55 protein-coding genes, 3 tRNA genes, 1 other RNA gene and 2 pseudogenes (2 of these 61 cut by a window edge) are annotated in these 55,578 nt (G+C 68.2%); 20 read left to right on the forward strand and 41 right to left on the reverse strand.

Annotation, left to right across the window (positions count from 1 at the left end; all coding sequences use genetic code 11):
• Positions 1-546 carry the 5' portion of an ABC transporter substrate-binding protein gene (locus NVV57_02035; protein ID MCR6711533.1) on the reverse strand. The gene continues 459 nt to the left of window position 1, outside the view, so 546 of the gene's 1,005 nt are visible here — the first part of the coding sequence; it begins with the start codon at positions 544-546; the stop codon falls past the left edge of the window.
• Positions 547-838: 292 nt separating this feature from the next.
• Here NVV57_02035 and NVV57_02040 point away from each other — a divergent pair, with 292 nt between their 5' ends.
• Positions 839-1,936 carry an NADH:flavin oxidoreductase/NADH oxidase gene (locus NVV57_02040; GenBank protein ID MCR6711534.1) on the forward strand — a complete coding sequence of 366 codons (1,098 nt, stop codon included), beginning with the start codon at positions 839-841 and terminating at the stop codon, positions 1,934-1,936.
• A 10-nt stretch (positions 1,937-1,946) separates the two neighbouring features.
• On the opposite strand, the gene NVV57_02045 is transcribed toward NVV57_02040, so the two are convergent.
• The 3 genes from NVV57_02045 to NVV57_02055 are packed head-to-tail and all read right to left on the reverse strand — an operon-like array spanning position 1,947 to position 3,927.
• On the reverse strand, positions 1,947-2,696 hold the full coding sequence (locus NVV57_02045; GenBank protein ID MCR6711535.1) for a hypothetical protein: 750 nt from the start codon (positions 2,694-2,696) through the stop codon (positions 1,947-1,949).
• Positions 2,693-3,574 (reverse strand): ABC transporter ATP-binding protein, encoded by an 882-nt coding sequence (locus NVV57_02050; protein MCR6711536.1) that lies wholly within the window; start codon positions 3,572-3,574, stop codon positions 2,693-2,695. Before NVV57_02050 ends, NVV57_02045 begins: the two co-directional genes overlap by 4 nt.
• A complete protein-coding gene (locus tag NVV57_02055) occupies positions 3,571-3,927 on the reverse strand; it encodes a GntR family transcriptional regulator (protein ID MCR6711537.1) in 357 nt (118 codons plus the stop codon). The genes NVV57_02050 and NVV57_02055 overlap by 4 nt, the downstream gene beginning before the upstream one ends.
• Positions 3,928-4,020: 93 nt before the next feature.
• Between NVV57_02055 and orn the strand changes: the two genes are divergently transcribed.
• Positions 4,021-4,620, forward strand: coding sequence for an oligoribonuclease (orn, locus tag NVV57_02060; protein ID MCR6711538.1), 600 nt, complete (start codon positions 4,021-4,023; stop codon positions 4,618-4,620).
• Between the two features lie 55 nt (positions 4,621-4,675).
• Positions 4,676-4,748: transfer RNA gene (locus tag NVV57_02065), tRNA-His, on the forward strand.
• 85 nt (positions 4,749-4,833) lie between these two features.
• On the opposite strand, the gene NVV57_02070 is transcribed toward NVV57_02065, so the two are convergent.
• Positions 4,834-5,094: a GlsB/YeaQ/YmgE family stress response membrane protein gene (locus tag NVV57_02070; protein MCR6711539.1), complete on the reverse strand. Its 261-nt coding sequence runs from the start codon at positions 5,092-5,094 to the stop codon at positions 4,834-4,836.
• Positions 5,095-5,189: 95 nt separating this feature from the next.
• Here NVV57_02070 and NVV57_02075 point away from each other — a divergent pair, with 95 nt between their 5' ends.
• Positions 5,190-5,867: a DUF4126 domain-containing protein gene (locus tag NVV57_02075; GenBank protein ID MCR6711540.1), complete on the forward strand. Its 678-nt coding sequence runs from the start codon at positions 5,190-5,192 to the stop codon at positions 5,865-5,867.
• 3 nt (positions 5,868-5,870) lie between these two features.
• Here NVV57_02075 and NVV57_02080 read toward each other — a convergent pair whose 3' ends face one another.
• Positions 5,871-6,434, reverse strand: coding sequence for a TetR/AcrR family transcriptional regulator (locus NVV57_02080; protein ID MCR6711541.1), 564 nt, complete (start codon positions 6,432-6,434; stop codon positions 5,871-5,873).
• A 134-nt stretch (positions 6,435-6,568) separates the two neighbouring features.
• Between NVV57_02080 and NVV57_02085 the strand changes: the two genes are divergently transcribed.
• Positions 6,569-7,405, forward strand: a complete 837-nt coding sequence (locus NVV57_02085; protein MCR6711542.1) for an alpha/beta hydrolase — start codon at positions 6,569-6,571, stop codon at positions 7,403-7,405.
• Positions 7,406-7,448: 43 nt separating this feature from the next.
• Here the strand turns inward: NVV57_02085 and NVV57_02090 are convergent.
• Positions 7,449-7,524: transfer RNA gene (locus tag NVV57_02090), tRNA-Lys, on the reverse strand.
• Between the two features lie 68 nt (positions 7,525-7,592).
• Positions 7,593-12,137 (reverse strand): hypothetical protein, encoded by a 4,545-nt coding sequence (locus tag NVV57_02095; protein MCR6711543.1) that lies wholly within the window; start codon positions 12,135-12,137, stop codon positions 7,593-7,595.
• Between the two features lie 261 nt (positions 12,138-12,398).
• Here NVV57_02095 and NVV57_02100 point away from each other — a divergent pair, with 261 nt between their 5' ends.
• Together NVV57_02100 and NVV57_02105 are read left to right on the forward strand one after the other, a co-directional pair.
• The gene (locus NVV57_02100; protein ID MCR6711544.1) at positions 12,399-12,869 is read left to right on the forward strand and encodes a peroxiredoxin; all 471 of its coding nucleotides are present in this window, start codon (positions 12,399-12,401) and stop codon (positions 12,867-12,869) included.
• 22 nt (positions 12,870-12,891) lie between these two features.
• A tRNA-Leu gene (locus NVV57_02105) sits at positions 12,892-12,973 on the forward strand.
• Here the strand turns inward: NVV57_02105 and NVV57_02110 are convergent.
• The gene (locus NVV57_02110; protein ID MCR6711545.1) at positions 12,955-13,914 is read right to left on the reverse strand and encodes an alpha/beta fold hydrolase; all 960 of its coding nucleotides are present in this window, start codon (positions 13,912-13,914) and stop codon (positions 12,955-12,957) included. The genes NVV57_02105 and NVV57_02110 overlap by 19 nt on opposite strands.
• 41 nt (positions 13,915-13,955) lie before the next feature.
• On the opposite strand from NVV57_02110, the gene NVV57_02115 reads away from it, so the two are divergent.
• A complete protein-coding gene (locus tag NVV57_02115; GenBank protein ID MCR6711546.1) occupies positions 13,956-14,591 on the forward strand; it encodes a LysE family translocator in 636 nt (211 codons plus the stop codon).
• 64 nt (positions 14,592-14,655) lie between these two features.
• Here the strand turns inward: NVV57_02115 and trxA are convergent, their stop codons facing one another.
• The gene (trxA, locus tag NVV57_02120) at positions 14,656-15,021 is read right to left on the reverse strand and encodes a thioredoxin (protein MCR6711547.1); all 366 of its coding nucleotides are present in this window, start codon (positions 15,019-15,021) and stop codon (positions 14,656-14,658) included.
• A gap of 100 nt (positions 15,022-15,121) precedes the next feature.
• Between trxA and NVV57_02125 the strand changes: the two genes are divergently transcribed.
• Entirely contained in the window at positions 15,122-15,664 is a 543-nt protein-coding gene (locus NVV57_02125; protein ID MCR6711548.1) for an NUDIX hydrolase family protein, read from the forward strand.
• A gap of 106 nt (positions 15,665-15,770) precedes the next feature.
• Here the strand turns inward: NVV57_02125 and rdgB are convergent, their stop codons facing one another.
• The 7 genes and pseudogenes from rdgB to clpS all read right to left on the reverse strand — a co-directional run bounded on the left by rdgB (position 15,771) and on the right by clpS (position 19,637).
• Positions 15,771-16,391 carry an RdgB/HAM1 family non-canonical purine NTP pyrophosphatase gene (gene rdgB, locus NVV57_02130; GenBank protein ID MCR6711549.1) on the reverse strand — a complete coding sequence of 207 codons (621 nt, stop codon included), beginning with the start codon at positions 16,389-16,391 and terminating at the stop codon, positions 15,771-15,773.
• Entirely contained in the window at positions 16,391-17,122 is a 732-nt protein-coding gene (gene rph / locus NVV57_02135; protein MCR6711550.1) for a ribonuclease PH, read from the reverse strand. Before rph ends, rdgB begins: the two co-directional genes overlap by 1 nt.
• Positions 17,123-17,140: 18 nt before the next feature.
• Positions 17,141-17,305, reverse strand: coding sequence for a hypothetical protein (locus NVV57_02140; GenBank protein MCR6711551.1), 165 nt, complete (start codon positions 17,303-17,305; stop codon positions 17,141-17,143).
• Entirely contained in the window at positions 17,302-17,928 is a 627-nt protein-coding gene (locus NVV57_02145; protein MCR6711552.1) for an MBL fold metallo-hydrolase, read from the reverse strand. Before NVV57_02145 ends, NVV57_02140 begins: the two co-directional genes overlap by 4 nt.
• Positions 17,925-18,724, reverse strand: a pseudogene (gene murI / locus NVV57_02150) (glutamate racemase). Before murI ends, NVV57_02145 begins: the two are co-directional and overlap by 4 nt.
• On the reverse strand, positions 18,721-19,353 hold the full coding sequence (locus NVV57_02155; protein ID MCR6711553.1) for a DUF2017 domain-containing protein: 633 nt from the start codon (positions 19,351-19,353) through the stop codon (positions 18,721-18,723). Before NVV57_02155 ends, murI begins: the two are co-directional and overlap by 4 nt.
• Positions 19,350-19,637: an ATP-dependent Clp protease adapter ClpS gene (gene clpS / locus NVV57_02160; protein ID MCR6711554.1), complete on the reverse strand. Its 288-nt coding sequence runs from the start codon at positions 19,635-19,637 to the stop codon at positions 19,350-19,352. Before clpS ends, NVV57_02155 begins: the two co-directional genes overlap by 4 nt.
• Positions 19,638-19,755: 118 nt before the next feature.
• Between clpS and NVV57_02165 the strand changes: the two genes are divergently transcribed.
• Together NVV57_02165 and NVV57_02170 are read left to right on the forward strand one after the other, a co-directional pair.
• Positions 19,756-20,007, forward strand: a complete 252-nt coding sequence (locus NVV57_02165) for an addiction module protein (protein MCR6711555.1) — start codon at positions 19,756-19,758, stop codon at positions 20,005-20,007.
• Positions 20,004-20,321, forward strand: coding sequence for a hypothetical protein (locus NVV57_02170; GenBank protein ID MCR6711556.1), 318 nt, complete (start codon positions 20,004-20,006; stop codon positions 20,319-20,321). Before NVV57_02165 ends, NVV57_02170 begins: the two co-directional genes overlap by 4 nt.
• Positions 20,322-20,361: 40 nt before the next feature.
• Here the strand turns inward: NVV57_02170 and NVV57_02175 are convergent, their stop codons facing one another.
• From NVV57_02175 to NVV57_02185, 3 genes are read right to left on the reverse strand one after another with little or no spacing between them, the layout of a single operon-like run.
• On the reverse strand, positions 20,362-20,652 hold the full coding sequence (locus NVV57_02175) for a DUF3039 domain-containing protein (GenBank protein ID MCR6711557.1): 291 nt from the start codon (positions 20,650-20,652) through the stop codon (positions 20,362-20,364).
• Between the two features lie 20 nt (positions 20,653-20,672).
• The gene (locus tag NVV57_02180) at positions 20,673-22,274 is read right to left on the reverse strand and encodes a hypothetical protein (protein ID MCR6711558.1); all 1,602 of its coding nucleotides are present in this window, start codon (positions 22,272-22,274) and stop codon (positions 20,673-20,675) included.
• Entirely contained in the window at positions 22,256-23,035 is a 780-nt protein-coding gene (locus NVV57_02185) for an ABC transporter ATP-binding protein (GenBank protein ID MCR6711559.1), read from the reverse strand. The genes NVV57_02180 and NVV57_02185 overlap by 19 nt, the downstream gene beginning before the upstream one ends.
• A 73-nt stretch (positions 23,036-23,108) precedes the next feature.
• Between NVV57_02185 and NVV57_02190 the strand changes: the two genes are divergently transcribed.
• Positions 23,109-23,966 (forward strand): VOC family protein, encoded by an 858-nt coding sequence (locus tag NVV57_02190; GenBank protein ID MCR6711560.1) that lies wholly within the window; start codon positions 23,109-23,111, stop codon positions 23,964-23,966.
• A gap of 182 nt (positions 23,967-24,148) precedes the next feature.
• Positions 24,149-25,186 carry an acyl-CoA desaturase gene (locus NVV57_02195; protein ID MCR6711561.1) on the forward strand — a complete coding sequence of 346 codons (1,038 nt, stop codon included), beginning with the start codon at positions 24,149-24,151 and terminating at the stop codon, positions 25,184-25,186.
• Here NVV57_02195 and NVV57_02200 read toward each other — a convergent pair.
• Positions 25,183-26,148 (reverse strand): aldo/keto reductase, encoded by a 966-nt coding sequence (locus NVV57_02200; GenBank protein ID MCR6711562.1) that lies wholly within the window; start codon positions 26,146-26,148, stop codon positions 25,183-25,185. The genes NVV57_02195 and NVV57_02200 overlap by 4 nt on opposite strands.
• 70 nt (positions 26,149-26,218) lie before the next feature.
• Between NVV57_02200 and NVV57_02205 the strand changes: the two are divergent.
• Positions 26,219-26,420, forward strand: a pseudogene (locus tag NVV57_02205) (hypothetical protein).
• A gap of 174 nt (positions 26,421-26,594) precedes the next feature.
• Here the strand turns inward: NVV57_02205 and ssrA are convergent.
• The 7 genes from ssrA to NVV57_02240 form a co-directional block, all read right to left on the reverse strand.
• Positions 26,595-26,962, reverse strand: a transfer-messenger RNA (tmRNA) gene (gene ssrA, locus NVV57_02210).
• Between the two features lie 214 nt (positions 26,963-27,176).
• On the reverse strand, positions 27,177-29,051 hold the full coding sequence (locus NVV57_02215; GenBank protein ID MCR6711563.1) for a DUF2207 domain-containing protein: 1,875 nt from the start codon (positions 29,049-29,051) through the stop codon (positions 27,177-27,179).
• 64 nt (positions 29,052-29,115) lie between these two features.
• A complete protein-coding gene (gene smpB, locus NVV57_02220) occupies positions 29,116-29,577 on the reverse strand; it encodes an SsrA-binding protein SmpB (protein MCR6711564.1) in 462 nt (153 codons plus the stop codon).
• 67 nt (positions 29,578-29,644) lie between these two features.
• Entirely contained in the window at positions 29,645-30,964 is a 1,320-nt protein-coding gene (locus tag NVV57_02225) for a peptidoglycan DD-metalloendopeptidase family protein (protein ID MCR6711565.1), read from the reverse strand.
• Positions 30,961-31,872 (reverse strand): permease-like cell division protein FtsX, encoded by a 912-nt coding sequence (gene ftsX / locus NVV57_02230; protein ID MCR6711566.1) that lies wholly within the window; start codon positions 31,870-31,872, stop codon positions 30,961-30,963. The genes NVV57_02225 and ftsX overlap by 4 nt, the downstream gene beginning before the upstream one ends.
• Positions 31,869-32,561 (reverse strand): cell division ATP-binding protein FtsE, encoded by a 693-nt coding sequence (ftsE, locus tag NVV57_02235; GenBank protein ID MCR6711567.1) that lies wholly within the window; start codon positions 32,559-32,561, stop codon positions 31,869-31,871. The genes ftsX and ftsE overlap by 4 nt, the downstream gene beginning before the upstream one ends.
• 107 nt (positions 32,562-32,668) lie before the next feature.
• Entirely contained in the window at positions 32,669-36,160 is a 3,492-nt protein-coding gene (locus tag NVV57_02240; protein MCR6711568.1) for a hypothetical protein, read from the reverse strand.
• Positions 36,161-36,213: 53 nt separating this feature from the next.
• On the opposite strand from NVV57_02240, the gene NVV57_02245 reads away from it, so the two are divergent.
• On the forward strand, positions 36,214-36,822 hold the full coding sequence (locus NVV57_02245; GenBank protein MCR6711569.1) for a TetR/AcrR family transcriptional regulator: 609 nt from the start codon (positions 36,214-36,216) through the stop codon (positions 36,820-36,822).
• 4 nt (positions 36,823-36,826) lie between these two features.
• On the opposite strand, the gene prfB is transcribed toward NVV57_02245, so the two are convergent.
• Positions 36,827-37,937, reverse strand: a protein-coding gene (prfB, locus tag NVV57_02250; GenBank protein ID MCR6711570.1) for a peptide chain release factor 2 whose coding sequence is annotated in 2 segments (ribosomal slippage) — positions 36,827-37,096 and positions 37,098-37,937 — 1,110 coding nt in all. Because the reading frame shifts where the segments join, the coding sequence is not laid out codon by codon here.
• 217 nt (positions 37,938-38,154) lie between these two features.
• On the opposite strand from prfB, the gene NVV57_02255 reads away from it, so the two are divergent.
• Positions 38,155-39,423 carry an ion channel protein gene (locus tag NVV57_02255; protein ID MCR6711571.1) on the forward strand — a complete coding sequence of 423 codons (1,269 nt, stop codon included), beginning with the start codon at positions 38,155-38,157 and terminating at the stop codon, positions 39,421-39,423.
• 280 nt (positions 39,424-39,703) lie between these two features.
• Entirely contained in the window at positions 39,704-40,078 is a 375-nt protein-coding gene (locus NVV57_02260) for a hypothetical protein (GenBank protein MCR6711572.1), read from the forward strand.
• Between the two features lie 125 nt (positions 40,079-40,203).
• Here NVV57_02260 and adhE read toward each other — a convergent pair whose 3' ends face one another.
• On the reverse strand, positions 40,204-42,939 hold the full coding sequence (adhE, locus tag NVV57_02265; protein ID MCR6711573.1) for a bifunctional acetaldehyde-CoA/alcohol dehydrogenase: 2,736 nt from the start codon (positions 42,937-42,939) through the stop codon (positions 40,204-40,206).
• A gap of 183 nt (positions 42,940-43,122) precedes the next feature.
• Between adhE and NVV57_02270 the strand changes: the two genes are divergently transcribed.
• Both NVV57_02270 and NVV57_02275 read left to right on the forward strand, forming a co-directional pair.
• Complete coding sequence (locus tag NVV57_02270) at positions 43,123-43,662, forward strand: hypothetical protein (protein ID MCR6711574.1); 540 nt, start codon at positions 43,123-43,125, stop codon at positions 43,660-43,662.
• Positions 43,662-44,759, forward strand: coding sequence for a hypothetical protein (locus tag NVV57_02275; protein MCR6711575.1), 1,098 nt, complete (start codon positions 43,662-43,664; stop codon positions 44,757-44,759). Before NVV57_02270 ends, NVV57_02275 begins: the two co-directional genes overlap by 1 nt.
• 15 nt (positions 44,760-44,774) lie before the next feature.
• On the opposite strand, the gene NVV57_02280 is transcribed toward NVV57_02275, so the two are convergent.
• The 7 genes from NVV57_02280 to NVV57_02310 all read right to left on the reverse strand — a co-directional run bounded on the left by NVV57_02280 (position 44,775) and on the right by NVV57_02310 (position 49,301).
• Positions 44,775-46,214, reverse strand: a complete 1,440-nt coding sequence (locus NVV57_02280) for an NAD(P)(+) transhydrogenase (Re/Si-specific) subunit beta (GenBank protein MCR6711576.1) — start codon at positions 46,212-46,214, stop codon at positions 44,775-44,777.
• Positions 46,211-46,516, reverse strand: a complete 306-nt coding sequence (locus NVV57_02285) for an NAD(P) transhydrogenase subunit alpha (protein MCR6711577.1) — start codon at positions 46,514-46,516, stop codon at positions 46,211-46,213. The genes NVV57_02280 and NVV57_02285 overlap by 4 nt, the downstream gene beginning before the upstream one ends.
• Entirely contained in the window at positions 46,513-47,574 is a 1,062-nt protein-coding gene (locus NVV57_02290) for an NAD(P) transhydrogenase subunit alpha (protein MCR6711578.1), read from the reverse strand. Before NVV57_02290 ends, NVV57_02285 begins: the two co-directional genes overlap by 4 nt.
• 368 nt (positions 47,575-47,942) lie before the next feature.
• Complete coding sequence (locus NVV57_02295) at positions 47,943-48,134, reverse strand: addiction module protein (protein ID MCR6711579.1); 192 nt, start codon at positions 48,132-48,134, stop codon at positions 47,943-47,945.
• A 64-nt stretch (positions 48,135-48,198) separates the two neighbouring features.
• Positions 48,199-48,555, reverse strand: coding sequence for a ribbon-helix-helix protein, CopG family (locus NVV57_02300; GenBank protein MCR6711580.1), 357 nt, complete (start codon positions 48,553-48,555; stop codon positions 48,199-48,201).
• Positions 48,548-48,787 carry a hypothetical protein gene (locus tag NVV57_02305; protein MCR6711581.1) on the reverse strand — a complete coding sequence of 80 codons (240 nt, stop codon included), beginning with the start codon at positions 48,785-48,787 and terminating at the stop codon, positions 48,548-48,550. Before NVV57_02305 ends, NVV57_02300 begins: the two co-directional genes overlap by 8 nt.
• Positions 48,788-49,019: 232 nt before the next feature.
• The gene (locus tag NVV57_02310; GenBank protein ID MCR6711582.1) at positions 49,020-49,301 is read right to left on the reverse strand and encodes a hypothetical protein; all 282 of its coding nucleotides are present in this window, start codon (positions 49,299-49,301) and stop codon (positions 49,020-49,022) included.
• Between the two features lie 174 nt (positions 49,302-49,475).
• Between NVV57_02310 and NVV57_02315 the strand changes: the two genes are divergently transcribed.
• Positions 49,476-50,099, forward strand: a complete 624-nt coding sequence (locus NVV57_02315; protein ID MCR6711583.1) for a hypothetical protein — start codon at positions 49,476-49,478, stop codon at positions 50,097-50,099.
• Between the two features lie 12 nt (positions 50,100-50,111).
• Here the strand turns inward: NVV57_02315 and NVV57_02320 are convergent, their stop codons facing one another.
• The 4 genes in view from NVV57_02320 to NVV57_02335 are tightly spaced (at most 14 nt apart) and all read right to left on the reverse strand, a layout consistent with a single transcriptional unit that may run on beyond the window.
• On the reverse strand, positions 50,112-51,479 hold the full coding sequence (locus NVV57_02320) for an NAD-dependent succinate-semialdehyde dehydrogenase (GenBank protein ID MCR6711584.1): 1,368 nt from the start codon (positions 51,477-51,479) through the stop codon (positions 50,112-50,114).
• A 10-nt stretch (positions 51,480-51,489) separates the two neighbouring features.
• A complete protein-coding gene (locus NVV57_02325) occupies positions 51,490-52,950 on the reverse strand; it encodes an NAD-dependent succinate-semialdehyde dehydrogenase (GenBank protein ID MCR6711585.1) in 1,461 nt (486 codons plus the stop codon).
• A complete protein-coding gene (gene gabT, locus NVV57_02330) occupies positions 52,947-54,287 on the reverse strand; it encodes a 4-aminobutyrate--2-oxoglutarate transaminase (GenBank protein MCR6711586.1) in 1,341 nt (446 codons plus the stop codon). Before gabT ends, NVV57_02325 begins: the two co-directional genes overlap by 4 nt.
• A 14-nt stretch (positions 54,288-54,301) precedes the next feature.
• Positions 54,302-55,578: the 3' portion of an aspartate aminotransferase family protein gene (locus NVV57_02335; protein MCR6711587.1), read on the reverse strand. Its footprint extends 46 nt past the window's final position; only the last 1,277 of its 1,323 coding nucleotides appear in the window; the start codon falls outside the window, past its right edge; it ends in the stop codon at positions 54,302-54,304.

Here is a 55,578-nt window from a genome sequence, read left to right on the forward strand (position 1 = left end):
CGAACCGGTGGTGCCCTCGAGCACAACCATCTTGGTGGGCGTGCTGCCGTACTCCTTGGCGGCGAATTCGCCCGCGGTGGTGCCCTCCTGCTTGAAGTCGTCACCGACCCATGCCGCCCAGAGGTCCTGGGATGCGGACACGGTGCGGTCCTCGAGGATGACGGGGATGTTGGCGTCCTTGGCCTCCTGGAGGACGTCGTCCCAGCCGTCAGAAACGATGGGCGCGATCACGATCGCGTCCACGCCCTGGTTGATGAAGCTGCGGACCGCAGTGATCTGTGCGGCGGTGTCGTTGTCTGCCGCGTTGAAGATGAGGTCGAAGCCGTTCTCCTTGGAGAACGCGGCCTTCATCGAGTCGGTGTTGGCGCTGCGCCAGCCGCTCTCGGAGCCGGTCTGGGCAAAGCCGACGGTGATCAGATCGCCGCCGCCGTTTCCCCCGGCGTTGGCGGTGTTGCCACTGGTTGGATCGTCCCCCGACGAGCAACCAGCGATCGTGAGAGCCGTGGCTCCCACAAGCGCGAGTGTTGCGAACATGCGCTTCTTCATTCCCAAAACCTCCTTGTTTTGGTTTGGGCCTAGCGGCCACTCGGGTGCGGTTCCCTCCGGACCACCGAGTGGCCCGTACCCGAATATTAGCCCTAACATTTAGCGCTAACACAACTGGAGAATGGTCACGGTTTTGTAACGTTCCCCGTACATATTCACGCGGAGCCCAAGATCGAATCGTTACGTTCAGAGCCTTTCCGTTATCGCTCACAATCCACGCTCACATCGACCCGGGAACAGACCAGGAGCGATGATGGTTTGAGAGAGGCGCCGGCCGCGAGAGGATGCCTCCATGACCACCGCCCTGTTCTCCCCACTGACCATCAGGGACGTCACGTTCCGCAATCGCCTGTGGGTTAGCCCCATGTGCCAGTACTCGTGCGAGGACCAAGACGGCGTCCCCACCGACTGGCACTTGGTGCACCTCGGCTCGTTTGCGCGCGGCGGGGCCGGGCTCGTCGTGGCCGAGGCGAGCGGCGTGACGCCTGAGGGTCGCATCTCCCCGTGGTGCACCGGAATCTGGAGCGACGAGCAGGTCGCGGCCTGGTCGCGCATCACGCGCTTCATTCACGGCCAGGGCGCTAAGGCCGCAATCCAGCTGGCCCACGCCGGCCGCAAGGGATCCACGTACCGCGATTGGAGCGGCAAGGGCTCGGTTCCCCTGCCCGACGGCGGGTGGACCACGGTGGCGCCGTCACCTGTGGCGTTCCCCGGCTACGAGGCCCCACGAGAGTTGACGCCCGACGAGATCCGCGCGCTTCCGGCCGCGTGGGCGGCGGCGGCACGTCGAGCGCTCGACGCCGGCTTTGACGTCGTCGAGGTGCACGCTGCCCACGGGTACCTCATCCACCAGTTCCTCTCTCCACTGAGCAACGCTCGCACCGACGAATACGGCGGCCCGCTCGAGAACCGCGCGCGCCTCCTGCTCGAGGTGGTGCGCGCCGTGCGCGCCGAGGTCGGCGAGGGCGTGCCGGTGTTCTTGAGGCTGTCAGCGACCGACTGGTCGGAGCCGGACGGCTGGACCATCGAGGACACCGTCGCGGTATCCGAATGGGCGCACGCGGCGGGGGCCGACCTTGTCGACGTCTCCTCCGGAGGGCTCGTCGCCGGCGTCCACATCCCCACCGGACCCAGTTACCAGGTCGCCTTTGCGCACGCCGTTCGCACCGGGGCGCACATCCCGACGGGCGCCGTAGGGCAGATCGTCGGCGCGCACCAGGCGGAGCAGATCGTCGCGTCTGGCGACGCCGATGCGGTCTTCGTGGGTCGCGAGTTCCTCCGCGACCCCCACCTGCCGCTGCGCGTGGCCCACGAGCTCGGCGAGCGCCTCGACTATTGGCCCCCGCAGTACCTGCGGGGAGACTTCGCCGCGCGACCAGACGTGGACTAGCGGCAATCCCCTACCCCTTCGGCGTCGCCCGCCGCAGGATGAGGAACCCAGCGACGGCCGCCACGGCGGTGATCGGGAGGGTCATTGCAGCGAGCTCAAGCGGGCTGCGGTCGGCGAAGAAGCTGATGATCTCGCCCGAGACGCGCGCAGCCACCAGCAGGTAGACCACGGCAACGGCCAGTACGGCGAGGATTCCGAAGAAGACAATCACGCCCGTCGCGGCCCAGCGCACGAACATCGCGCCCGCGGCGGCGCCGACGAACGTCAGAAGCAGCAGCGCGAGCGAGTACATCGCGGCCAGCTCCCACACGGGAAGCGTCTGCAGGAAGCCAGGCGCAAAGAAGTGTCCGTCCACGCCCCACCCATCGGTGAGCCGCTCAAGGCCCGCCATCGCGGCGATCCCCACGCCGAACCCCAGTGCGAGGCACACGAAGACGATCGCGGTGCCCGCGTAGTAGTCCTTGCGGGTTGAACCCAGACCAACGGTGAAGCTGAACGTCTGGTTCATGGCCTGCACCGCCACCACCACCAGGTAGAACATGACCCAGGTGACGCCGCCGTTGTAGTCGAAGGCGTGCGGGTCGAGGGGGTGGCCGTCCGCAGCGAAGATGACGATGCGCCAGATCGAGTAGTTGAGCGCGAACACCCCGAGCGTGATGATCGCGGGCGTATAGATGAGCGCCCACGGGTTGGCGAGATGCACGCGCGCGGTGGTGCCGATCCGGCGCGTGATGGGGGGCGCCACGGAGATGGCGGTCATGAGGAAACCTCCTGGGAGTTGCGGGTGCGGCTCACGATGAGCTGCTGAAGAGAAACGGGAGCCAATTCCAAGCCGGCGGCAACAGCGTCGGCCCTGTCAGCGTCGGACAGACCGGTGAGCGTCACCGAGGAAATGCCGCCAACCGAGTCCCAGCCCAAGGTGTCCCTGCCGGCCACGAACCGCTCAACGGCGGCGTGCCCGCCCACGAGCGTGACCGCGGTGCCGCGCAGGTCGTCGGCGTCGGCGTCGATGATGACGCGGCCGCCGTCGACGACCACCACGTGGTTGAGCAGGTGCGACGCCTCGTCGATGAGGTGCGTGGACAGGATGATGGTGCGCGGGTTGGCGCTGTAGTCCGCGAGCAGGTGGTCGTAGAACAGCTGGCGCGCCACCGCGTCGAGGCCGGCGTAGGGCTCATCGAAGAGCGTGATCTCGGCGCGAGCGGCGAGGCCGACGATCACGCCAACCGCGGAGCGCTGTCCACGCGACATCTTCTTCATGCGGCGGTCAAGGGGCACCCGGAACTCGGCGACGAGGCGCGCCGCATACTCCGCGTCCCAGTTGGCGAACAGGTGGCTCGCCGCCCTGAGCACGTGCTTGCCGCGGAACGAGTCCGGGTACACCTGCGACTCGCGCACAAAGCACACGCGGGACAGCACGGCGGCGTTCTCCACGGGATCCTCGGCGAAGACCCGCACCTGACCTGCGCTCGCGAACTCCTGGCCGGTGACGAGCCGCATGAGCGTGGTCTTGCCGGCGCCGTTGCGGCCAAGCAGGCCGCAGATCGAGTCCTCCTCGACGCGGAAGTTCACGTCCTCCACCGCGGCGACCTTTCCATAGTGCCGCGAGACTCCCTGTACTTCGATGACGGCCGTCATGCGCCCGCCTCCCTTCCGATCATCTGTGAGAGCTGCTCGGGCGTGATGCCGAGGGCTCGCGCCTGCGCCACGAGTGGGCGCACGTACGTGTCCTGAAAGCCTTCTGTCCTTGCGGCTACGAGCCGTTGCCGCGCCCCCTCCGCGACGAACATCCCGATCCCCCGTCGCTTGTAGAGAATCCCCGCGTCTACCAGCAGGTTCACGCCCTTCAGGGCCGTGGCGGGGTTGATCCGGTGGAACGCGGCGAGGTCGTTGATTGACGGCACCTGCGTCTCCTCGCGCATCGAGCCGTCGATGATCTGCGACTCGAGTTGCTCGGCGATCTGCTGGAAGATCGGCCGTCCGTCGTCCACTGGCTGCTCCTGGCTCGTTGGTTAATTACTTCAGTAACTAACTAACCACGCTGCCCGACGCTGTGTCAAGTGCTCTCGCACTACAGTTGGGCTATGTCTGAGACGGCCCTTGTATGGATTGATTGCGAGATGACCGGCCTCGATACCTCGAAGGATGCGCTCATTGAGGTCGCATGCCTCGTCACGGACGCCGAGCTCAACGTGTTGGGCGAAGGAGTCTCCGTCGTGATCAGGCCGTCTGCCGAGGCGATCGACGGCATGGGCGACTTTGTGCGGAACATGCACACGTCGTCGGGCCTTATCGAGGATCTCGCCGCCGGACTCACGATGGAGGAAGCCCAGGCGCTGGTGCTCGACTACGTGCGCACCCACGTGCCCGTTGCTGGCAAGGCGCCGCTCGCCGGCAACACGGTGGGGATGGACAAGGCGTTTCTCGAGCGCGACATGCCGGAACTCATCGGCCACCTTCACTACCGCGTGGTCGACGTGAGCTCCATCAAGGAGCTCGTGCGCCGCTGGTATCCGCGCGTGTTCTTCCAGTCCCCGGCGAAGACCGGCGGGCACAGGGCGCTCGGCGACATCAAGGACTCCATCCGCGAGCTTCGCTACTACCGCGAGACCGTCCTGGTGCCGCTTCCTGGACCGGATAGCGACGCGGCGAAGGTTGCCGCGACCCGCGTCAACGAGGGTTAGGGAGCCGACGCCGGGGCACGGTACACTTTTCGCTGGCCCTCTCGCGGGGCCGATGGTGGGTGTAGCTCAGCTGGTAGAGCGCCGCGTTGTGGTCGCGGATGTCGCGGGTTCAAGTCCCGTCACTCACCCTTAGCGGGATGGAGGCGCGCAGCGCCGATCACCCGAAGAGAAGGACCCCAAGGATCTCCTTGGGGTCCTTCTGCATCTGGGCGGTCAGCTCTTCTTCGCGAAGACGGCCCGGCCAACGCCGAGCAGAATCACCGCGACCACGATCGAGATGAGCCAGCGGATCCAGTCGATCCCGTCCGTCTTGTCCACTCCGAAGAGCCCGGCGAGCCAGTACCCGATGAGCGCACCGCCGATGCCGGCGATCCAGTTGCCCCACCAAGGCATTCCGGATGAGCCTTTCTGGATGAGCGAAGCGATGATTGCCAGCACCGCACCAAAGACAAGCGTGCCAATGAGTGTCGCCACCAGTTGCTCCCTCCTCCCCCCGGCTCCCGACTCTCGGGCGCCACTTGCCACGCTATCGTGGGTGCGAAGATCACGCGCGGCAACAGGAGGCAAGCATGGAAGCGTGGGCACTCGCCCTGCTGACGGGCTCGGGCTTCGCGGCCGCGTCGGGACTTAACGCGTTCATCCCGATCGTGCTCGTTGGCGCGCTCGCGCGGTTCACCGATGTCATCGTGCTCCCCGAGCAGCTGCAGTGGCTCGAGTCGTGGCCGGTCATCATCATCGGCCTGATCTTGCTTCTCAGCGAGCTCGTGCTGGACAAGATCCCTGGTGTCGACCACATCAACGATCTGCTGCAATTCCTCGTGCGGCCCGTGGTCGGCGGCGTGATGTTCGTTGCGACCGCCTCGGCCGACATCCAGGGCCAGTCCGACTTCTGGTTCCAGCATCCGTGGATCGCCGGCATAGCCGGCGCGCTGCTTGCGCTCGGCGTGCACACGGGCAAGGCGGTCGCGCGCCCCGCCGTCAACGCCTCAACCGGGGGCACCGGCGCTCCCATCGCGTCATTCGCGGAGGACGCGCTCTCGGTGGCGCTGTGCCTCGTCGCGCTCTTCATCCCGATCCTCGTCCTGGTCTTCTTCATCTTCCTTGCGATCGCGCTGTATCGCATCGTCACCACGGGTCGCCGCAGGCGTCGGCGCCGGGCTCAACTCGAGGCCGCAGGTCGCGCAGAGCGCGAGGCGCAGGCGGAGGCCGGCGGCCAGACGTCGTGGTGGCGCGGCCGCTGGCGCTGAGCCTTACAGCTCGAGCCCGGTGATGGCGGACGCGGACGCGAGGAATGCGCCCTTCACCTCGTCAGCCCCATCGAGGTAGCCGCCGACGAGAGCCGCATCGCGCAACAGCACCAGAGACCCGGCGACTTGCGCGGGATTGGCGAGCCCAGCGTCGGCCACAAGGGCGAGCAGCGTATCCCTGAACCACGAGCGGTGCCGAGTGACCACTTCCCGAACCGGCGACGCCGGGTCCGGGTACTCCGCGGCCGCGTTGATGAACGGGCAGCCTCGCGTGTGGCGGCGCTCGATGTCGTCCGCGATGCCGTGGATCACGGCGCTCAAGAGTTGGCTTGGCGTCAGGGAGGGGTCCGACGCCGCCTCGAAGTAGCCACGGATCGTCGCGTCCTCGCGGTCCAGGTAGGCGACGACGAGCGCCTCCTTGCCCTCAAAGTGGCGGTACATCGTTGCGCGCGTGACCCCGGCCTCGTCGAGGATGCGGTCCACGCCGACACCGTGGATTCCCTCGCGATAGAAGATGTCCGACGCTGTGGCGAGAAGCCTCTCGCGCGCCCCGCTGGTGGTGGTCATGGCGTTCACGCTAGTGGAACGTTCGTTCTGCTGGAAAGATTTCCTGGCTCGATCGTAGGTTGGGGAATAGACTCAAGTAGAACGAACGTTCTGTCTCACAAGCGGAACGATCCGTCACTACCAAGGAGAGAATCATGAGCACCATCACCGAGCGCGAGGCCCAAGAGGTGAGCGCCGCCAATGCATCCGGCAAGCAGCCCGTTGTCTTCATTCACGGGCTGTGGCTGCTGGCGTCGAGCTGGGACGCCTGGCGCGAGCGCTTTGAGGCAGAGGGCTACGCGACCGTGGTCGTGGACTGGCCAGGGGACGCGGCATCGGTCGCAGAGGCCCGGCTCGGTCACGACTCGCTCGCCGGCGTCGGCGTCCAAGAGGTCACCGACCACATCGCCCAGGTGGTTCGCGGCCTGGATCGCAAGCCCATCCTCGTCGGCCACTCGTTTGGCGGGCTGCTGGTGCAGCGCATCGCGGACCTGGGCCTGGCCGCGGCGTCCGTCGCGATCGACCCGGCGCCGTTCAAGGGAGTGCTGCCCCTTCCGAAGTCGACGCTCAAGGCGTCCTCCCCCGTGCTGAGCAACCCCGCAAACCGCAAGCGCACCGTCACGCTGAGCTTTGACCAGTTCCGCTACGGATTCGCGAACGTGGTCAGTGAGGATGAGGCCAAGTCCCTCTACGAGCAGTTCCACGTCGCCGGTCCAGGGCGCCCGCTGTTCCAGGCGGCCGCGGCTAACTTCAACCCCAACGCCACCACCAAGGTGGACGTCAAGAACCCCGAGCGTGGCCCGCTGCTCATCATCAACGGAGCCGAGGACCACATCGTCCCCAACGCGGTCGCGAAGGCAGCGTTCAAGCTGCAGTCGAAGAACCCGGGCCGCACCGAGTTCCGCGAGATCCCTGGGGTGGGGCACTCGCTCGTCATCGACTCGCGTTGGGGCGACGTGGCGGACGCGGCGCTTGAGTTCATCCGCTCGTAGCGGGAAGCGAAAGGCCCGGTCCATCCGGACCGGGCCTTCTCGTTGGTACGCCCCCTGGGACTTGAACCCAGAACCCACTGATTAAGAGTCAGTTGCTCTGCCAATTGAGCTAGAGGCGCATGGCGCGAGTAACGAGTTTATCAGCAACGACCGCAGGCGCGAAACCGAAAAGCGGCCCGCTGTCGCCTCATCGAAGCTGCTTGATCTTGTCGAACCACGACGCGGCCACGAGCAGCAGCGTGCCCACGATCAGGAACGCGAAGAGCCGGAACACGAGGTTGGTGCCCACCACAACCTGAAGCACCGCAACGAGGATCGCGGTGACGGCCGTTGCCGCGACCGGAGCGAACCAGCGTCGGTTCATACCCACCAAGGCCAGCACCACCATCACGAGGGTCAGCCAAGCGGTCCGCGCCATGCTGTCAGGATTCGCGAGCAGCGCGATGTAGCTGGGAACGAGGAGTATGGCAAGGCCAGGACCCAAAGCAGCGAGCGAGGGCACCGATGGCTTGGCCCGCATCCACTGCGCCCCAAGCGCGAGCGCGCACAGCGCAGGAGCGAGGGTGTACGCCTCGATCGCCGACAGGTCCGCGCCCCACGCGATGAGGGCTACGCCGAAAGTCGCGGCGATTGACGCGAACCACTTTCCTTCCGGCACGCCGAGGATGGTCAGGGCGAACCATGCGACGCCAATGAGCAGCAGCGAGACCCCGGCCGCCGTGAACGACTGCGCGAGCACGGGGGCCACGATCATCGCCGCGCTGAGCACCCACGGGAGCACCCGCCTGGACGCGATGGATGCCGTCCGCCACAGGAGCGCCCCCATGCCGATGAGGCCTACCGTGCCTGCGGGTGCGGCAGCCCATTCGCCGGGCGCGCCACCGATCGCGTACGCGGTTGCGGCGGCCGCGAGCGCCGCGGCGATAGGCGCGGCGATGATGGCGAGCACCGGCGGGTGCTTGGCGCGCCGCCACACCACTACAAACGCGACGCCCGCGAGGGCGGCCGCGGCCACGGCCACGAGCACCCAGTCGTGCGCGGCCCATCCGAGCGCCGCGACGCCGGCGATCGCCGCACCCTTCGCTCCGCGTGGTAGCCGTGCGCCCACGGCGAGCGCCACGAGTTCGAAGGCGACGAGAACAACCACCACGGTCCACTCGGTGGTCCACGCAAGGCCGAGCGCGAGCACACCGGCGAGGATCGGGCCCGCAAACCGGGCGATGGGCGGAATGCTCACCAGTCCGATCGCGAGGAGGATCAGGGTGGCCCCGCCCGAAGGTTCGATTGGCGAGGAGACGTCAATGTAGAGGTGCTGTACGAGCTCATTTGCGCCGACGATGGCGGCCGTCAGCGCCGCGGGCAGGGCCACGAGCCAGGCGGGAAGCGCTCCAAGCCACAGAGCGTCCGGCGGTGCGAATCGCCGCACCGCCCGCGAGCGGGCGAGCCAAGCCACCACGCCGGCGATCGCGACGGCTGCGGGAAGCTGCCATTGCTCGTCGATGAGTCCGGCCGCGTGCAGCACCAATGGGACGGCGGTGAGCAGCACCGCTATCGCCGGAATCGCGGCTCGACGCCACCGGCGGGCCATGCCAACAAGCACCGCGAGCGCGATGGCGAGCGACACCGCTCCCGCCTGCCACGAGAGGTGCCCGGTCGATGCGTCCAGCGCGCCATCGACGGCACACAGCGTCAGGCATGCGGCGGCGGCAATACGGGCGACGCGCCTGGTCAACCGATTTACGAAGACGCCCGAGGGGCGCACGGAGTACGTCACCGCCAACGCGAGCGCCGCGGCGGCGGCCGTGACCGTCTTGGCCACGGCGGCCGCATCGACGGACGCCCATCCGAGGTCCTGAACCACCATGGAGACGCTCGTCATGGCCGCAACCGCGGTCACAAGCAGCGCCCAGCGCAACGCGCGCAGCGCCGAGCCTCTCCACGGCGCGGACCACCCAGCTGCCTCCCACGCGTCCAGCACTCTTGGCCCCGCGAGGAGCGCCGCGGCTACGGCGGCCTGCGCCACGAGCGTCCACGGGTCAAGGAACGGGCCCGTCTGTTCGCGCGTGTGATACGGAAGTTCCAGCACCGCCGCGAGACCACCCGCGAGCGTCACGCCGGCGCCGAGAACCAGCGCGGGTGCTGCACCCAGCCCGGCGAGAACACGGCGGCGGGCGCGCAGCGGTATCCACAGCGCTACCGCACCGACCGCAGAGGCGACGGCGAACGCGGTGATGACAGCAGCGTCGGCCCGTAGGGGGAAGACCAGGCCTAGGCCGGTAGCCAGCAGCACCGCCGGAGGCAGCGCGAAGCTGGGCCACCGGACGGAGCCGACTCCGAGCACAACGATCGCCGCGACTGCCACACCAAGCGGAAGCCACACGGGATTCTGGGGCGCCGCGACGTAGCCGAGCGCGTTGAGGCCGGCGAGCGTGGCGAGCGCCGCGGAGCCGACGCCGTTCACCGTGGAGGCGGTGGACTCGCGCCACATCAGGATGCCGGGCAGGATCGCCACTGCGGACACGAGAACGAACAGCGGCACGGCTCCCTCCAGCCCGATTCCCCACTGACCGGCGGCCGCCCCAGCGAATCCGGCCGCCGCCACGATGAGCGCGACCGCGCCACCGAGCGGGAGCGCTCGCGCGGCACGAGCGGGCATGTGCCAGCGATGCCACGCCGCGAGCGCAAGCGCGAGGGACAGCGTCGCCACGTCCCACCAGGGATCGCGGCCGCGATCGACTTCACTGTTCACCACGGTGACGACCGTCGCGACCGCGGAGCCGACGCCACAAGCGACCCCCGCCGCTATGGCAGGCGTCAGGCCCACGGCTACCGGCAAGTGGAGGGGCTGCGGCAGGCGCCAACCTGTCCACGCGATGGCGCAGGCCGCCGCAGTGAGCACGGCCGCCTGGAGCCCCGCGCTGGCGTCAAAGCGGGCGGCAACGGAGGCCGCGAGCGCGGTCACCGCCGCTGTGGCGAACGGGAGGGTCCACCACGGCACGGCGCGTGCACGGGCCGCGAACACCGCGAGTGGCGATGCCGCGACCAGCACTGCGAGCACAAGCGCGAGCTCCGAGATCACCACCGCCCAGTCGGCGTGCACCACGGCGGTGACGAGGAAGGCCAGAACTCCCACCTCGGTGAGGATGCGGGCCTCTCGCTCCCACCACACGCGGGTCATCGCGGCCAACCCCACGGCGGCAATGGCGAGAGCGACCGCGACGGACGAGTGATAGAAGCGCGACCCGGTGAGCTCCGCGATGCCGAATGCCGTGATTCCGGCGCCCACCACGACCATGACGGCGCCCACAGAGGTGGCCACGCGGAGCACGCCCCACGTGAGTTTCCAGAGCCGCAGGGTGGCGATCGCGAGGCCGCACAGGAGGGCGGTAACGCCGGCCCATAGCTGAGTGTCGGGCACGTATGTACCAGCGAGGATGCGGCCAACGGTGATGCTGAGCGCGTAGCCGGCGCTCGCAACAGAGACGACAACGAAGGCCGGCGCGACTCCGGCGAAGAGGGGCCTCAGCACGCGTCGCGGCAACCACCTGCCTGCCGCCAGCACCGCGGTCACGGCCGCAGCAGACGCTGCCGCCTGCGGCCACACGCTCGCTCCAAGTCCTGCCGCCAATGCCGGTGTCATGAGGGTGAACAGGAACGCCGCTGGCCCCGTGGCAAGCAGCTGCCAGCGGGTGGCGAGTCCGGAGAGCGCGAGCACGGGGAGGAATCCGAGCGCCGCCTCGAGGGCGCCGCCCTCACCGAACCACACCCAGAACGGCACGGACGCGCCGACGACCACGAGCCAGAGCACGGAAGCCCACGCAACCACCGACTTCGCCACGGTCCACTTCCACAGGCGGTGCGTGGCGGCGAGCGCGGTCGCCGCTGCCGTGCCAGCGATGATCCATACGGGCATTGCGCCAATCCCGCCGGAGGCGTTCGACGCTCCGTCAGCCGTGGAAGTCGCCGCGAACGTGAAGCTCGCCACGGAACCCGCCATGGCGAGTGCCGCGGCGGACCCCACCCACGGGATCCCGAATCTCGACAGCACCAGCCCGGCGATCCCCGCGATGAGGAGCGCGGCCGCAGCATCGAAGCTGCCGAGCACGCCGGAGTCTCGGAAGTATGCGATTGCCGAGACGCCGGCAAAGCCCATCGCGACCACCCCGATGGCGCCGCTCGACGTCTGCAGGCCGAGTCGCTTGACCCACACAGAGATCCCCGCGACAAGCACCCCCACGGCGAGCACGACGGTACCCCGAGCGGCGGGGCTGAACGAGGTCCACGCCAGCGCGACGAACACGATGGCGGCGGCTACCAGCAGCGACGCTCCCGCGACGCCGAGCATCGCCGGGGCGGTGAGAGCCTCGCGAGCGGCGGCGGCACGAGCCGAAGAGGCCTTGGGCGCACGGGTCCGTTCCGGCTCTGGTGAGGTTGTTGGCATAGGTGCTGTCGCCACCGGAGGCGCTGTGGGCGTGGGCGCCGTGGACGTGGGCGCTGTGGACGTCGTGGCCGTGGACTCAACGGCGGCCGGAGAGGCGAACTCGGACCACCCACTTGCCTGGGGGGCGGGCGCAGCGGCCGGAGCTTCGACCGGCGCAACGGCCGGTGCAGCGGCCGTCTCGCGAACTCGCTCCGCGTAGTACTCGCGATAGTTGGCCCACTCCCGCCACTCGGCGGCGAGAGCGTCATAGCGTCCCTGAAGCGTGGCTATCGCGTCGTCGGCGCGGAACACCGCCTGCGCGGGCTTCCCAACCAGGTCGGCGCCACACGTACGGCACCGTCCGCGCGCGTCGGGATTGAGTTGCGCCTGGCACGCAGGGCATTTGTGCGGGACGTACCTGGCTGTCGCCATCGTCACCCCCCTCTCGGTTGAGCCGACTGTAGCGATTTCGCGGCGCTCCCGCAGAGTCCTGTGGACAGCCGTTGTTGGTTCGTGACCCAACCGTCGCTTGGCGTGACATTGGCCCTGGTCAGAGCGGATACCGTAAGCGGCGTGACCCGCCACCTTCTCACCCCCGGCGACCTCGCTCCAGACTTCACGGCACCCACAGACACGGGCACATTCACCCTGTCTGAGCAGCGCGGCAAGACGGTGATTCTCTTCTTCTACCCCGCCGCGATGACCCCCGGCTGCACCAAGGAGGCGTGCGACTTCCGCGACAGCCTCAGTGCTCTCAATGCCGCCGGTTACGAGGTCGTCGGCATCTCGAAGGACTCCCCAGAGGTGCTCGCCGAGTTCCGCGCGCAGGAGTACCTCACGTACGCGCTCGTGTCCGACGAGGACCTCGCGATCCAGAACGCCTACGGCGCGTGGGGCGAGAAGAGCCTCTACGGCAAGCTCATCGACGGCACCATCCGGTCCACGATCGTCGTCGGGCCCGACGGCCGCGTCACCAACGCGTTCTACAACGTCAAGGCGACCGGCCACGTTGGGCGCCTGCGGCGGGACCTCGGCATCGAGTAGGCCTCGCGTATCCTTGACGCGCGCGCGAGTGGCGAAATTGGCATACGCGCTGGATTTAGGTTCCAGTGTCCTCGGACGTGCGGGTTCAAGTCCCGCCTCGCGCACGTGGGGCCGCCAGCAGGCGGTCCATCGCGGCCGCAACGAACTCAGCAGTTCCCGCCCCAGAGTGGCCGGCCCCCTCGGCTACGGCGAGGCGGCCGTCCGGCAGTGCCTTGAGTAACTTCCACGGGATGCCCACTGGACCCGAAACGTCGTGCCGACCGTGGATCATCTCCACTGGGCAACCGACCTCCCCGGCGTGATCCAGTACCCAACGGTCGGGCAGGAAGGATCCGTTGGCCCACGAGTGCGTAACCTGGCGGGCGAAGGCGAAGGCGAAGTCCGGGTCGTCGTAGCGGTCCCAATGTGTCCAGTCGGGGGCGAGCGAGACGTGGGTGTCCTCCCATCGGCACCACGCCGCGGCGGCGGCCGCTCTGACCGTCGGTTTGGCGCTGCCAAGCAGGCGAGCGTACGCGGCGGGGATGTTGCCGTCCCTCTCACCCGGCGGCAGGTGACCCACGAACTCGTCCCACACTTCCGGGAAGATCGCACCCACTCCCCTGGTGATCCACTCGACCTCTTCGTGCGCTCCCGTGGTGACCGAGAGGAGGCACAGTCCGTCAACGCGCTCAGGGTGCGCAATCGCGTACGCGAGCCCAAGGGTGCAGCCCCACGACCCGCCGACGACCGTCCAGGTGTCGACTCCGCTAGCGATGCGCAGAGCCTCGATGTCCTGAATCATCTTCTCGGTCGTGATCACGCTCAGGTCAGTGTTGGGATCCGCGGCCGACGGCAGCGAACGCCCAGCGCCGCGCTGGTCAAACAGGACGCCTCGCCACCCTGGTCGCGAAACGAGCCTGCGATGCCCCGGCGTGATCCCTGAGCCCGGTCCGCCATGAAGCCACACCGCGGGTCTACCTTGCGGCTCCCCCACCTCTTCCCAATAGAGAGTCTGCCCGTCCCCGACATCGAGCATCCCACTCTCGCGAACCTCTGGCACGTCCATGTCGTCATCGTATGGGCGGCGCACGCACCAGAATGGCTCCCGTGACGCACGACCTCCTGGTGCTGGCCTTCGCGGGCCTGGCCGCGGGATTCGCCATCGCCATGCCCGTCGGCGCGATCGCCGTGCTCATCTTGCGTGAGGGCATGGTGCGCGGCGTGCGCTTTGGCCTGGCCGCCGGCGCTGGGTGCGCGACTGTCGACCTCGTGTACTGCGCGCTCGCGGTCGCTTTGGGCGCAACGATCGCCGACGCCATCGAGGCCTGGCTGCCCGCCCTGGCCCTGGTATCGGGGCTGGTAATCATCGGCATCGGCGTGTTTCAGCTGGTGGCCGCAGTGCGCGCGCACGCCGAGTCGACGGAAGAGGTCGTGGTGGGCAGCAAGCTCGCCGTCTACGGTCGCTTCGTGGCGCTGACCGCGCTCAACCCGGCGACGATCGTCTACTTCCTCGCACTCTCGGCCGTGGTCACCACGGTCACGACCTCCGCTGCCGGCCCCATCGTGTTCGTCCTCGCGACCGGCCTTGCGTCGCTCACGTGGCAATCGGGGCTCGCCGTCGTCGGAGGCCTCGTTGGCGCGAGTGTCTCCGAGCGAGCCGTGCGCATCCTCGGGCTCGTTGCCGCGTGCGCGATCATCGCGCTCGGTATCGTCGCGGTGGTCGTCGCACTCACGCGCATGTAGGCACTAGCGCTGCCGCAAACGTGGCGACGCTGGGGCCGAAAGCCAGCCCCAGCGTCGGGCAATCTCAGTGCGAGTGCTGCTCCGCGACCTGGCGGCGCACGTCATCCATGTCGAGGCCTTCGACGGCCTCGACGAGCTGCTTCAGCGCCGGCCCGGGCAGGGCGCCCGCCTGGCTGAAGACCATGATGCCGTCGCGGAACGCCATGAGCGTGGGGATGGCGGTGATGTCAAAGCGGTTGCTGAGTTCCTGGTGGGCCTCGGTGTCCACCTTCGCGAAGGTGATCTCGGGCTTGTCCTCGCTGAGCGCGCCGTAGATGGGCGCGAATGCCTTGCACGGTCCGCACCACTCCGCCCAGAAGTCGACGAGCACGATCCCGTCCTGGCTCACGGTCTCGTCAAAGGTGGCGGTGGTCAGGTCGACGGTTGCCATGGTGTCCTCTCCGGCGGCCTTGCCGCCCGTTCACTGATCTAGGGTGTCACGCCCCGGCGCGCATCGTGACCTCAGCGCGCTGACGCGGTAGAAAAGACTCATGACCGACATGGCCGAACTGCCGTCCGAGCCGACTGGCTGGCTCAGCGACCGCGAACTGACCCATGTGCGATCCGAACTTCCCTTGCTGTACGTGAACGCGATCCCGGTGCGCATTAATCCCCGCGGCGAGGTGGCCGAGGTTGGCCTGTTGCTGCGCGCGGACGAGGGCGAGATCTCGCGCGCACTTGTCGCCGGTCGCGTCATGTACCACGAGACGGTTCGGGACGCGCTGATCCGCAACCTCGAGAAGGACCTGGGCTCGGTGGCGCTGCCCCGCGTGCCCACGTCCCCCACCCCGTTCGCGATCGCGGAGTACTTCCCCACGCGCGGCTTGAGCCCGTTCCACGACCCGCGCCAGCATGCGGTGGCGCTCGCCTACGTGGTGCCCGTCGACGGAGACTGCTCGCCGAGCCAGAACGCGCTCGACATCGTGTGGCTCAGCCCAGAGGAGGCCGCGTCACCCGAGGTTGCCGGGGAGATGGCGCACGGCCAGGACGTGCTGCTGCGGCAAGGGCTCGCTTACTGCGGCGTGCTGACGTAATCCGTTTGCTCCGCACGGATCGTGTGACAGGAGTGACCCGGTTCGCGGCAAACAGGCCGCTTTCAGTCACATCAGTCACACGAATCACAGCAACCGTGCGGAGCTTTCAGCGGGAGGTCGCTAGCGCTTCCCCTACGTGCCGGGCGAGCGCCCTGAACGCCGCGGCCCGGTGAGAGATGCGATTCTTCTCCTCCGGCTCCAGCTCGGCGCTCGTCACCGAGTATCCCTCTGGGATGAAGATGGGGTCGTAGCCAAAGCCGTTTCTGCCCGACGCTGTGGTCGCCAAAGCCCCTCGTACAGTCCCCATTTCCACCACTTCGGTGCCGTCCGGCTTGACGAGCACGGCGGCGCAGACGAAGGCTGCGCCGCGGTTGGCGGCGGGGATGTCCGCCATCTGGTCGAGGAGCAGCTGCAGGTTCTCCGCGTCCGCGCCGTGCCGCCCGCACCACAGCGCGGAGAAGATCCCGGGCGCTCCGCCCATGACGTCAACGGCGATGCCGGAGTCGTCCGCGATCGCCGGGAGCCCCGTGGCCGCACACAGCGCTCGCGCCTTGATTAGCGCGTTCTCGGCGAACGACGTGCCGTCCTCGACGGGGGCGGGCGCACCCAACTCCCCGGCAGACACCACCGACTCCCGCGTCAGCCCAGGCACCAAGGGCGCGAGGATCGCCCAGATCTCCCCCACCTTGTGGGCGTTGTGGGTCGCGAGCGCGATCCGCGCGGCCATCAGCCCTCCAGCGCCAGCGCCTGGAGCCGCGCCAGTTCCGCGTTCCCCGCGGTGGCGAGCTCGAGCAGCGAGTCCAGCTCCCCGCGCGAGAACGGCGCCCCCTCCGCGGTGCCCTGCACCTCAACGAACCCGCCGTTGCCGGTCATGACCACGTTCATGTCGGTCTCGGCCCGCACGTCCTCGACATACGGCAGGTCCAGCATCGGCACCCTGTCGATGATCCCAACGGACACCGCGGACACAGACCCGAGCAGCGGAACCTTCGCCGCGCCGATGGCGCCGTTCGCGCGGCCCCAGGAAATAGCGTCGGCCAGTGCCACGTACGCCCCGGTGATGGCGGCCGTGCGTGTGCCGCCGTCGGCGTCGATGACGTCGCAGTCAAGCACGATCGTGTTCTCGCCGAGCTGCTTGACGTCGATGATCGCGCGCAGCGAGCGGCCGATGAGTCGCGAGATCTCGTGGGTGCGGCCGCCGATCTTGCCGCGCACGGACTCGCGGTCGTTGCGGGTGTTGGTGGCGCGCGGGAGCATCGAGTATTCGGCGGTGACCCAGCCCTCGCCGCTGCCCTGCTTCCACCGCGGCACGCCCTGCGTGAACGAGGCGGAGCACAGCACCCGCGTGCCGCCGAACGTCACGAGGCACGATCCCTCGGCGGCGGCCTGGAAGCCGCGCTCGAAGGCGATGGGACGGAGCTGGTCGAAGGCGCGGCCATCCGCGCGGGTGATGGTCATGGCACCGAGCCTAGGGCTTCAGACCTCGTGCGCCTGCCCCGGAAGCGCGTGCGCCGCCCCCGGCACGTGCGCGTGCACTTGCGCCATCGTTTCAGCCGGCGGCACCCAGCTGGCGATGTGCGTCACCACGGTCTTGGCGGCGCCCGACGCTGCGGCAAGTCTCCCCAGTTCGTCACCATTCATGTGGATACCAGGGGGTTCTCCCACCGGTGCGCCCAGCCCGCCTCACCGAGCAGCAGGTCGCAACCGCGAGCGAGCGCGTCCACCTCCGCGCAGCGGTCGGTATCGCCCGTGAAGACCACGGATGCGCGGCCTTGGTAGGGCGATGGCCCCTCGATCCGGTAGGCGAGCGCGGGCACGGGATGGAATGCGCGCGCCGCCGCGATGTCGAACGGACCGAGGGAGACGCGAGCGCCTTGCTGGAGCGCGGTGAAGTCGAACTCGCTGAGGTCGTCGTAAGTAGCGTCGGGCCCGGTGTCGCCACCTATCTCGAGGATCCGGCGGTCGATCCCGGGAGGGCCGAAGAGGTTGATGCGCGGCAGGCTCGCATCGCGGTCGGGACCGTAGCGACGCAGCACGGAGAGCGCTCCCAGGTCCGCGCAGTGGTCCGGGTGGCCGTGGCTGATGAGCACCCCGTCCACGCGCGACGGGTTGCAGTACTGCTGCAGCGGCCCAATGGCGCCGGACCCAAGGTCAAGCACCAGTCGCCACGTGCGGCCATCGGCGTCGGCCTCAAGCAGGTAGCAGGATGCGGGAGAGTCCGGGCCGGCCGTGGACCCGGCGGAGCCCACGATCGTGAGCCTCACAGCGTCTCCACGGCGGTGACGACCGGGCCCAGAAGCGCTGCGCGAGCTGCTCGAAGCGATCCCGCTCCCCGGTCGCGAAGAAGCGGTGGGAAGGAACCGTGTCGGTGGGCGCCTCGATCCCGTTGGCCGCGAGCGCGCGGTACACGTCGATCGCGGTCTCGATCGCCGAGTCCACGAGGGTCACGTCCTCCCCCATGACGTAGCCGATGGCGCCGGCGAGCATCGGGTAGTGCGTGCAGCCGAGGATCACGGTGTCCACGCCCGCCTGCGTGAGCGGCTCAAGGTACTCGTGCGCCACCGTCACCACCTCCGGTCCCGAGGTGATTCCCGCCTCAACGAGCTCCACGAAGCGCGGGCACGCCTGGCTCGTCACCTGGATGTCCGGGGCTCCGGCGAGCGCGTCGTCGTAGGCGCCAGACGTGATGGTCGCGACCGTGCCGATGACGCCTACGCGGCGGTTGCGGCTGAGCGCCGCCGCGCGCCGGACCGCGGGCACGATCACCTCGACAACCGGCACTCCCCGCTCCCGCGCGAAGCGCTCGCGGGCATCGCGAAGCACCGCCGCGGACGCCGTGTTGCAGGCGATTACCAGGAGTTTCACGCCGTCATCGACGAGCTGGTCCATGATCGTCAGCGCGTGCCGCCGCACGTCGGCGATGGGCAGTGGTCCGTAGGGCCCGTTGAGGGTGTCGCCCACGTAGTGGATCGACTCGTGGGGCATCATGTCCATCATCGCGCGGGCAACGGTGAGCCCGCCGACTCCGGAATCGAAGACGCCGATCGGCGCGTCAGTCATGCATCTCCCTCTGCCACGTACTCCACGAGCGATTCCTGCAGCCACGTCAGCGCTTGGTACAGCATGCCAAGCCATACCCGCTCATGGTCGATCGGCAGCACCTGGTCGTCGTCTGTCTCGAGCGCGTGGGCAGCGAGGTCGATCTCCTGGTGGAGCCGGTCGGCGTCGTCGTCGGTGACGAGGCCGAGCCTGGACGCCAACACGAGCCGCACGTCGGTGAGCGCGGCCGCGGTCGCGAGCGCCTCGTCGGCCTGCACCACCCACTCATCATCCGAGCGGCTCAACTGCTCCCAGATGCGCCTCAGTCGGCGGATCTTCGTGGCGCGCAGCTCCCCGTCCGTGAGGCGTCTGAACTCCTCGGCGACCTCGCGATCGGCGGGCGCGGCGTTGGGCAGCAGGCGCAGAATCGCGGGGTCGGAGGGTTCGCGGATGGACTCCTCGAGTCCCCTCAGGTACTCGAAGGGATCGTCCACGTCCGACGCTGTGGTTGGCTCCGCGGGGTGGTCCAGCCCAAACGCCTCGGCTCCCAGAAGGCCGGCCACGTCGGCGACGATGCGAGCGACCACGAGCCGCTCCTCGTCGTCGAGGATCGCAACGGCGGTGCCTCCCACCGGCTCGAACCCTCTCACTCGCCGCTCCGCTGCATCGTGGCCCACAGCCCGTAGGAGTGCATCGCCTGCACGTCCACTTCCATCTTCTCCCGCGGCCCACTGCTCAAGACCGAACGCCCGTTCTCGTGCACCTCGCGCATGCGCGTGTCGGCGACCTCGCGGGTGAACCCGAAGTAGCTCTGGAACACGTGGGTCACATAGCTCATGAGGTTCACGGGGTCGTTCCAGACGATCGTCACCCAGACGTCGTCGAGCCGGGTCGCAACGGCGCCCTCCTGCTCGACCTTCCGCTCGGTGTCCACGGCAACAGCCTACGAGCGCTTGCCAGGAAGGACGCGTTACTCGCCGCCCGCAGTCGGGATACGGGGCTCATCCACAGCCCTACCGTGGGAGGTCGGCGGCCAGCCGTAGACTGCCTCTATGACTCCGAGGCTGGCGGACTACATCGAGGCGGGCAAGGCGCTCGATAGTGACGAGCGCCTTGAGGCTGCGCATCAGCTCTTGCTCAGTGTGGATCAGGACCACGGCGCGAGTCAGGCGGAGATCGACTCGGCATGGGATGCGGCCATCGACCGTCGCGTGGGCGAGATCGTCGCCGGCACTGCCACGCTCGTGGACGGACGCGAAGGGCTCGCACGGATTCGCGCGGAGTTGGCAGCCCGCCGCAAGTGACATTCACGTGGCGCGAGCACGACGAGGCGCACTACGAGTTGCGCGCCGCCGTCCTGTGGTACGAAGAAAGACGTGAGGGCTGGGGCGGCAAGTTTGCTGACAGCGTGGAGCGCGCCATCGAGAGTCTGCTCGATCCTTCAACAAGCTGGGGCTTCTACCGTGCTCAGCAACGCGTCCCACAGGTCTACTCGCGCAGGGTTGCGGGCTTCCCTTTCAACGTCATCTATCTGCGAGTCAATGACGTGGTGTACATAGTTGCGTACGCCCACGAACGGCGACGCCCCGGTTACTGGGAGGACAGGCTCGAGACCTGACGGGCTCCGCCTGCAAAGCACTGGGCGGACGTCCCGGGCGCTACTCGCCGCCGTCCTCCGGACCAAAGCGACCGTCGATGATCTCCTTGCACGCGGGGCAGACCGGGAAACGGCTGGGATCGCGGCCCGGCACCCACACCTTGCCGCACAGCGCAATCACGGGTTCGCCACTTAACGCGGACTCGAGGATCTTCTCCTTGCGCACGTAGTGCGCGAACCGCTCGGCGTCTCCGGGCTCGATCAGCTCTCGCGTCTCGACGCGTTCGATGGTCGCAGTTCCGCCTTGAGGTTGTGACGAAGGAAGCGGCTGGGGCTCAAGGGTCTCACTCATGCGAAAAGCCTAACCCCCGCCTAAGCCACCGCGGCGAGCAGGCGGCCGGACCTGGCGTCGTACAGTCGGCCGGCAACTGCGAGCCCATAGAGGAACGCGGCGGCACCGAGCCCGAGCCCGCCAACACACGCGAGGATGCCCCACCGCCCGTCGACGGCAATCGCGAGGATGCACGGCACGATGACAAGCGGAAGCAGCACGAGCGTCGCCGCCGACGACACCAGCTGGCCAACCAGACCGGCCCCAACGGATCCCACCTCGGCGCCGAAGGGGTTCTCGCCGGGAGCGGGCACCCGATACGGAAGCACCACCGACGTGATCGCGGCCACGCCGAGCGAGGCGCCGAGCGCCCCGACCGCGGCGCCCGCGACCGCGGGAGCGAGCGACCAGTGGCCCGACCACCACGCCGTGACGATCCCCGCCCCCGCGACGAGCGGCAGCGACCACGTGAGCACCGCGGCGAAGCGGCCGCGCATCACCTCCGCGCCGCGACTGCCGGCCACGATGTCGAGCCACAGGGCGGTCGAGTCGTACGCGATGTCGTTGTGGCGGCCCCACCCAATGGACGTTGCGAGCACAAACGGGGCCGCGAACGCCCACCGTGGGTCCAGGTCGAACGACGGAATCAGCACCGCAACGAACAGGACGGGCAGCAGCAGCGTCGCGATGAGCCCCGTGACGTAGCGCGGGTCTCCCCGAAAGGCGCGCGCCACGCGCGCGTAGACGGCCCCCGCGGGCCCCTTGCGGTCGCTCGCCAGCAGGAAGGCGACGCGACGGCCCGCCCTGACCATGGCGTCGGGCCGCGCCCGGCCGCCCGCGCTGCGAAAACTGGGCGTGACGATGGCGTGCGCGACGTTGGCGCGCCACGCCAGGAGCAGCGCCGCCGTCCACGCGATCGCGATGCCGAACAGCCATAGGGCCGACGCCCACTCGCCGGCGGCGGCACGCGCTGGGGCGGTGAGGGCCGAGACGAGCGGTGTGCGCCCCACGGCGTCGATGAACAGATCGAAGTCGGCTTCGAAGAGGTGCTCGAGGCCCCTGTTGAGCGCTCGCCACGCGGCAATGGCGGCGAGGGCCAGCGCCGCGAGCGCGAGCGCGAGCGCGACCATGCGCGCCCTGCGGCTGGCGAACACGCGCGCTGCCCAGGCCGCGCAGACCTTGGCGAGCGCCACGTAGGACAGGGTCTGCACGCACGCCCCCGCGAGGGCGAGCAGGCCAACGCCCGCGCCCTCCGCGAACCATGACGAGCACAGCGCGAGCCACATGAAGCCGAAGAACAGCGCGGGCAGCGTCAGCAGCGCGGCCACGGTGAGGCCGGGCATGATGCGCGAGGCGCTGACGCCGAAGGGCGAGAAGCGTCTTGCGTCGAGGGTGTCGTCGCCTCCCGCCACGAGCACGGGCACCAGGGCCCATCCAAGGGCGCACACCAAGCCGATGCTCGCGAGCGCCACGGTGCGCGCGTCGGCATCCGTGTTGCTGAGCGAGACGCGCGCCCAGAGGATCCCGGGAACGAGGGTGAGCATCCAGATGCCGCCGGCGATGAGCACGAGGATCCGCCACCACTCGCGCGCCAGCAGGTGGCGCATGGACGTGAGGCGGAGCCCTACGAGGGTCGCAACCACGTCAGGTCCCTGTGCTCGCGCTCGTCGCCCACGAGCTCGACGAAGCGCTCCTCGAGTTCGCTGCCGCCGCGCACGTCGTCGATGTCGCCGGAGGCCAGCACGCGACCGGCACCCACCACGGCCACATGCGTGCACAGGCGTTCTACCAGGGCCATCACATGCGACGACATCACCACGGTGCCACCACCGGCGACAAAGTCGATGAGGATGCGGCGGATCGCCGTGGCGCTCACGGGGTCGACCGCCTCGAAGGGCTCGTCGAGCACGAGCACCCGTGGCGCGTGCACCAGCGCGCACGCGAGCGCGATCTTCTTCGACATCCCGGCCGAGTAGTCCATGACGAGGGTCCGCGAAGCCCCGCCGAGGTCGAGTGCCGTGATGAGGTCATCCCGCCTGCCCTCGATGACGTCCGGGCTCAGGCCCCGCAGGCGGCCCGCGTAGGAGATCAGCTCGGCGCCGGTGAGCCTGTCAAAGGTGCGCAGCCCGTCAGGCAAGACGCCAAGCAGAGGCTTGGCAGCGTCGGGCCGTCTCCAGAGATCAATGCCGCAGATGTGAACCGTGCCGGCGTCCGGGGTGAGGAGGCCCGTCGCCATCGAGAGGGTGGTGGTCTTGCCCGCGCCGTTCGGTCCCACCACGCCGTAGAACGAGCCCACCGGGATATCGAGGTCGATGGCGTCCACCGCCCGCAAGCTCCCGTAGACCTTGGTGAGTCCGTGCAGGGCCATCGCTGGGACGGAGTCCGGATCGGCGGCCTTGTCCATTGCGTCAGCGTATCCGCTGCGCCGGGGCACGCCTACGAGGGAATATCGGCGCCGCGGCGACGTTATGGTGGCCATGCCTGACACGATCGCGCCGGAGACCCGAATGGGTCCGGTTCGCCTGCTCGTGAACGACCTCGACACGATGCTGGCGTTCTACCGCGACGTGCTCGCCCTCGACGCGATTCGCGCCGACGGCGACACGCACGTGCTGGGCCGCGGCGGGGTCGAGACCATGTCGCTCACCCCCTCCCAGGGACTGCCGCGGTTCGATCGTCGCGGCGCCGGGCTGTTCCACACCGCGGTGGTCTTCGACAGCGAGCCCGGGCTCGCGGCCGCCGTGGCGCGCGTTGCGCAGGCGGCGCCCCGCGCGTACACGGGCAGCGCCGACCACCTCGTCAGCAAGGCCTTCTACTTCGATGACCCCGAGGGCAACGGGGTGGAGCTCTACTGGGATCGCCCGCGCTCCGCATGGGCGCGAGACGCCGAGGGCCGCCCCGTCATGGGCACCGAGTACATCGACGCGAACGGCTACCTCGGCAAGCACCTCACGGAGGGCGAGTTCGCCTCTCCGCTCGCCGCCGCGAGCGTGGGCCACGTGCACCTGCAGGTGGGCGACATCCCCTCGGCAAAGCGCTTCTACGTGGACACCATGGGCTTCGACGAGGTCTTCGACATGGGCTCCGCCCTGTTCGTGTCCGCGGGCGGCTACCACCACCACATCGGCCTGAACACGTGGAACTCGCGCGGTGCCGGACCGCGTGCCGCCTCCTTGGGTCTGGGCCGCATGGACATCGTCCTGCCCGGGCCCGACGCTGTGGCCGCCTTGCGCTCTCGCCTCGAGTTCGCGGGCGTGGACGTGGAGGACGACGGCCAGGAGCTCACGTTCCGGGACCCGTGGGGGACGGTGATCCGCGCGAGGGTGGGTGCGTAGCGCGACGGATTTGGCACATACCGCCGCAATACTCGCGCATTAACCTACGGTCGCGTAAGGTTAGTGCATCCGCGTCCCCCCGCGCATTCTTACGTCGACTGGGAAGTCGCATGACCAGCACCCGCTGAGCGAGAGGCCCCCAGCCAGTGACAACTTCCGGCTTTGCCACACCCACCATCCCCGTGAATCACGTCACGCGGTCCTTCACCGAGATCGCCGCGACGGCTCGCGATGCCGGCCTGATGAAGCGCAGCTACGTGTTCTACGCGAGCTTCTTCGCCGCCCTTGTGCTCGCTCTCGGGGGCGTCATCACGGGGATGATCCTGCTGGGCGACTCATGGTTCCAGCTGCTCATGGCGGCGGCGCTCGGTCTGGTCCTGACGCAGTTCGCGTTCCTCGGCCACGAGGCCTCGCACCGCACCGTGTTCAAGTCCGGCAAGGCGAACGACAACCTCGGCAAGATCATCTCCACCTACGTGGTCGGCATGAGCTACCAGTGGTGGATGAACAAGCACTCGCGCCACCACGCGAACCCCAACACGGTGGGCAAGGATCCGGACATCAACCCCAACGTGGTCATGTTCCGCCGCGAGGATGCGGAGCAGGCGCGCGGGCCGCTGCGCTGGATCGTTGCTCGCCAGGGTTGGCTGTTCTTCCCGCTGCTGACGTTCGAGGGCTACAACCTGCACCGCTCCGCACTGGTCTCCGCCTTCACGCGCGGCACGCCGCGCCAGCGCGTGCTGGAGCTGTTGGGCATCGTCAGCCACTTCGTCGTCTACCTGGTGCCGCTGTTCTTCCTGATGCCCGTGGGAATCGCGTTCGCTTTCATCGCCGTGCAGATGGCCGTGTTCGGCGTCTACATGGGCGCGTCGTTCGCCCCTAACCACAAGGGCATGGCGATCATCGCCGAGGACCAGAAGGTGGACTTCCTCTCCCGCCAGGTGCTCACGAGCCGCAACATCAAGGGCGGATGGTTCATGACCATCCTCATGGGCGGCCTCAACTTCCAGATTGAGCACCACCTCTTCCCCAACATGGCGCGGCCGCAGCTGTTCCGCGCCCGCGAGATCGTGCGCGAGCACTGCGCGAACATCGAGCTTCCGTACACCGAGACCGGGCTGCTGCGCTCATACGGCATCATCACCGCGTATCTCAACAAGGTGGGCCTCGGCGCCCGCGATCCGTTCGACTGCCCCGAGCGCGTAGCGATGGGCCGCTAAGCGCCCGACGCCGGGAACAGCGCGTCGATTGCGCTCACCTGGTCTTGGGTGAGGCGGGTCTCCCCCGCCTTCGCATTCGCCGTCACCTGCTCCGGCCGCGTGGCCCCCGCAATGACCGACGCTATGGCCGGCTTCGCGAGGAACCAGCCGAACGTCGCCTCGAGCATGGTGATGCCCCACTCGTCGCATAGCGCCTGGTAGGCCTCCATCGCATCCCAGTTCGCCTGGTCCGCGATCTGCGGGCGGACCTCCGCGATGCGCGTGCCCGCCGGGCGCTCCGTGCGCGTGAACTTGCCGGTGAAGAGCCCGTTGTGGAGCGGGAAGAACGGCAGGTAGCCCTGGCCGCCCTCGACCGCGGCCTCGAGCCGGCCGTCGGTCTCCGCGGCCCTCACCGCGAGGCTCAGCTGGTCCTGGCTGGTGGCGAATCGGGCAACTCCCAACCGGTCCGCGGCGGCGTTGGCCTCGCGGATCTGGGTTGCGGTGAACTGCGAGTGGCCGTATGCCCGGATCGCGCCCTCCTGCACGAGTTCCGCTAGCGCCTCGAGCGTCTCCTCGATGGGCGTCTTCGGATCCGGGGTGTGGATCTGGAACAGGTCGATCACGTCGATGCCGAGCCGCTCCCGCGAGGCGTCCGCCGCCGCGCGCAGGTACGCGCGGGAGCCCTTGGCCCCGAGGTGATCGAGGGGCGTCGCGACCTCGCTGTGGCCGAACTTGGTGGCGACGATCGCCTCGTCACGTCGTTCCGCGAGCGCCTCACGCATGAGCGACTCGCTCAGGCCCCACTGCCCTCCGTAGATGTCAGCGGTGTCGAAGAAGGTCACGCCCGCGTCGAGCGCAGCGTGGATCACGGCGTTGGTGCCGTCCTGGGTCTCGCTCACGGTGCCGGCGCGGCCGAAGTTGTTGCAGCCGAGCCCCACGGCTGAGACGGCGAAGGGGGCGTGGGCGAGGGGTCGAAGTTCCATGGGTCAACCCTACGTTTCGCCAGGGAATGATTCGGCGACGGTCAGGTGCTCGTCAGCATATGCTGACACCATGAAGACCTCAGTTGGCGGGCAATTCGAAGACTCCCCGATCGGCGAGCTGCGCGCCGTGGCCAAGGCCAAGAGCGAACTCGCGGGGCGCGAGGAACTGGCCGTGCGGCGCGCGCAGCGCCGGGCTCAGTTGGGCGGAGATCGGCACCTTCCTTGGCGTCACTCGCCAGACCGTGCACCGCAAGTACAGGAGATTCGGGTAGAGCCGGCCACAGCGTCGGGCCCCCTACGTCTCAACCGCCCACACCATGTTTGGGCGCACTATTGGCCACCAAACGTCGCGTGAACGGTTGAGACGTGGGTCGCGCGGGCGCGCACGCGCCAGGGCAAGACGAAGCCCCCGGCTAGTCCAAACCGGGGGCCTCGTACACAGGGATAAGTGGAGATGGCGGGAATCGAACCCGCGTCCGCATGGTCAAACCTAGGTCTTCTCCGGGCGCAGCCTGAGAAGTGTTTCTCGGCCCCTCACCAACATCAGGCGAGCCGGTGAGATGGGCCCAGTCACCTAAGTGTCCCGAGCGCCCCGATGACGAGAGCGATCAGCAAGTTCCCTAGATGACGCCAGGATCCAGGACGGGAACACGCCTGGGCTGACGGACTTCATGGCGCTCGCTTAGGCAGCGAGGGCGAAGTCGGTGCGATTGGAATCGGCACCTGTATTTTGCTGGGAACGTTTACGAGATAACCCAACATTCTCGGCCCGCTTCCCCTAGGAAGTAAACACACGTCGAAACCGATCATCCCCTGTGCAGTTATGGGTCCAGTCTACCTGCCAGGTCCGACGCTGTCACCGCCCCCCTTGCTCGCCCCACCCAACGCTCTGCCCCCGCAACACTCCTGACCACTCAGGCGGCCTTTGACCGGTCACAGAGCCGCCGAAGGCCCCGTGAGTGGTCAGGAGCGTTGGGCGCGCCGCCGGAGGTCGCCACGGGCGCGGCCACGGCCGCGGCCGCGAGCACCTACCAGCCGCCTCCACCGCCGCCTCCACCGCCGCCGCCGGAGAACCCTCCCCCGCCTCCCCCGCCGAAGCCGGAGCTGCCGCTCGAGCCCGGAGTGGGTGCGGAGACCGCAGCGGAGGTGAGAGAGGAGAACTGCGAGATGGTCCCCGTGAAGCCATTCGACAGGGCCCAGAACGAGCCCAACGTGTAGCCCGTCATCCAGTTGGGCTCCGCCACCTGGTAGCCGGCCGCCGCGAGGTCCTGGAACTTCTTGGTCCACTGCTCGGCGATGCCGAAGGCGATCGCGTAGGGCAGGTACTTGGAGAAGATGTCCTGGCCCTCCTCGAACTTGAGCTGGTTCGCGTCGGCGGTGCGCAGGAACAACTCGAAGCCCTTGGACTCGGCGAGCACGCGAGAGCCCTCCGCTTGGCGCACGGGAGCGGCGCGCTGCGTGAAGATGAGCACCGCGCCGATGAGGATCAGCGGCAGGGTCAGCAGCACGGAGCCGCCGAGGTTGGCCACAAAGAACGAGCCGAAGAAGCCGGCGACGACCAGCAGCACACCGAGCCCAGCCCAGGCGAGGCGGGTCGAGGATGGCGCCCGCCGGTACCAGCCCATGGACACCGTGTCCTGGTACATCTGCACGGACACGTCCTGGAGCGTCTTCGCGAAGGTCGTCTTGAGCTCCGAGAGCAGCACCTCGTTGCGGCCAAGGAAGATCTGGTCAAAGAGCTCGCCCTCGTACTTGAGCATCGTCGAGTCCGAGTTCTTCAGCTTCACGAGCCGGTAGTCCTCGGCCTCGACGTGGTCAACGCGCAGATACCCGCGAACGGCGAGGTCTACGATGGTGGCGGTGACGTCCCTGGTATCTGCCGACTCGTCCCACAGCGTGCCCACGAGCCCGGGCGCCACACCCTTTGGCGGATCGAACCGCACCGCGACCGGCGGCGCCTTGCGCAGCGACCGTGTGGTGCCCTCATCGGCGCCGGTTGGCGCGAGGCCGGGGGTGAGCCCCGCGTAGTACTCGTCCCGCGTGGCCCTCCACAGCGCACGCCCCAGCAGGACGCTGCCTCCAATGAGGATGAGCAGTCCGGGAAGGGCCCACGGCAGGGACCAGCGGAAGGCGCGCGCAGTGTCGTCCGCGATCTCCAGCTGGGGGGTCGTGTCGAACGAGCCCGCCGGGTACAGAACGTCAACGGTCATCGGCTGCCCGGGGCTGAGCGCCGCGTGCGTGAACGTCGCCTTCGCGCCCGTGGCGGATGCGGAATCGCACGGGTCCGCGACGCCGGACGCTCCCGCGAAGCACTGGGCGGCGATCGCATCGACCGGACTCATGACCGTCACGGTTGCATTGGAGATGGGAATCTCGAAGCCGTCGCCGATCGCGTTCCAGTAGAACTCGTCCGCATCGATGGGATCCGACTGTCCCGGCGGCACCGCGTCCGTCACCGAGTTCATGACGTGGTGGACGGTGTACGTGAGCACGTATGTCTGCTTGCCGCTGACGTTGTCGATGTTCTCGTCCCCGATGCGGACCACGAGCCAGTAGTCACCGTCCTCGGTGTACACCTTCGCCGGCGCTCCGGTGGGGCTCGACGCGGTGAGGTCCGTGATCTCGTACACGCGGTTGTAGGTGTCGTCGTAGACCTGGTGAGTGGGGAACGTGAAGTACGGCCCGTGGCCCGGGTCGTCGCCGAAGTCGAAGTCGATCTCCAGGCGCACCTTCGCCGAGCCATCAGCCTGCAGGTCGTAGGTCTCGTCCCAGCGGGTGATCTGGTTGCCCGTGGTTGTGGTGCTTGTTTCCAGGCCCGACGCTGTGGTTAGGTCCGACGCCGTGGCCGGGGTCGCTGCGAACGTCGCCAGGGCGGCGGCAAGTGCCGCAAGAAGCCATCTCATGCCCCCATCATGCCGGGGTTCGAGCGTGAGGCGAGTCAGCGTCGGCCCGTAAGTGACTCCTGAATCAGCGGCGCGCGTTCATGGCGCGCTCGGCCTCGCGGCTGTCCTGGCGCTCCTTGAGCGACTGGCGCTTGTCGTAGAGCTTCTTGCCGCGCGCGAGAGCGATCTCGATCTTGGCCCGGCCGTCGACGAAATACAGGCGCAGGGGCACGATCGTGTGGCCCTTCTCGCGAGTGCCGTGCATGAGCTGCTCGATCTCGTGGTGGTGGAGCAGCAGCTTGCGCTTGCGGCGCGGGGCGTGGTTAGTCCACGTTCCCTGCGTGTACTCAGGGATGTAGATGTTGTCGAGCCAGGCCTCGCCGCTCTCGATGTACACGTAGCCATCGCCGATGGTGGCGCGGCCCATGCGGAGGGCCTTCACCTCGGTGCCGGTGAGGACGATTCCCGCCTCGAAGACGTCATCGATGAAGAAGTCATGGCGCGCCGAACGGTTGGTCGCCACGACCTTCAGGGACTCCTTGGCCATGACTCACCTCCATTCGCTCGCTGTGTCACTGCACGCAGGGCCGAATGAGAAGTGTACGCCGCGCGGCTTAGGGGATCGGGCCCAGGATCGACATGGGGTTCACGGTGTGGCCGTTGACGTAGACCTCGAAGTGCAGGTGGCAACCGAGCGACAGCCCCTCGTTGCCCGAATACCCGACCACCTGGCCGCGCGAGACGTACTGGCCGCTGTGCACGGCGAACTTGGACAGGTGGTTGTAACTGGTCATGAGCGAGTTGCCCTTGACGTAGCCGTGGTCCACCATCACCTGGTTGCCGAAGCCGTTGAGGTACTTGGCCCACAGCACCTTGCCCTCCGCCGCGGCGTAGATGGGCGTGCCGCAGTACGCGCGGAAGTCGGTGCCGGCGTGCATGCGCCAGTAGTGCAGGATCGGGTGGAAGCGCATGCCGTAGGAGCTCGTGATATACGGCACCTTGGTGGGGAAGCTCAGGTAGCCCTTGCCGAGCGGCGTGGGGTTGCCGTGGTTCTGGGAGGCCAGCTTCTTCTTGACGAGGGCGAGGATCTCGGCGCGAACCTTGTCTTGCTTCTTCTCAAGTTCGGCCTGCTTCGCGATCGCCTCCTTGCGCGCGGCGGCGAGCGTCTGCTTGAGGGTCGCGAGCTCGTCAAGCGCAGAGTCGACCTCCTGCTTCTTCTTCTCCGCGGCCTGCTGGGCCTGAGCAGCCTCCTCAACCAGAGCGTCGGCCTGGTCCTTGAGCTCCTGGATGTAGTCGCGCACGGCCTCCTGGCGGGCGCCCCGGTTGCGGTTGGTGGCGGCGATCTCCTCGATCTCGTCCAGCGCGTTGGTCTGGATGCGCGCGGCGGAGTGGTGCGCGGCGAAACGCTGCACGAAGTCGCTTGAGCTCTCAGCGCCGAAGACGATCGCGAGCGAGTCCGACGCGCCCTCGCCCATGTACTGCTCGCGGGCGAGTGCGCCGAGGCTGATCTTCAGCTGCTCGATGCGCTCGTTGTCGTCCGCGATCTGCTGGGTGATGTCCTTGTCTTGGGCGATGGCCGCCTTCAGTTTGTCGGCGACGATCTTCTGCTGCACCACGGCGGCGTTGTAGCGCTCGTTGGCGGCCGCGAGTTCCTTCTTGAGCCCCGGCAGCTTGTCCTCGAGTTCGCCGATGCGCTTGTTCGTCTTGATGATCGCGGCGTCGGTGTCCTCGAGCTCGCTCTCGAGATCATCCAGCTTGTTCTGGATCTTCTTGGCGTCCTTGTTGGCGTCTGCGATCTGGTCGTCGTAGTCGTCGTCAGCATGCACCGTGGTTGGCGTCACCACCGCGGAAGCGGCGCTGAACGCCCACCCCGAGCAGATGACCACAGCGAGCAGCGCCGTGATCACCGCGTAGAAGCGGTTCTGAAGCCTCATGCCCGCGTGTACTTTCCGAGCGTGACAACAGACGCGGCGGCGGCGAGGGCCACGGCGATCGCGATGAGGTACGGCGCCACGGCGAGCACGTCCGCCTCACCGATGTATGGGATCCAGGTAAGCGAGGCCCGCAGCCAGTCGCCCACCACGTAGCGCACCGAGGCGTACAGGGCGCCGACGGCGAGGACGGCGCCGAGCGTCGCGGCAACGGCGCCCTCGAGCAGGAACGGCGCCTGAATGAGCGTGCGAGACGAGCCGACCATTCGCATGATGGTGGTCTCGCGCCTGCGGCTGAGGGCACTGAGCCTGATCGTCGTGGTGATGAGCAGACCGGCGGCGAGCAGCATGATCGCCGCGAGCGCGGCGGCCACGAGCGTGGCGGCGTTGAGGAACTTGAACAGCTGCGCGAACGTGTCCCGCTGATCCTGGACGTAGTCCACTCCCGGCATGCCGGCAACCGCGTCGGAGACCACCTGGAACTGCTCGGGGTCCTTGAGCTTCACGCGGAAGCTCGCCTGCATCTGGTCGGCCGTCAGGAGGTCGCTGATGCCCTGGTTATCGAGGCGCTTGTAGTTCTCGAACGCCTCTTCCTTCGACTCGAAGTACACCTTCTTGACGAGGTCGGCGACCGGCCCGTCGTTGAGGACGGCGAGGATCTGCGCCTTCTGGTCTTCGGTCACCTCGCCCGCGGCGCACTGCGTTGAGCGCGCGTTCTCCGGGCACAGGCCGATCGTCACCTCGACCTTGCCGTACCAGCTCTGCTTGAGCTCGCCGATCTGCGCCTGAATGAGCGCGGCGGCGCCAACGAAGGTCAGCGACACGAACGTCACGAGCACCACCGACAGCGCCATCGTCGAGTTGCGGCGCAGGCCGTTCGCAACCTCGCCCAGGATGAACTTCAGCCTCATACGCGCTCCAGCCCGTAGACGCCGCGGTCCTGGTCGCGGACCAGCTGGCCGCCCTTCAGCTCGATCACGCGCTTGCGCATCTGGTCCACGATCTCGTCATCGTGGGTCGCCATCAGCACCGTGGTTCCCGTGCGGTTAATGCGGTCGAGGAGCCGCATGATGCCGACGGACGTCCCCGGGTCGAGGTTTCCGGTGGGCTCATCACACAGCAGGATCGGCGGGTGGTTGACGAAGGCGCGAGCGATCGCCACACGCTGCTGCTCGCCACCCGACAGCTCATGCGGGAGGCGCTTCTCCTTGCCGGCGAGCCCCACGAGGTCGAGCATCTCCGGCACCGACGAGTTGATGACGTGCCGCTTCTTGCCGATGACCTGCAGGGCGAAGGCGACGTTCTGATACACGGTCTTGTTCGGCAGCAGGCGGAAGTCCTGGAACACCGCGCCGATCTCCCGGCGCAGTTGAGGCACGCGCCAGCTGGAGAGGCGGTTCAGGTGGCGGCCGGCCACATAGATGTCACCGGTGCTTGGCCGCTCTTCCCTGAGGATCAGCTTCAGGAAGGTGGACTTGCCCGAGCCGGAGGAGCCCACGAGGAACACGAAGTCCCCACGCTCAATCTCCACCGAGACGTCATCGAGCGCAGGCTTTGCGCCGCGCGCGTACACCTTGGAAACGTTGTCGAATCTGATCATGAGTCGCCGGACACGAGGGGTTGGACTCGCGCCTTCGTCTAGGGAAACACGGCCCGACGGCGGGTCAAGTTAGGCGCGCCGCCTCCGCTTTGTGCGGGTCGTCACACTCAGGGCCCGGTTTGGCGCTTGCGGGCAAGTCCGATGGCTACCGCGGCTCCTAGTGCTGCGAGGATCACGAGGACAATCCACCACCAGCCTTGCGGGCCGTTGGGTGCGTTGTCGTGGTCGCCCGCGACCGCGGTGGGGCCGGGAGTCTCGGACTCCGAGGGCGCGGCAGGGTCTCCCGGCTGCGCGGCGGAGCCGGTGGCTGCGGGTGTCGGCTCGACTGTGGCGCTGGGCTCTGCTGTGGTGCTGGGTCCTGCTGTGGTGCCCGGCTGCGCGGTGGTGCCCGGAGCGCCGGTCGACGTGCCCGTCGCGCCTCGGTGCGGTGTGACTTCAGGCTTCGGCGTGACTTCGGGCTGCGGCGTGACGGTCGGCTCCGGCGTGACGGTCGGCTCCGGCGTGACGGTCGGCTCCGGCGTGACGGTCGGCTCACTGACTTGGGCGGCCGAGACCGCAAGGCTCGCCTGCGCCGTGTCGTTCGCGGTCTGGCCGTCGTTGGCCACGTTCACGGCGGCACCGACGGCGAAGTCGCCAGTCGCGGTCGCCGTAGCGGTGACTGCGATGGGCGGGATGGCATCTCCGGCCGTGAGCGTGCGCGAACAGCCTGTCTCGAGGTCACAGGACCATCCCGTTCCGGACAGTGAGGTGAGGGTGAGTCCGTCCGGAACGTCGACGGTGACGTTCGCGCCGCCGACCGCCGAGTCTTCGCCCACGCTGGCGACCTGGGCGGTCCACGACACGGTGTCCCCCACGTGCGCGGTAGACGCACCCGCGAGCGCGATCGACGCGTCGGTCAGCGAGTAGACGGTCAGGCGAACCGGCGCAGACGGGTGCGCGCGGTCCTTGGTGGCGGTCACCTCTCCAAACCAGTCGCCGTCCGTGCCCAGCGGAATGGTGCCCTCGATCGCGAAGGTGTTGCCGCTCCCGGTGACCACGAGGCCAGGAGGCAGGCCGCTCACGGTGACCGTGGCGTCGGATTGCACAAAGCCGGAGACGGTCACGGGAATCGACACCGCCGTGCCAACCCGCACCTGCCGCGTGTAGGTGCCAACCGACACCGTTGGCGTGAGCACCGTGACCTTGACGCTCGATGTAGCGCCCCAGTCGGAGGCGGCCACGGTAAAGGTGCCGGAGTCGGCCGCGCTCGTGGGGGTGCCGCAGGCCTCGATCCCCCAGTCGCTCACCGAGCGCACCGTGAGCCAGCTCAAGCCGGAGACCGTCACGGGTCCCCGCGACGTCGCGGTGTTTCGAGACAGGGAGAAGGGGAAGCACACCTCGACTCCCGCGGTGGCCCGCTCCGTGGCGCTGCGAGAGTCGAACCAGACGGACGGCGCTCCGCCGAGCCAATAGTCGATGTCGAGGTGGACGTAGGCGTGATCGCTCGAACTCGACCCGGTGACGGGGTACCGCGAGAATCCAACGCCTCCCCCACCGCCGGAGCCGGCAGCGCCGCCCGATGCCGACTCTGCGCCGAGCGCACCCTGGCAACCGGCGCCGCCACCGCCCCCGCCACCGGACGTGGACCCCGTGGGCCCGTCTGCTCCGGGGTTGCCGTTCTGTCCGAAGCCCGCGGTATACGGCCCGTCATGGAACTCCCGTGCGGTGCCGGTGACGGTGGCGTCGAGGCAGTAGGCGGGCGCGATGCCGGGAGTACCGCTGCCGCTGCTCGCGGGGCTGAACCCAACAGTCGCCTCGAGCGTGAGGGCGCCCGGGCCTCCCTTGGGCGGCGCTTGGTCCTTGAGGAATCCGTAGTTTCCCCCACCGCCGCCGCCGCCGGGGCCGATCAGCAGCCACCCATGGACGGCGGCGGAGGCATCGTGGACGAGGAACACCCCGGAGCCATTGCCCCCGCGGCCGCCGTTACCGGCGACTCCGCCGCCATCCGAGCCGCCCGTGCCTCCCACCAGGTTCCCCGAGGATCCGCCGATGACGAGCCCGAGCTGATCGAGCGGCTTCACCAGGTGCGAGCCACCCACGGGGATGGTGGTCTTGACCGCCAGTCCTGCACCGCCGCTGCCGCCATGGAGCGTCTCGGTGCCAGTATCGCCGTTCCACGTCTCGGTGGACTCCCCTGCGGCTCCCGGGGCGCCACCCGCGATTGCGCGCACCTGATAGGTGCCGGCGGGCAGCTGGACGTACTGCGCCGTGTCCGTAGCCGTGAAGTCGTAGGTGAGCGTCTGGCGAACCGCATCCACCTGGACCGTCGCGGTCGCGGTCGATGGGTTTCCCTCGCGCGCAAACCCACGCCCGTCATAGAGGTCGTTTGGTCCCGTGGTGCCGTCCGCCGCGATGCCCGTGACGCTGACGACGATGGGGCCTCCCTTGCCGAAGGTGTACGAGATGGGACCGACTGCGGTCGTGAACTGTGTGCCCTCGATGTCCCAGCGCAGCTGTGCGGGGGCGGGGTCTCCCACTACGGGAGTGAGCGTGACCGCGTCTCCCACGGTGGCGGACGCGGGCGCGGCGACAGCGGCCACGGTGGGCGAGATGAGCGGCGCGCGCAGGATGCGCTCCACGCTGATGGGGACCACCCTCTGCGATGCGAACACGTATCCCACAGGGCCGAGCGTGTAGCGGTCGATGGCCGTGACGCTGATGACTCCCACACGCACCACGTCGATTGCGCTGCTGGTGCCCACGGCGCTCATTGAGACCGCGTTGACGTCGAGGGGAGGGACCAGGTAGAAGTTCGTGTCATTCTCGCTGGTCGAGTAGATCTCGCCGTCGAGCGTATCCACGGCGTTGACGACCACGGGGTTGCGCCCCAACTCCAGATCCGTGACTGACTTGGACCCTGGCGGCAGGCTCATCTTCGTGCTCGTGAACCCGGCAACGGCAAACCGGTACACCGCGAGGTTTTCCGTGTCGGCCACCCAGAAGGTGGATCCGCCTGGGTTGATGACGATGTCTCCCGGCGTGCCGTTGATAGGCAAGTCCCGCCCCAGTTCGAGGGCGGCGAGGTCCACCACCTGCACGTCTCGTCCCGTTGCGGACGCCACATACGCCACAGTTCCGTCTGGGGCGACAACGAATGACGTTGGCGCGTTGGGCAGCGACATCGCCCCGGTCACCTCACCAGTGGCGATCTCCGCGATCGTCAGGGTGTTGGGCGCCGCCGTGAGCACGGCGAGGCTGTGGCGATCCGGCAGCACCGCGATCGACACCGGAGTGCCCTCAAGATCCAGAACGTTGCGCGTCACGGCGAGGCTGGCCGCAGCGACCGCGCTCACGCGGGAGCCTTCGGGTCCAGTGCCGAGCGCCAGTACGGTGGTGGCGTCCGGCGCGTAAACGGCGTCCACCATGCCGGGTACATTGAGCACCGTGGCCGACCCGCCCTCATACGTGGCCAACTGCCCAAAGATGGTGACGTACACGTCTGGGCCGGGCCCGGTTGCGGCCGACGCTGTGGTCGCCGACGAGGCGGCCGTCATCAGCGCAGCGCCCATCAGCAGCGCAGCGGCACCCACCGCAGCCTTTCGGCCCGTCAACCCCAGCACGTCAACGAGAATAACGAAACTTCTTCGCTTTAGGTGCGACTACGCTCGGTGGCGTGACGAATCCCACGGCGACCGTGCGCACCAAGCCGCGCCAGCGTCGGGCCCAAGAGCGCGTGGACGCGCTGCTGGACGCCGCCGCTTCGCTCATCGAGCGCGGCGGGTTGGACGCGGTCACGACCACCGCGGTGGCCGCCGAGGCGGGGGCGTCCATTGGCGGCCTCTACCGCTACTTCGAGGACGCGCGGGCGATCCTGCGCGGGCTCGCGGCACGCAACATGGACCGGTTCTGGGCGGGCATCGACGCAGACCCGCCGGCAGGGGCCGGGCGCGCGTTCCTCGCAGGTGTGATGAGCCGCTATGTGGCCTTCGCCCGCACCGAACCAGGCTTCACGGCGCTGCGGTTCGGGCAGGTGCTCGACGGCTATGGGGGCGAGCGCACGGTCTCGACGCAGATCGCCGAGCACCTCGAGGCCGCCTACGTGCGCACCGGCGCCGTGGCGCCCTCAGCTGATCTGCGCCTGGACCTGGAGATCGCGGCGACCATGTCGTCCGCACTCATGGACCTCGCGTTCGCCATGGACCCGCGCGGCGACCAGCAGGTGATCGACCGCACCATTGAACTCGCGCTCGTGCTGCTCTCGCGGCACGCGCAACCCGAATAGCCGCCTACGACTGCGCGGCAGCGGACCGGCGCCAGCGGATGCCCGCGTCGATGAAGCCGTCTAGGTCGCCGTCGAACACCAGCTGCGGGTTTCCCACCTCGTAGCCGGTGCGCAGGTCCTTGACGAGCTGCTGGCCGTAGAGGAAGTACGAGCGCATCTGGTCGCCCCAGGATGCCTTGATGTCCCCGGCGAGTTCCTTCTTCTGGGCCGCCTCCTCCTCCTTCTTGAGGAGCAGCAGTCGCGTCTGCAGCACGCGCATCGCGGCCGCGCGGTTCTTGAATCTGGCTCTTCTCGTCCTGCATCGACACCACGATCCCGGTGGGCAGGTGGGTGATGCGCACCGCCGAGTCGGTGGTGTTCACGGACTGGCCGCCGGGGCCGGACGAGCGGAACACGTCGATGCGGATGTCGCTCTCGGGCACCTCCACCTCCACGGCCTCCTCCATCACGGGGATCACCTCGACGGCCGCGAAGCTCGTCTGCCGCTTGTCCGCGGAGCCGAAGGGGCTGATGCGGGCCAACCGGTGCGTCCCTGCCTCAACCGACAGCGTGCCGTAGGCGTACGGGGCATCCACCTCGAACGTCGCCGACTTGATGCCCGCGCCCTCTGCATACGAGGTGTCCATGACCTTGGCGGGGTAGCCGTGCCGCTCCGCCCAGCGCAGGTACATGCGCAGCAGCATCTCGGCGAAGTCGGTCGCATCGTCGCCACCCGCGCCCGAGCGGATGGTGACGACGGCGCCGCGGTCGTCCCACTCCCCCGTCATGAGGGTGCGAACCTCCATCGCGGCGAGGTCCGTCTTGAGCTTGGACAGCTCCGCGTCGGCCTCCGCGAGAGTCTCCGCGTCTTCGCCCTCGGTGCCAAGCTCCACGAGCACGTCAAGGTCGTCGATGCGGCCGCGCATGACGTTGAGCCGCTCCAGCTCGGCATTCGCCTGGCTGAGCTGGCTCGTGACCCGCTGGGCGTTCTCCTGGTTGTCCCAGAGGTCGGGCGCGGTGGCCTGCTCACTCAGGTCTGCGATGCGTGCCTTGAGGGCCGACGGGTCGCTCACCGCCTCGATCTGCGCAAACGTGCTCTTCAGCTCGCTGAGCTCTGCTGGGAAGTCGGTGGCCACGACCGGCAAGTCTACCGGCGCCCATTGTGTCCCCGCGCGGAACCGCACCTCTTCGCGCCGTACGCACACCAGCGTCGGGCGGGGGCCTTCCTCCACTCCCGTACGCACCTGGGCGTCGGATCCGGGTGCGTTTCCAGCGTCCATGTGCGTACGGGAGCCGGGAAAGTGTGCCTTGCAGCCCGACGCTCCAGCGGCTTTCGCCCCTAGGCTGGCTTCCGTGACGGAAGTAGTCGGACCGGGGCCCACTGTCAGATCTCTCGTGGCCACTGCATGGCCGGCGCTCGTGATCGGAGTCCTCTCGGGCCTGCTCATGGCGGGCGTCAACTGGATCTCGCATGGCTTGGAGAACGTGCTGTGGGACTCGCTGCCGGGCGCGCTCGGGATCGCGAGCGGTGGGGCGGTGTGGATCATCGCGGTCCTGACCGCGACGGGCATCGCGGTGGGCGTCACCGTGTGGCTCGTTCCCGGTCACGCGGGCCCCGATCCCGCGACAACGGAACTCGTGTCCAAGCCCCTCCCTCTCGTCGCCCTCCCCGGGGTCGCGATCGCCCTCATCCTTGGCCTCGCTGGAGGCGTGAGCCTTGGCCCAGAGAACCCGATCATCGCGGTGGCCGTGGGTCTGTCGGTGTGGCTGGTGGCGCGTATGGCACCACGCACTCCCGTGCAGAGCGTCGTCATCGTCGCCACCGCGGGAATCCTCGGCGCGATGTTCGGTTCGCCCGTGGCGGCGGCCTTGCTGTTGACCGAGATGCTCGCCGAGTTCCGAGCTCCCGGAGCCATGTGGGACAAGCTCTTCGCGCCGCTCATCGCGGCCTCGACCGGCGCCGTGGTGACGATCCTCATCGGCGAGGGCATGGCGCTGCCAACCTTGCCCGCCTACGAGCTGGCGCACTGGATCGACCTGGTCTCGGCGCTCGCGATCTCCGCGGCGGCTGCGGCCCTGGGGATCCTCGCGGCGCTCGCACTTCCCCCGCTGCACCGGCTGCTGCACTCGCTTCGCCATCCGGTGCTGTACCTGGGCGCGGGCGGCCTCTTGCTCGGCGTGCTGGGCGCGATCGGCGGCACCGTGACCCTGTTCAAAGGCGCGGACCAGTCCGCCCAGTTGGTGCAAGACGCCCCCACCATGAGCGTCGGCCAGCTTGCCCTGGTGACGATCGTCAAGATTGCCGCACTGCTCGTGGCCGCCGCCGCGAGCTTCCGAGGCGGCCGCATCTTCCCCTCGATGTTCATCGGGGTGGCGCTGGGCCTGCTGATCGCCGCCATCATCCCTGGTATCCCAGAGACCTTGGCCGTTGCGGCCGCCACCCTTGGATTTGTGCTCGCCGTGAGCCGCAGCGGCTGGCTGGCGCTGTTCATCGCGGCGGCCGTGGCCGGGTCCACCACGATCCTCGGCATCATGTGCCTCGCGATCCTGCCCGCGTGGCTCATCGTCACGCGCGGGCCGCGCATGATCGTCAACGACGCGAACGAGCCGGCAAACGCATGAGTGAGGACGGTTGGAAGGCGTTCCTCGCCGCTGATGGCCTCGAGGACTGGGCCGTGCTCCACGGCGGCGCGGTCACGGTGTTTCCGGTCGCCTCGCTCGCGGACGGGCTGCGGCTGGCCGACGCGGTGGCCGGGGCCGACGGGTTCGCGGGCTCTGGAGCGGTACTCACCTTGGGCGACGACAGGCTGAGTGTGCGGCTGACGCAAGACATGTGGTCACTCGAGCCTCGGCACGTTGAGCTCGCCTCGCCGTCTCGGCGGCCGCGCGCGAGGTGGGTGCAGTGGCCGACCGTTCCCGCATCCAAGAGGTGCAGCTTGCCGTGTCGGCGAAGCCCTCCGAGGCGAACTTGCCGTTCTGGCGCGCCGTGCTCGGCTACGCGGCAATGGCCGATGACAACGGCGTGGATCCGCTTGGCCACTCATCGGTGATGTGGGCCCAGGAACTGGACGAAGACAAGGACCTGCGTCACGCGATGCACATCGACGTCTCGGTGCCGCGAGAGTTCGTGGAGGCGCGCGTGGCCGCCGCGGTCGCGGCCGGCGGTCGCATCGTCGTCGACAAGGGAGATGGCTGGCGCGTGCTCGCCGACGCATCCGGCAACAAGGTCTGCGTGGTTGCCTGGCCGGATGGCGCAGCGGAGACCTCAGCCGACTAACCCAGCCACGGCGTCGGGCCGCTCCAAAGAACACGAAGGCCCCGCCGCCCTTGTGGGGCGACGGGACCTTCAGGCCTCACGCGCTGAATTGTGTCCCTAGCCGGCGCGGAGGCTGGGCGCCGCGATCAGGCCTTGGCCTTGCGCGCCGAGCTCTTTACAGACGAGGCCCTGGGGCTCGCCTCCTTGGTGACGCCATCGCGAACAGCCTCGAAGCTGGTGCCGTAGTACGCGGCCTCCATCATGATCTTCATGTCGTCGAGCACGGGCAGCCGCGGGTTCGCGGGCGCGCACTGGTCCTCGTAGGCGTTCATGGCGAGCGTGTCGAGGCTCGCCATGAAGTCCGCCTCGTCAACGCCGATCTCCTGGAACGATCCCTCGATGCCCACCTTCGCGCGGAGCTCCTCGACCGCGCTGGCGTAGGCCTCGACGGCCTCCTCCGGCGTGGAGCACGGCAGGCCGAGCATCTTGGCAATCTCCTGGAAGCGCTCCGGCGCCACGTAGCTCTCCTGCTTTGGCCACGACGTTGGCTTGGTGGGGACCTTGCCGTTGTAGCGGATCACGTGCGGGAGGTAGATGGCGTTCGTGCGCCCGTGGGCCACGTGGAACGTGGACCCCGTCACGTGGCTCATCGCGTGCACGAGGCCGAGGAACGCGTTGCCGAACGCCATGCCGGCGATCGTGGCGGCATTGTGCATCTTCTCGCGAGCCTTGACCGCCGTAGCGCCCTCGTTCACAGACTCCGCGATGTTCTCGAATACCAGGCGGATCGCCTGCAGAGCCATGCCGTCGGTGAAGTCATTGGCATACACCGAGACGTAGGCCTCAGTCGCGTGCGTCAGCGCGTCCATGCCGGAATCGGCGGCCACGCGGCTTGGCATGGACGAGGTCAGCACCGGGTCCACGATCGCGACCGTCGGGGTGAGCGCGTAGTCCGCGAGCGGGTACTTGCGACCCGTCTCCGGGTCAGTGATGACGGCGAAAGGAGTCACCTCGGCACCCGTGCCGGACGTGGTGGGGATGCAGACCAGCTTCGCGAGCTCGCCCAGCTTGGGGAACTGAAACGCGCGCTTGCGGACGTCGAAGAACTTCTCCTTGAGGTCGCTGAAGTTGACCTCCGGGTGCTCGTACATGAGCCACATGACCTTGGCCGCGTCCATGGGCGAGCCACCGCCCACCGCGATGATCGTGTCCGGCCGGAAGGCCCGAAGCACCTCGGCTCCCTTTGTCACGGTCTGGATGCTCGGCTCGGGCTCCACGTTGTCGATGATCTGCAGCGAGACCTTGTTGGGGCGGCGCTGCAGCACGTCGATGACCTTGTCGACGATGCCGATGCGGGTCATGGTGGCGTCGGTGATGATCGTGACGCGCTCAACGTCGTTCATGGACCGCAGGTAGCGGATCGAGTTGGGCTCGAAGTACGTCTTTGCCGGCACCTTGAACCACTGCATGTTGTTGTTCCTCCGGCCAATGCGCTTCACGTTGATCAGGTTGACCGCGGTGACGTTGTTGCTCACCGAGTTGTGACCATAGGAGCCGCAGCCGAGCGTCAGCGACGGCAGGAACGCGTTGTAGATGTCTCCGATGCCGCCGTGGCTCGACGGCGAGTTGCAGATCACGCGGATCGCCTTCACCCGCCTGCCGAACTCGTGGATAACGGCCTCATCCGTCGCGTGAATCGCGGCGGAGTGGCCCAGCCCGTGGAACTCCACCATCTGCTCCGCAAAGGTGAGGCCCTGTTCCGTGGTGCTGGACTTCAGCACCGCCAGGACGGGGCACAGCTTCTCGCGCGTCAGCGGCTCGTTTTCGCCAACCTCGGTGACCTCGGCGAGGATGATCGACGTCTCCGCCGGCACCTCGAACCCCGCTTGCTCCGCAATCCATTGCGGGGACTTGCCCACGACGGTCGGGTTGAGCTTGGCGCCGCCGCAGTTGCTGCCCGACGCTGTCACGCCGAAGATGAACTGCTCCAGTTTCGCTTTGTCTTCGGGGGTAGCGAGGTAAGCGTGGAGGCGGTCGAACTCGCGGAGAGCCTCGTCGTAGATGTCCGCGTCGATGATCGCCGCCTGCTCCGACGCGCACACCATGCCGTTGTCGAACGCCTTCGAGACGACGATGTCATTGACGGCGCGCTTGAGCTTGGCGCTGACGTGAATGTACGCGGGCACGTTGCCTGCACCAACGCCGAGCGCGGGCTTTCCGCAGCTGTACGCGGCCTTGACCATCGCGTTGCCGCCCGTGGCCAGGATGAGGGCCACGCCGTCGTGGTTCATGAGCGCGTTCGTCGCCTCAAGCGACGGCGCATCGACCCACTGCACGCAGTTCTCCGGCGCGCCAGCGGCGACCGCGGCATCACGGACCACGCGGGCCGCGGCGACGGAAGACTCCTGGGCGCTGGGGTGGAACGCGAAGATGATCGGGTTGCGGGTCTTGATGGCGATGAGCGCCTTGAAGATCGCGGTGGACGTGGGGTTGGTGACGGGGGTGATGCCCGCGACAACACCAACGGGCTCCGCGATCTCGGTGATGCCAAGGATCGGGTCCTCGTGGATGACGCCAACGGTCTTCATGGGGGCCATCGAGTGCGTCACGTGCTCGCACGCGAAGATGTTCTTGACGGCCTTGTCCTCGAAGACGCCTCGGCCGGTCTCCTGAACCGCGAGCTTGGCGAGCACGCCGTGCTGGTTGAGCGCCGCGACGGAGGCCTTCTTGACGAAGAGGTTGACGTCGTCTTGGTTGAAGCGGCCGTACTCCGCGAGCGCAACCTGCGCCTTGGCAACGAGCGCGTCGATCGCGTCGGCCACAGTGGCCCCAATGGGCGTGACAGTGTCCACTCCGGTCTTCTCCGGGCTGGTGGTGGTCATTTCTTTCCCTCCATGTGGGCCGGGTAGGGACTCCCGGCAACACTTCGACGGTATTAGGAGACGTCCGAGATTTCGCCGGTCGAAAGTCCCGGGGACCTACGGCCCGGTCGCCTGCTAGCATCTGGGCGTTACGCGGCGTGTTCCAAGGCACACGGCGCCGCATCTGAGCGAGGGAGCCGGATTGTGGAAGCGGTGGACGCGCGCCATCTGGAGAGCCTCGAGGCGACCTTCGGCGACAAGCTGTTCGCTCGCGGCTACCTGATCTCTGCGACCAAGCCCGTCTTCGTACCCGCCGCGTGGTCCAGCGTGGATCTGGGCCGCGGCTACACGTTGTGGCACGACCCCCGAACTCCGCACACTGTGGCCGCGCACGCTGGCGCCGAAGTGCACGCGATCGGGCATATCCTCAGCGTCGACAGGCCGCGACGCGATGCGGCGGCGGTGGTCAGGTCGCTCGCGCGCGCCCTGGACCGCTCTGACGCCGCATTCTTTGAGGCCCTGGACCGCCTGCACGGCAGATTCGTGCTTCTCTACGCCCGCAACGGCGACGCCTGGCGGGCAACGATGGACGCCACTGGCATGCGGTCCATCTACTACGACGCGGAGGCTCGCGCCCTCTCCTCCCATCCGACTCTCGCCGCGCTCGTCGCGTCCAGGTCCGCGCTCGAACCTCCGTTCCAAGGCTATGGGCGGCCGGGGCGAACGTCCGGCTTCGAGGGGTAGTGCTGGCCACACCCAACCTGGAACTGCGCCTGGACGAGTACTCGCTTCACCGGTACTGGCCCCGCGAGCCCATTCCGACGCTCCCAACGCCAAAGAGTGCGCGCGCGGCGAGCAAGGCGATGGCGCGCTCGCTGCGCGGCATCCGCCGCCGCCACGCCGGGCTTGTCGCGTCGCTGACCGCTGGCACCGACAGCCGCGCCACCTTGGCCATAGCCCTCGCCGCAAGAGCCACCGCAGGGATCGAGTTCTTCACGTACTCGCACGTGGACCCCTCGCCGTCCGAACACATCGATGCCGTGATCTCGAGACAGCTCGCTGATCACTATCACCTGCGCCACCGCGAGATCCTCCTGTCGTCAGGAACCGATGCACGGTCCCCAGAGGTGGCCGACCTTCTCAAGATCAACTCCCCGCACCGCCACGGTCCCCTGCTCACCGAGAGCTACATGGAGCTCTACGGCGGCGAACCCGTGGTTCACCTGAGGTCGAACCTCTCGGAGATCGCGCGCTCGTTCTACCTCCGCAAGCGCGCACGCCACCAACCCCCGACAACCGGTGACGATTTGGCGCACATCTACATGCACACGATGGCCCACAGCGTTGAGCCGCCGCTCGAAGGCAGGGACGTCATTGCGGAAAACTTCCGCGAGCAGTTCGAGGCGACCGACTTTGCGGCCGGCGCGGCACTCATCGACGCTCGCGATCTCCTCTATTGGGAGCACCGCATGGGCGCGTGGCACAGCGCGATCGTGCTGGAATCCGACGTGGCCTTTGAGACGCTGTCGCTTTACAACTCGCGCGCCGTGCTCGTGGCGCTGCTCTCGACGTCACCGGAGGATCGGCTCAACGACGCCCACATGCACGAGATCATGTACGAGGCCGACCGCGCGCTCCTCGACTTCCCGTTCAACCGCCTCACCAAGCGCAAGGCAGACGTATCCCCTGCGGTTGCTCGCCGCGCCGACTCCGGACGCGAGCGCCTGAAGTCCAGGGTGCGCAAGACCGTGCATCGGGTTGACGACGCCATGCCATGGTTCAAGCGGGCGCGAACCAGGGCGCTGCGCGCCGTGCGGAGGGGCTCGAAGGTCAAGGCCTAGCCAGGAGCTACGAACTCAGACCGCGTACTCCTTGAGCGCCGCGAGGATCTCGCCAAGGCCCTTCTTGGCATCCGCGAAGAGCATGCCGGTCTTGTCATTCGCATAGAGCTCGTTATCGAGGCCCGCGTACCCGTGGCCCATCGAGCGCTTGATGACGACGATCGACCGCGCCCTGTCCACATCCAGGATGGGCATGCCTGAGATGGCATTCCCCGCCCGGCGCGCGGCCGGGTTGGTGACGTCGTTCGCTCCCACCACGAGGGCCACGTCGCACGTGGGGAACTCGGGGTTGGCGTCGTCCATCTCGAGCAACTGCGGGTACGGCACATCGGCCTCCGCGAGCAGCACATTCATGTGGCCCGGCATGCGCCCCGCGACCGGGTGGATGGCGTAGAACACGGTGATGCCGCGCTCGGTGAGCGCTTTGCCGAGCTCTCCGGCCTCGCGCTGCGCCTGGGCCGCGGCAAGGCCGTAACCAGGCACGATGATGACCTTGGAGGCATACGCGAGCCGCAGCGCAACGTCGTCGGCGTCGGTACGCCGCACCTCGCCGCCCGACGGCATGGTCGCCCCAGCGGGCGCGTCACCGGTGCCGAACCCGCCGATCATGATGCTGAGCACGGACCGGTTCATGGCGTCGGCCATGAGCTTGGTCAGGATGGTGCCCGACGCTCCCACCAGGCCTCCGGCGACGATCAGGATGTCGCTGCCCACCACGAAGCCGGACATCGCCACCGCGAGGCCCGTGAAGGCGTTGAGCAGGGACACGACCACGGGCATGTCGGCGCCGCCGATGGGCAGCACCATGAGGATGCCGAATGCGAGCGCGGCCAGCGTGAGGACGATGAGCGGCACCATTCCAGGTGCGGCGATGAGCCAGGCGACGGAGCCAACGCCAGTTAAGGCTGCGAGCGCGAGCAGCGCGCGGGAGCCGGGAAAGGCGATGGGCGCGCCGGACACCCAGCCTTGGAGCTTGCCTGCCGCGATGAGCGAGCCTGAGAAAGTGATCGAGCCGATGAGAATGTCGAGACCGACGAAGAGGCGCACTGACGTGGGGATCGCCGAGTAGGAGGCGCCGAGCAGGTCCAGCTCCTCGAAGCGGTGCATGAGTTCGGGGAACGCGATGATCGCGGCCGCGCCGCCGCCCACCGCATTGAACAGCGAGACGAGCTGGGGCATCGCGGTCATCTTGATCCGACGTGCACTCACTGCGCCCGCGGCGGCCCCGAGCGCGGTGCCACCGATAAGGGCTGCCCAGCCTCCCGCCGTGATCGCGAAGGCGTCGTCGAAGCTCACCAGCGCGAGCGTGGCGAGGATCGCGGCGGCCATGCCGGAGGCGCTCAACAGGTTGCCGCGCCTCGCGGTCGCCGGGGAGCGCATGAGGTGCAGGCCCAGCACGAAGGTCGTGGCCGCGCCGAGGTAGATCAGGCCCACGACGGCCTCGAGCGCAGTCACTTGCTCGCCTCCTCGTCCTTGGGCTTGGCCCTGAACATCCCGAGCATGCGGTCCGTGACCACGTAGCCGCCCACCACGTTCATCGCGGCGAACGCCGCGGCGACGAACGCGAGCACGTAGCCCACCGGAGAGTCCACGAGGCCCGCGATGAGGATCGCGCCAACGAGCACCACGCCGTGAATGGAGTTGGCGCCGGACATCATGGGCGTGTGCAGGGTCGCGGGGATCTTCGAGATCACCTCGAAGCCCACGAGCAGCGACAGCACGAAGAGCCCTAAGTCGCTCATCAACTCGGGGGTCATGGCGTCACCAGCATCTTCGAGATCACCTCGTCGTCGGAGTCGATGGTCAATTCGCCGTCCTTCACGATCGCCGCGATCACGGCCGCGACGTTGCGTGCGTATGCGTCCGACGCCGCGGGCGCCATGTCGCGGGCGATCTCGCCCGCGCCGATCAGGGTGACGCCGTTCGCGGTGGTGACCACCGCGTCGGGCCTGGTACCGGCCACGTTGCCGCCGAGCGGCCCGGCGGCGAGGTCCACGATGACGCTCCCCCTCCGCATCGCCGCGACCGTGGCCGCGTCCACGAGTTCCGGCGGCTTGCGGCCGGGCACCTTGGCGGTGGTGATGACAACGTCGAATCCGGCGATCGCCTTGGCGAGTTCCTCCCGCTGCCTGGCGCTCTCTTCCGGGGTGAGCTCGCGCGCGTATCCGCCCTCGCCCACGGCATCGACCGAGGTCGCGAGGAACGCGGCGCCAAGGCTCGTGACCTCCTCGCGTGCGGCGGGGCGCACGTCGTAGCCGGTGACGCGGGCGCCGAGGCGGCGAGCCGTGGCGATGGCCTGCAGGCCCGCCACCCCCGCGCCCAATACCAGCACCGTTGCCGGCTTCGCCGTCCCGGCCGCGGTCACCATCATGGGGAAGTAGCGGCCGTAGCGCTCCGCTGCGACGATCGCTGCGCGGTACCCCGAAATGGACGCCTGCGAGCTCAGCGCGTCCATCGTCTGGGCTCGGCTGATCTGCCGCGGCAGGCGGTCGAGGCTCAGCACGTGCACGCCGTCCTTCTTGAGGCCGTCCACCAACCCGACCAACGCTTGGCCGGGCTTGAGCGCCTTGGTCGCCACAGCGTCGGGCGGCCCGACGCTGACCACCACCTGGGCCCCGAGCGTCGCCTCACGCGGGGCGAGCGTGGCTCCGGCGGCGGCGTACTCGTCATCGGGGAAGCCAGCGCGGTGGCCGGCGCCCTTTTCGACTGTCACGGTGTGGCCGTCGCGCACAAGCGTGGTGACGACGGTCGGCGTCAGGGCAACGCGAGTCTCGCCCTCCGCTGCTTCGCGGAGGACGCCGATCGAAACGGGCATCCGGGGCTCCTTTGCGTCACTCGGAGACTATCCCCATGCCTGGTAGGTGGCCCGTGACTAACGGCCCGTGTCGCGCCCTGTGAGTACCTCAGGTCCGGATCTCAGGCGAACTAGCTTCACGTGAGGACATGAAGTCCGCTACGCCGCAACCCGGTGCCGCCAGTAGCCGGGCTCACGAGCCTCATGCGCATAGGCAACGATGTGGACTTCACCTCGTCTCACGAGGTAGACGACGGCGATGCGAAATGGCTTGACGCTGCGACGCCGCACAGTTGGCGGCTCGACCCAGTACGAGACCTTTGGCCATGCATCTGGCATCGCGCGGATGTCCTCGCGTGCGCCAGGGTGCTCGCTCCAGGATGTGCCACTCACCCGTGCGCTTGCGTGCGCTTCGCGTCTATGAGTTCGCGTGCAAGGCGCATGGTCTCCTCGCCGTCAACCAACCCCACGGCGCCGCTCTCGATCTCATCGATCCGCTTGCGCAGCTCGGCGTTCCAGGCGGCGTCGATCGCCGCCTGGTCTCTTGCCGCCTCGTCGGACGCATCCAGTTCTGATGCCATGCGCACGAGTCTACGTTCAGCCGCAGACACGGAGCGGGAGCCCTGTGGAAAACCGTCTCCGTCGTCAGGCGGAGCGGCGATGCTGATCGAGCAGGAGCGCGATAGCCTCGCGCACCAGCTCGGACTGGCTCTTGCCCGTCTCCGTCTCCAGCCGCTTGAGGGCGACGAAATCCGCCTCTGGGACTCGACTCCTGACGGTCGGCGAGGCGCCTTTAGGCTGCTCGCCGAGCCTCGTGCGTCCCGCACGCCGTAGCACTGCGTCGAGGGCTTCTTCAGAGCCGTACTCCGACAGCAGGAAAGCGCGTCCGTGCGCCGCGGCGGCCTCTCCAGTGAGAACTTCCGCTGGAGGTGGCAACTCAACGTTCGGATCTGTGAGGTGGTCCGCGAGCGCCTGCCAGTCTTCCTCGGTCATCTCAGCCATTGGGGTGCTCCTCTCGAAACGCGCGGTACTTAGGACCAAGCTCCATCGCGTGGAAAACGATCGCCGCCCTCCCGTCGCTGAATGTCCTCACCAGGACTTCCACCTCCCGGTCCGTCTGTGCGTGCGCGTGGCCGATGTACAGCCAGACCGTTCCGTCACCCCTGTCCTCGTTGGGAAGCCGGGCAATATACGTCGAGTTGAGCATGACGTATATCTGGTCGTCGCGCGGCACGCCATGCTTCTCGCTTGACGCGGTCCACCGCGGCGTCACCTACTTACCTTAATATGTAGCGCCCATTTATGTCCACTCATTTCGTCCCCTCCATTTACCTCAAATGCGCGACTTGCAAAGCGCCGCCCCTTCCGCCGCCGCCTGGTTGTGCGCCGCCTTGTCCAGCGCTGGATTCTTTGGGGCGATGCCGTTGAGGCTATGGCCGCGCTCCGACTCCGCATGGGCCTCCTGGCTATCTGCGGATAACTGGGCGCCTGCGGCTCGTGTCGCACCAGGTCGCGACCAGCTCCTCCGGGTGGTTCCACGGATCCAGCAACCCAAGAAGCGCCTGGCCGTGGTCGAGCGCTGAGGCGGCCGCACCGTCGGGCCACCCGACGCTGACCACCACCTGGGCGCCGAGCGTCGCCTCGCGTGAGGCGAGCGTGGCTCCCGCGCCCGCATACGCGCCATCTGGCAAGGCGACGCGGGCCTCGTCCTCTGCTACTTCACGAAGGACGCCAATCGAGACCGGCATCCGTATGTCTGGAACGTGACCTTGGACCCTCTTGGCAGTCCGTTTCCGTTGCAGGCCGCCGCGCCCGTGGATAGTGTGCTGGTATCGCAGTGGCGCGGAAACTCCGCGGCAGGGGGCGCGGTCAAGGGGGACTCCCATGAAGAAGATCCCGTTCGGGCAATATGGAGTCGACTCGTGGCACTAGTGCGGGCCGCCTTCGTTCCCTGCCTCGCGATTGTTCTCGCCGGATGCGCTGTGGCTGATGAGCCGAGCGCCAGCCCGGCGGACGGCGACTTCGCGGCCCTTGCCGCAAGCGCGCTCGAAGACGCACGAGCCGACGGCGCGAGCGCGGCGCAGATCAGGATCATCGAGGAGTCCCTGGACTCCGGCGAAGTGTCGTTTGAGGCAGTGCAAGGCGCCGTGCATGCGACGTTTGCGTGCTTCGATGCGGCGGGCGTGCGGTACGAGGAGTTGGCTCCCGCGGTGACGAACGGGATCCTGTTCCCCAGCTACACCTTTGAGGGTGAGGACAACTCCGCGATCGCCGATGAGTGCATTCAGGCCAACTCGAACTTTGTCGAGATGCTGTACATGCGGCAGCCGGTGGCGGTCGAGGCAGCCAACGACGCCTTCGAGGCGGGAATGCCGGTGCTCATTGACTGCCTGCGCCGCCTCGGCTACGAGATCGACGACGACGTCACCGCCGACGAACTCAAGGCGATGCTCGTGATGCAGGAAGACGACATAGGCACGCCGAAGGAACAGGAGGCGATCGACCGCTTTCGATGCGTTGGCGAAGCCGGCATCGACGGCTGGTGATAGCGCGGTCTGCTACGGCCCTACGCGCACCAGCTTCTTGTTGACGAACTCGTCCGCGGCCAACAGCCCCATCTCGCGAGAGGTTCCGGAGCGCTTCACCCCGCCGAAGGGCAGCTCCGGGCTGTCCGCAAGCACGATGTTGATGTAGACCATGCCCGCGTCGATCCCGTTGGCCACGCGATCAGCCTGCTCGGCGTCGGTCGTGTACACGTACGAGCCCAGCCCGTAGCCCGTGTCGTTCGCGAGAGCAACGGCCTCGTCCTCGGAGGCGACCTTGTAGATGGTCGAGGCGGGGCCGAACAGCTCCTCGCGGTAGATGTCGTTGTCCTTGGTGACCCCGGTGAGGACCGTCGGCTGGAAGAACGCGCCCTCGCGCGTCCCACCGGTCACGAGGGTCGCGCCCTGGGCCACCGCGCGGTTGACCTGGTCCTCGAGCCGGTCCGCGGCGGCCAACGACGACAGCGGCCCGATGGTGCTGCTCTCGTCAAACCCGTCGCCGAGCACCTGGGACTTCATTGCGTCGGTGAACTTCTCCACGAACGCGTCGTACAGCGAGTCGATGACGATGAAGCGCTTGGGCGCGTTGCAAGACTGCCCGGTGTTGTCTAGGCGCGCCTCCGCGGCGGCCTCCACCACCGAGTCGAGGTCATCGGTGGACAGCAGGATGAACGGGTCCGAGCCGCCCATCTCGAGCGCGACCTTCTTGAGGTTCGCGCCGGCGAGGGCGGCGACGGCCGCACCCGCGCGCTCGGATCCCGTGACCGAAACGCCCGCGACGCGCGGGTCCGCGATGATCGTCGCGGCCTGGTCGTTCGAGGCGTAGACGTTGACGTACGCGCCCTCCGGGAAGCCCGCGTCCTTGTAGATCGCGGCGATCGCGGCCGCCGACTCCGGACACTGCGGAGCGTGCTTGAGGATGATCGTGTTGCCCACCACCAGATTGGGCGCCGCGAAGCGAGCCACCTGGTAGTACGGGAAGTTCCACGGCATGATCCCCAGCAGCGGGCCGATGGGGCTGCGGCGGATCACGGCCGTGCCCTCGCCGAGGATGTCGATGGGCTGGTCTTTAGTGATCGTCTCCGCGTTGTCCGCGTAGTACTCGGTGATGTCGGCGGCGAAGTCCACCTCGCCGTACGCGTGGGACAGCGGCTTGCCCATCTCGCGCACGATGATCGCCGCAAGCTCGTCGCGGCGCTCGCGGTGCAGCTCGGCGGCGCGGCGCACCAGCGCGGCCCGCTCACTGGCCGACGTTGTGCGCGCCCAGTTGCGATACGCACCATCGGCGGCGCTCACCGCTGCAACGATTTCGGCGTCGGTGGCCGTGGGATACGTGGCGAGGGTCTCGCCGGTGGAGGGGTTGATGACGGCGTACTCGGTCATGTGAGTCTCCTCAGGTGGTGGGGATGAGCGTGTACTTGGTGGACAGGTATTCGTGGATGCCCTCGAGGCCGCCCTCGCGGCCCAGCCCGGACAGCTTCACGCCGCCGAACGGCGCCGCGGCGTTCGAGACGACGCCGACGTTGAGGCCCATCATGCCGGTCTCGAGCCGGTCGATCATGCGGTGGCCACGGGCAAGATCCCTGGTGTAGACGTAGGAGACGAGGCCGTAGTCGGTGTCGTTGGCGAGCGCGACCGCCTCCTCTTCCGTGGAGAACGTCGCGATGGCGAGCACAGGGCCGAAGATCTCGGTGGTCAGGATGTCGCTTCCCGGCTGCACATCGGAGATGACGGTGGGCTCAAAGAACGTGCCCTCACCCTCCACCACCGAGCCGCCCGTGAGGACGCGCGCGCCCTTGGCCACAGCGTCGGCCACAAGGACGGCAGAAGTGGACACGGCGTCGGCGTTGATGAGCGGGCCGATGTTCACGCCGTCATCGGTGCCGCGCCCCACCTTCATGGCGGACACGCGCTCGGTCACCTTGCGCGCAAACTCCTCGGCGACGGACGAGTGCACGATGAAGCGGTTGGCCGCCGTGCATGCCTGGCCGATGTTGCGGAACTTCGCGGCCAGCGCGCCCTCGACGGCCGCGTCCAGGTCCGCGTCCTCGAAGACCACGAATGGCGCGTTGCCGCCCAGTTCCATGGACACCCGCAGCACGCGCTCTGAGGCCTGGGCGATGAGCTTCTGCCCCACCTCCGTGGAGCCCGTGAAGGACAGCTTGCGCAGGCGCGGATCGGAGATGATCGGCGCCGACGTCTCGCGGGAGAAGTGCGTCGTAAACACGTTAATGACGCCCGCGGGAAGGCCCACGTCCTGGAAGGTCTTGGCCAGGTACAGCGTCGTGAGCGGCGTGAGTTCCGCGGGCTTGACCACCACGGTGCAGCCGGCCGCGAGCGCGGGTGCGATCTTGCGCGTGGCCATCGCGAGCGGGAAGTTCCACGGCGTGATGAAGAAGCACGGTCCCACGGGCCGCTGGGCCACGACCATGCGCCCGGTGCCCTCGGGGTTGAGCCCGTAGCGTCCCGTGACGCGCACCGCCTCTTCGGAGAACCAGCGCAGGAACTCGTTGCCGTAGGCGACCTCGCCGCGCGCCTCCGCGAGCGGCTTTCCCATCTCGAGCGTCATGAGCAGCGCGAACTCGTCGGCACGCTCGCGCACCTTCTCGAACGCGGCGCGCAGCAGCTCCGCCCGCACTCGCGGGGCGGTCGCGGCCCACTCGTCCTTGGCGGCCACGGCGGCGTCCAGCGCGCGCACGGCGTCGCCCGCGCGGGCCGACGCTATGGTCGCGATGACCTTGTTCGTCGCCGGGTCGTGCACATCGAGGGTCTCGCCGGCTGCGGCGTCCACCCACCCACCGCCGATGAACAGTTGGGTGGGTACTTTCGCGAGCAGCTCTTCTTCGCGGATCATGGGATGTCCTTCAGCACGGATTCGACCACGTCGAGCCCCTCGGCAAGCAGAGCGTCGGGGATCGTGAGCGGCGGCAGGAAGCGGATGATGTTGCCGTACGTGCCGCACGTGAGCACCACCACGCCTTGCGCGATGCAGCCCTTGGCCACGGCCGACGCCAGGGCCGGGTCCGGCTCGTGCGTCCCCTCCTTCACGAACTCGACGGCCACCATGGCCCCGCGGCCGCGAACGTCACCGATGCGGGCGTCGGCCTCTTGCAGGGCGCCGAGCCGCGAGAACAGCGCCTCGCCGATCTCCTTGGCGCTCTCGATGAAGCCCTCGGTCTCGAAGGCCTCGATCGCGGCGAGCGCCGCGGCACAGGCGATGGGGTTGCCGCCGTAGGTGCCGCCGAGGCCGCCGGGGTGCGTCGCGTCCATGATCTCGGCGCGGCCGGTCACGGCCGCGAGCGGCAGGCCGCCCGCGATGCCCTTAGCCGTGGTGATCAGGTCTGGGACGATGCCGAACAGCTCGGAGGCGAACATCGCGCCAGTGCGCGTGAAGCCCGTCTGCACCTCGTCGGCGATGAAGACCACGCCGTTCTCGTTGCACCACGCCTGAATCGCATTGAGGAAGCCGTCCGCGGGGACGATGAAGCCGCCCTCTCCCTGGATGGGCTCGATGATGACCGCCGCGAGGTTGGCGGCGCCAACCTGCTTGTCGATCACCGAGATGGCCCGCTTCGCGGCGTCCTCTCCGCTGAGCCCATCGTGGAACGGGTAGCTCATGGGGGCGCGGTAGACCTCGGAGGCGAACGGCCCAAAGCCGGACTTGTAGGGCATCGACTTGGCCGTCAGCGCCATGGTCAGGTTGGTGCGGCCGTGGTACGCGTGGTCGAACGCCACAACGGCCTGACGCCCGGTGAACTTGCGCGCGATCTTGACGGCGTTCTCAACGGCCTCGGCCCCGCTGTTGAACAGGGCGGACTTCTTCGCGTGGTCGCCCGGCGTGAGGCGGTTGAGCGCCTCGGCCACGGCCACGTAGCCCTCGTACGGCGAGATCATGAAGCACGTGTGCGTGAAGGCCGCGGCCTGACGCTGGACGGCCTCGACCACCTTGGGGTGCGAGTTGCCAACGCTCGTGACGGCGATGCCGGCTCCGAGGTCGATGAGCGAGTTGCCGTCCGCGTCCACGATCACGCCGCCGCCCGCGGCCACGGCCGCGATTGGCACCGTGTGCGCCACGCCCACGGCGACGGCGGCGGCCTTGCGCTCGAGCAGTTCGCGCGAAACCGGGCCCGGGATCTCGGTGACGATCCTGCGTTCCTGGGGCAGCGTCGGGCCGCCGACAACTGGAGTCATACTTGCGATGCTAGTCACGAAGCCACCTCCGCGTCGGCGACCGCGAGAGCCTGGTCGAGCACCGCGAGACCCTGCTCCAACTCCGCCTCGGTGATCACGAGCGGCGGGGCAACGTGCATGCGGTTGAAGTGCGTGAACGGCCACACGCCGCCCGCCTTGGCCGCGGCCGCGAAGGCGGCCATGGGCGCGTTGGCGGGGCCGCTCGCGTTGAACGGCACCAGCGGCTCGCGGGTCTCGCGGTTGCGCACCAGCTCCACCGCCCAGAACAGTCCGGTGCCGCGCACCTCGCCCACGGACGGATGAGTGGAGAGCCAGCCCTCGAGGGTGGGGCGCACCACGCGTTCACCGAGGTCGCGGACTCGTTCAAGGATCCCGTCACGCTCGAAGACGTCGAACGTCGCGACGCCGGCCGCACATGCGAGGGGGTGTCCCGAATAGGTCAGCCCACCAGGAAAGACGGTGTTGTCGAAGTGCGCCGAGATGCGCTCACTGATGACCACACCACCGAGCGGCACGTACCCGCTGTTGATGCCCTTGGCGAAGGTGATGAGATCCGGGGCGGCCCCGTCGGTCTGCCACGCGAACCACTCGCCAACGCGGCCAAAGCCCACCATCACCTCGTCCGCGATCCAGACGATCCCGTACTTATCGCACAGCTCGCGCACGCCCGCGAGGTACCCCGGGGGCGGGATCAGCACGCCGTTGGTGCCCACGATGGTCTCGATGAGAATCGCCCCAATGGTGCTCGCGCCCTCGAGGATGATCGTCTGTTCCAGGTGCTCGAGCGCGCGCTGGCTCTCCTCCTCCGGGGTGCTCGCGTAGAACGCGGAGCGGTACAGGTACGGTCCAAAGAAGTGGACGACGCTGGGGTCGGCGGGCTCGTTGGCCCACCTGCGCGGGTCACCGGTCGCGGTGATGGCGGTGGTCGTGTTGCCGTGGTAGCTGCGGTACATCGTCAGCACCTTGCGCTTGCCCGTCACGAGCCGCGCCATGCGCACGGCGTTCTCGTTCGCGTCGGCGCCGCCGTTGGTGAAGAACACCTTGGCGAAGTGGCCACCGGCCACCTCCACCACGCGCCTCGCCAGCTCGCCCCGCACATCCGACGCCATGGCCGGCTGGATTGTGGCGAGGGCTCCCGCTTGGGCCTGGATGGCGGCGACCAGGTCCGGGTGCTGGTGGCCGAGGTTCAGGTTGACGAGCTGGCTCGAGAAGTCGAGGTAGCTCTTGCCCTTGTCATCCCAGAAGGTACTGCCCTCTCCCCGCACCACGTTGACGGGGTTGAGGGTGGCCT

It is taken from the genome of Demequina sp., assembly GCA_024707205.1.
Taxonomy (GTDB): Bacteria; Actinomycetota; Actinomycetes; order Actinomycetales; family Demequinaceae; genus Demequina.

Coding starts and splice junctions, on each gene's coding strand:
- NVV57_02085 (MCR6711542.1), top strand. CDS start 6,569: ATGAGCACCATCACCGAGCGCGAGGCCCAAGAGGTGAGCGCCGCCAAT.
- NVV57_02175 (MCR6711557.1), bottom strand. CDS start 20,652: ATGAGTGAGACCCTTGAGCCCCAGCCGCTTCCTTCGTCACAACCTCAA.
- NVV57_02320 (MCR6711584.1), bottom strand. CDS start 51,479: ATGACCGAGTACGCCGTCATCAACCCCTCCACCGGCGAGACCCTCGCC.
- rph (MCR6711550.1), bottom strand. CDS start 17,122: ATGACCATCACCCGCGCGGATGGCCGCGCCTTCGACCAGCTCCGTCCC.
- NVV57_02285 (MCR6711577.1), bottom strand. CDS start 46,516: ATGACCCCCGAGTTGATGAGCGACTTAGGGCTCTTCGTGCTGTCGCTG.
- NVV57_02040 (MCR6711534.1), top strand. CDS start 839: ATGACCACCGCCCTGTTCTCCCCACTGACCATCAGGGACGTCACGTTC.
- trxA (MCR6711547.1), bottom strand. CDS start 15,021: ATGGCAACCGTCGACCTGACCACCGCCACCTTTGACGAGACCGTGAGC.
- NVV57_02295 (MCR6711579.1), bottom strand. CDS start 48,134: ATGGCATCAGAACTGGATGCGTCCGACGAGGCGGCAAGAGACCAGGCG.
- adhE (MCR6711573.1), bottom strand. CDS start 42,939: ATGACCACCACCAGCCCGGAGAAGACCGGAGTGGACACTGTCACGCCC.
- NVV57_02310 (MCR6711582.1), bottom strand. CDS start 49,301: ATGCCGGTCTCGATTGGCGTCCTTCGTGAAGTAGCAGAGGACGAGGCC.
- NVV57_02300 (MCR6711580.1), bottom strand. CDS start 48,555: ATGGCTGAGATGACCGAGGAAGACTGGCAGGCGCTCGCGGACCACCTC.
- NVV57_02200 (MCR6711562.1), bottom strand. CDS start 26,148: ATGGAACTTCGACCCCTCGCCCACGCCCCCTTCGCCGTCTCAGCCGTG.
- NVV57_02190 (MCR6711560.1), top strand. CDS start 23,109: ATGCCTGACACGATCGCGCCGGAGACCCGAATGGGTCCGGTTCGCCTG.
- NVV57_02325 (MCR6711585.1), bottom strand. CDS start 52,950: ATGATCCGCGAAGAAGAGCTGCTCGCGAAAGTACCCACCCAACTGTTC.
- NVV57_02110 (MCR6711545.1), bottom strand. CDS start 13,914: ATGGACGTGCCAGAGGTTCGCGAGAGTGGGATGCTCGATGTCGGGGAC.
- NVV57_02080 (MCR6711541.1), bottom strand. CDS start 6,434: ATGACCACCACCAGCGGGGCGCGCGAGAGGCTTCTCGCCACAGCGTCG.
- NVV57_02045 (MCR6711535.1), bottom strand. CDS start 2,696: ATGACCGCCATCTCCGTGGCGCCCCCCATCACGCGCCGGATCGGCACC.
- ftsX (MCR6711566.1), bottom strand. CDS start 31,872: ATGAGGCTGAAGTTCATCCTGGGCGAGGTTGCGAACGGCCTGCGCCGC.
- NVV57_02185 (MCR6711559.1), bottom strand. CDS start 23,035: ATGGACAAGGCCGCCGATCCGGACTCCGTCCCAGCGATGGCCCTGCAC.
- orn (MCR6711538.1), top strand. CDS start 4,021: ATGTCTGAGACGGCCCTTGTATGGATTGATTGCGAGATGACCGGCCTC.
- NVV57_02050 (MCR6711536.1), bottom strand. CDS start 3,574: ATGACGGCCGTCATCGAAGTACAGGGAGTCTCGCGGCACTATGGAAAG.
- NVV57_02165 (MCR6711555.1), top strand. CDS start 19,756: ATGACTCCGAGGCTGGCGGACTACATCGAGGCGGGCAAGGCGCTCGAT.
- NVV57_02075 (MCR6711540.1), top strand. CDS start 5,190: ATGGAAGCGTGGGCACTCGCCCTGCTGACGGGCTCGGGCTTCGCGGCC.
- NVV57_02125 (MCR6711548.1), top strand. CDS start 15,122: ATGACCGACATGGCCGAACTGCCGTCCGAGCCGACTGGCTGGCTCAGC.
- NVV57_02290 (MCR6711578.1), bottom strand. CDS start 47,574: ATGCCCGTTTCGATCGGCGTCCTCCGCGAAGCAGCGGAGGGCGAGACT.
- NVV57_02140 (MCR6711551.1), bottom strand. CDS start 17,305: ATGAATGGTGACGAACTGGGGAGACTTGCCGCAGCGTCGGGCGCCGCC.
- NVV57_02225 (MCR6711565.1), bottom strand. CDS start 30,964: ATGAGGCTTCAGAACCGCTTCTACGCGGTGATCACGGCGCTGCTCGCT.
- NVV57_02215 (MCR6711563.1), bottom strand. CDS start 29,051: ATGAGATGGCTTCTTGCGGCACTTGCCGCCGCCCTGGCGACGTTCGCA.
- rdgB (MCR6711549.1), bottom strand. CDS start 16,391: ATGGCCGCGCGGATCGCGCTCGCGACCCACAACGCCCACAAGGTGGGG.
- smpB (MCR6711564.1), bottom strand. CDS start 29,577: ATGGCCAAGGAGTCCCTGAAGGTCGTGGCGACCAACCGTTCGGCGCGC.
- gabT (MCR6711586.1), bottom strand. CDS start 54,287: ATGACTCCAGTTGTCGGCGGCCCGACGCTGCCCCAGGAACGCAGGATC.
- ftsE (MCR6711567.1), bottom strand. CDS start 32,561: ATGATCAGATTCGACAACGTTTCCAAGGTGTACGCGCGCGGCGCAAAG.